Here is a 55,741-nt window from a genome sequence, read left to right as displayed (position 1 = left end):
AGGGAAAGCTCACCGCCGCCGACGTCGACGGCACGGTGCGCGAGATCCGTCGTGCTCTGCTCGACGCTGACGTCGCGCTCGCGGTCGTCAAGGACTTCACCGCCAAGGTGCGCGAGCGCGCTCTCGGCGACGAGGTCAACAAGGCGCTGAACCCCGCGCAGCAGGTGGTGCAGATCGTCAACGAGGAGCTCGTGCAGATCCTCGGCGGGGAGCAGCGGCGCCTGCAGTTCGCCAAGACCGCCCCGACCGTGATCATGCTCGCGGGCCTCCAGGGTTCGGGTAAGACGACGTTCGCCGGCAAGCTCGCCAAGCAGCTCGAGAGCGAGGGGCACACGCCTCTGCTCGTCGCCGCCGACCTCCAGCGCCCGAACGCGGTGAACCAGCTCCAGGTGGTCGCCGAGCAGGCCGGCGCCACCGTGTACGCGCCCGAGCCGGGCAACGGCGTCGGCGATCCCGTCAAGGTGTCGCGCGACGGTGTCGAGCACGCCCGCCGTCAGCAGCACGACATGGTCATCATCGACACCGCCGGCCGCCTCGGCGTCGACGCCGAGCTCATGAAGCAGGCCGCCGACATCCGCAAGGCGGTCAACCCGGACGAGGTGCTCTTCGTCATCGACGCGATGATCGGTCAGGACGCCGTCAACACGGCCAAGGCGTTCCAGGAGGGCGTCGACTTCACCGGCGTCGTGCTCTCCAAGCTCGACGGTGACGCGCGCGGCGGAGCGGCGCTGTCGGTCGCCTCGGTCACCGGTCGTCCGATCATCTTCGCCTCCACGGGCGAGCGGCTGGAGGACCTCGAGCCGTTCCACCCCGATCGCATGGCCAGCCGCATCCTCGACCTCGGTGACATCCTCACCCTCATCGAGCAGGCGCAGCAGGCCTTCGACGAGGATGAAGCGCGCAAGGTCGCCGAGAAGCTCGCGAACGAGGCCTTCACCCTCGAGGACTTCCTCGAGCAGCTTCAGCAGATGAAGAAGATGGGCTCGATGAAGAAGATGCTCGGGATGCTCCCGGGCATGGGTCAGATGAAGCAGCAGCTCGAGGACTTCGACGAGCGCGAGATCGACCGCACGGAGGCCATCATCCGTTCCATGACGCCGGTCGAGCGTCGCAACCCCAAGATCCTCAATGGTTCCCGTCGTCTGCGCATCGCGCGCGGCTCCGGCATGACCGTCACCGACGTCAATCAGCTCGTGCAGCGCTTCGAGCAGGCCGCGAAGATGATGAAGACCGTCGCTCGCGGTGGCACGCCAAACACCCCCGGCATGGGGCCGGTCCCCGGCATGGGCAAGCCCGGCGCCTCGTCGAAGCGCGGCAAGAAGGGCAAGGGCGGCGGCGGCAACCGCTCCCGCTCCGGCAACCCCGCGAAGCGCGCGGCGGAGAACGCCGGCCTCGCGGCCTCGACGGCACCGACCGGCTCCGGCTTCGGCCTCGGCGGGGGAGGCGCGGCCCCCTCGGAGGCCGACCTCGCCGAGATCCAGAAGCTGTTCGGCAAGAGCTGAGCGGCCGGAACTCAGCGCACGGCGACCGGCGCGGACGAAGGACCGACCGTGGCCGCGGGCGTGCCTCGCGGCCGCGCCGCGAACTGCCCGCCGACGAGGGCGGCGAGCGTGATCACGATGCCCGCCACCTGGACCACCGTGAAGCTCTCGCCGACCACGAGCACGCCGAGCAGCGTCGCGACGATCGGTGAGAGTAGTGCGAGCAGGCCGGGCACGATCACGGGCAGGCGCTGGATCCCTCGGAACCACAGCGTGTAGGCGATGATCCCTCCCGCCGTCGCGAGCCAGAGATAGCCGAGGAGCGCCCCCGCGTCGAGGGCAGGAGGCGGGCCCTCGACCGCGAAGGTGAGGGGGAGGAGCAGCAGTCCGCCCGCACTGAGCTGCCAGCCTGCGTACGCCACGGGGCCGACGCCGGAGGGGCGTCCCCAGCGCTTGGTGAGGATCATCCCGAGGCCGGTCGCGGTCACCCCGCCGAGAGCCGCGACGAGGCCCCAGAGGTCCAGCGCGGCGGCAGGGCCGAGGACGACGAGGGCGACCCCCGCCGCTCCGGCGACGGCGGCGGCCGCGGATACCGGTCGGACACGTTCCCCGAGCACGAGCGCTCCGAGTCCCAGGACGATGAGCGGCTGCGCTCCGGCGACGGCGGCGGCGACCCCACCGGGGAGGCGTTCGGCCGCGAGGAACAGCAGCGGGAAGAACGCGCCGATGTTGAGGGCGCCGAGGACGAGGACCTTGCCCCACCAGGTCCCGTGCGGCAGGCGCCGGGCCAGCAGCACCGCGAGGAGACCCGCAGGCAGCGCGCGGAGGAGGCCGGCGAGGAGCGGATGCCCGGCGGGGAGCAGCTCCGTCGTCACCAGGTAGGTCGTTCCCCATGCCGCGGGCGCGAGGGCCGTGACGAGGGTGAGGATCAGGCGGTTCATGCTCCCAGCCTGCGCGCCGCATGCAGATGAGTCCAACGCATTGTTGTCACGCTATTCATGACGAGCGATCATGGATTTATGGAACTCCAGCAGCTGCGATATGTCGTCGCCGTGGCGGACACCGGTTCGTTCACTCGCGCGGCGGAGCGCTGTCACGTCACGCAGTCGGCGCTCAGCCATCAGGTCGCCGCTCTCGAACGCGAGTTGGGCGTACGGCTGTTCGCGCGCACCAGTCGTAGCGTCCGCGCGACCGAGTCCGGTGAGGCGTTCCTCCGGTCCGCGCGGTTCGCCGTGCGCGCCGCGGATCAGGCGCGGGAGGATGCCGCGGCCGCCGCCGGCGAAGTCGTCGGAACGCTCCGGCTCGGGATCATCCCCACGGTGACCGCTGTCGATGTCCCCGCCCTCCTCGTGGCCTATCGCAGCGCGCACCCAGCCGCCCGCGTGGAGCTTCGCGAGGGGAACAGCGACGGCCTCATGACCGCGATCCGCCAAGGCGACATCGATGTCGCGTTCCTCGGGCTTCGGGAGGGTGTGGAGCCCCAGGGTGTGGCGTCCCGACCCCTGTCCCACGAGCCGCTGGTAGCGGTGCTGCCTCGCGGGCATGTCCTCGCTGCGAGGCGGCGGGTGCGGCTGAGTGACCTCGCGGACTCCGCTTTCGCCGACTTCCCGGCCGGAACCTCGGGACGGGCGCAGAGCGACGCGGCGTTCCTGGCCGCGGGGGTCGGGCGGGACGTGGCCTTCGAATCCGACACGGCCGCGAGCCTGATCGGCCTGGTCGCTGCGGGCCTCGCCGTCACGCTGCTCGCGCCCGGCGTGGTGCGGGGGTGTCAGGACATCGTCGACACGGTGGCGGTCCAGGACGGCCCGGTCCGTGTCGAACACGTGGCCTGGGACGCCGCGGCACCGCGCAGCGCCGCCCGCGCGTTCCTCGACATCGTCGCGGCAGCCTCCTGAGACCCTGTTCCCGCAGCCCGGGCGGAGGGTGAGCCGGAGACGACGAAGCGGGCCCGGGAAGAACCCGGACCCGCCTCGTCGTGTGGTGATCAGCGCACGTCGTCGTCGACCCAGTCCATCGACTTCGTGACGGCCTTGCGCCACAGGCGCAGCTGGCGGTCGCGCTCGGCCTCGTCGAGCGAGGGCTCCCAGCGGCGGTCCTCCTGCCAGTTCGCGGACAGGTCGTCGAGGCCGCTCCAGAAGCCGACCGCGAGGCCCGCGGCGTAGGCCGCACCGAGCGCGGTGGTCTCCGCCACGACCGGACGCACGACCGGGACGCCGAGGATGTCGGCCTGGAACTGCATGAGCGCGTCGTTGGCGACCATGCCGCCGTCGACCTTGAGCTCGCTGAGGTCCACTCCGGCGTCCGCGTTGACCGCGTCGAGCACGTCGCGGGTCTGGAAGGCCACGGCCTCCAGGGCGGCGCGCGCGATGTGGTTCTTGTTCGCGTAGCGGGTGAGGCCGACGATCGCGCCACGGGCGTCCGGACGCCAGTACGGGGCGAACAGACCCGAGAACGCGGGGACGATGTACACGCCGCCGTTGTCCTCGACCTTCTCCGCCAGCTCCTCGACCTCGGGGGCGGAGGAGATGATGCCGAGCTGGTCGCGCAGCCACTGGATGAGCGAGCCGGTCACCGCGATCGACCCCTCCAGCGCATAGTGCGTGGGCTGGTCGCCGAGCTTGTAGCCGACGGTGGTGAGCAGACCGTTCTTCGAGCGGACGATCTCCTCGCCCGTGTTGAAGATGAGGAAGCAGCCCGTGCCGTAGGTGTTCTTGCTCTCGCCCTTCTGGAACGCGGCCTGCCCGAACGTCGCCGCCTGCTGGTCGCCGAGGATGCCGGCGATCGGCGTCTCGCGCAGCAGCGACGAGCTCTCGGCGGCACCGTAGACCTCGGAGGAGGAGCGGATCTCCGGCATCATCGAGCGCGGCACGCCGAACGCCTCGAGGATGTCGTCGCGCCACTCCAGCGTCTCGAGGTCCATGAACATCGTGCGCGAGGCGTTCGTCACGTCGGTCGCGTGCACGCCGCCGTCGATGCCGCCGGTCAGGTTCCACAGGACCCAGGTGTCGGTCGTGCCGAAGAGCAGATCTCCGGCCTCGGCCTTCTCGCGGGCACCTTCGACGTTCTCCAGGATCCAGGTGATCTTGGTGCCGGAGAAGTAGGTCGCCAGCGGGAGGCCGACGATCGACTTGAACCGGTCGACGCCCTCGTCGCCCGCGAGGCGGTTGACGATCTCCTGCGTACGGGTGTCCTGCCAGACGATGGCGTTGTAGACCGGCTTGCCCGTGGTCTTGTCCCACACGACGGCGGTCTCGCGCTGGTTCGTGATGCCCACGGCGGCGATGTCGTGGCGGGTGAGATCGGCGCGACCGAGGGCCAGACCGATCACCTCCTGGACATTGCGCCAGATCTCGGCGGCGTCGTGCTCGACCCAGCCGGCCTTGGGAAGGATCTGCTCGTGCTCCTTCTGACCGGTGGCGACGATGCTGCCCTTCTTGTCGAAGATGATCGCGCGGCTCGACGTGGTGCCCTGGTCGATCGCGATGATGTAGTCAGCCATGTGTTCTCCTTTGAATTCCCGAGCGGTTGAGGGGGATCAGCCGGCGAGGCTGAGCAGGCCGGGGGCGGCGAGGGCGGCGATGACACCGCCGATGAGCGGACCGACGACGGGCACCCACGAGTAGGACCAGTCGCTGGCACCCTTGCCCTGGATCGGGAGGATCGCGTGGGCGATGCGGGGACCGAGGTCACGAGCCGGGTTGATCGCGTAGCCGGTGGGGCCACCGAGCGATGCACCGATCGCGACCACCAGGAGGGCCACCGGAAGGGCGGTGAGCGGGCCGAGGCCACCGGGCGTGCCGACCTCGATGTCGCCGTAGTCCGCGAACGCGAAGATGACGAAGACGAGGACGAACGTGCCGATGATCTCGGTGACGAGGTTCCAGCCGTACGAGCGGATGGCGGGGCCGGTGGAGAAGACGCCGAGCTTGTTGGCGGCCTCCGGCTCCTGGTCGAAGTGCTGCTTGTAGGCGAGCCAGACGACGATGGCGCCGATGATCGCGCCGAGGAGCTCCGCGGCGGTCGCGGTGAGGAACATCGTGAAGTCGATGCCCTTGGCGGGGTCCAGCAGGTGCTGCACCCAGAGGCCGATACCGACGGCCGGGTTCAGGATGGCACCGGAGTACGCCGAGACGAGCACGCCCGCGAACACCGCGAGACCCCATCCCCAGTTGACCATCAGGAAGCCGCCGCCGAAGCCCTTGTTCTTCGCCAGGGCGACGTTCGCGACCACACCGCAGCCGAGCAGGACCAGCATCGCGGTGCCGACGAGCTCGGAGAGGAAGTAGAGACCGAGATTGACGTCAGTCATGTCTTCGTTGACCTTTCTTGCGGGTCGGGGCCCCTCTGCCCCGACCCCTTATGGGGTAGCACCGCGAGGAGGGCGCGGTGGTCGGGCCCCGTCAGCCGCGGGCGCGGGACGGGATGTGGAGTCCGTGTCGCTCGTTGAGCAGCACGCGCGTCTGCTCCACCTCGGCGTCGTGACGCTCGCGGTCCCAGCCGAGGAGCGGAGCCAGGGCGTCGGCGATCTCGTCGAGCACCTCCGCTCGGGCGCCGCCCGTGAAGGCGATGCTCGTGCGGCGGAGGATGACGTCCTCGAGACGGGTGACCATCTCCTCGTTCACCATCCACTCCAGCTCGCGGGTCGACAGGTCGCCGCCGGCGAGGGGCACGTCGTCCCCCTGCTCGACGTACGCCCACACGGCCGCCGCCCGGGTGCCGTAGCGCGCGAGGAGCTGGTCGGCCCGGGTGCCGGCGCCGGCGAGGTTCTCCTGGATCCAGATCCGCTTGGCCTTCTCGGTACGCGGGAACTCGCGGCCGCCGCCGATCGCGCGGCCTGCCGTGGAGACGGTGCGCGTGCGCCCGAGGAGTCCGAGGACGGTGTCGGAGAGCGATTCGCCCAGAGCGCGGAACGTGGTCCACTTCCCGCCCACGAGGCTCACCAGCGGAACAGCGCCCTGGCGGTCGACCTCGACGCGGTAGTCGCGCGAGACGAAGCCGGGAGCGGTGTCCTCGTGCCGGGGGAGCGGACGGATGCCGGAGAAGTTGTAGACGATCTGCTCGCGGGTCACCGAGATCGACGGGAACACGTGGTGGATGAGGTCGAAGAAGTAGTCGATCTCCTCCTCCGTGCACACCGGCACCTCGCGCGGGTCGGCGTCGATGTCCGTCGTGCCCACGAGGACGCGCCCCTTGAGCGGGTAGATCAGCACGATGCGACCGTCGGAGTGCTCGAAGAAGATCTCGCGTCCCCGCGTGGCCTCCAGCAGCTCGGGGTGGTCGAGCACGATGTGCGAGCCCTTGGTGCCGCCCATGAAGTGGGTGTCGGCGCCGAGGGCGTCGTTCGTGAGGTCGGTCCACGGGCCGGAGGCGTTCACGACGACGTCCGCGGTCACGGTGAACTCGGTGCCGCTCTCCCGGTCGCGGAGGGTGATCTGCTCGCCGTCGCGGCCGATCGCCTCGACGTAGTTCAGCGCCACGGCGCCGGGGTGGCTCGCGCGGCCGTCCTGCAGCACGTCGAGCGCGAGGCGCTCGGGGTCGTGCATCGACGCGTCGTAGTACGTCGCGGTGTACTTGATCTTCGGGTCCATCGACGGCAGCTCGGCCAGCGACTTCTTGCGGCCGAGGAAGCGGTGCCGGGGCACGGTGCCACCGTCGCGCGAGAACGTGTCGTAGATGGTGAGACCGACCTTGATGAGGAAGGCGCCGCGCTCCTTCGGCTTCCCGCTCTTGTGCGTGAGGAAGCGGAGGGGAGCGGAGAGGATGCCCGAGAACGTCGAGTAGATCGGGATCGTGGTCTGCAGCGGCTTGACGTAGTGCGGAGCGATCTTGAGCAGACCGTTGCGCTCCTCCACCGACTCCCGGACGAGACGGAACTCGCCGTTCTCCAGGTAGCGGATGCCGCCGTGGATCATGTGGCTCGACGCCGCGGAGGCACCGGAGGCGAAGTCGCCGCGCTCGACGAGGACGACGTCGACGCCCTGCAGCGCCAGATCGCGGAACGTCGAGATGCCGTTGATGCCGCCGCCGATCACGAGGACACTGGTGCGCCCGGATTCACGGAGCGCGCGGACCGCGTCCCGCTCCGGGGACGTGTGGGTGGAATCGATCATCGTCGACCCTCTCTTCCTTGCTTGCCACCAGCATCGACCTCTGTGACGCCGCGCGCAAGCTGGCTGCACATATGTGCAAGGATCGAGGGAGAGGAGGTCATCATGGCGGAATCCGGAGCGCCTTCGCGCGACGGGAAGCTGATCGCCGCGCTCAAGGCTGCCCAGCTCTACTACATGCAGGACAAGACCATGGAGGTCATCGCGCAGGAGCTCGGAACATCGCGATCGTCCGTGTCACGGCTGCTCAGCTTCGCGCGCGAGAGCGGCCTCGTCGACATCCGGATCAACTCGCCTCTGGAACGCCTCGGGATGCTCGAGCAGCGCATCAGGGATCGCCATCGCGTCGTCGCGCACGTGGTTCCGATGGCCGAGATCGTCAGCGAGGTCGAGCGCCTGGAGCGGGTGGCGCTGACCGCCGGGCGGCTGCTGTCCCAGTTCGTGGACTCGAACATGATCGTCGGCGTCGCATGGGGGTCGACGATCAGTGCGGTCAGCCGCGGTCTCACCCAGAAGGAGACGCACAACACGACATTCGTGCAGCTCAACGGCGCCGGGAACACCCAGACCAGCGGTGTGGAGTACTCCAGTGACATCCTGCAGCGCTTCGGCAGCGCCTTCGGGGCGCAGGTACAGCAGTTCCCGGTCCCCGCGTTCTTCGACGACCCCGCCACCCGCGAGGCGATGTGGCGCGAGCGCAGCACCCGGCGTGTCCTCGACCTGCAGGCGAAGATGGACATCGCCGTGTTCAGTCTCGGCTCCCCGGCGGCGGAGGTGCCCAGCCGGGTCTACGTCGGCGGCTACCTCGGTCGGGAGGACTACCGCAGTCTGCGGGAGGACCACGCGATCGGCGACGTGGCGACGGTCTTCTTCCGCGCCGACGGCTCCTGGCGCGACATCCGTCTCAATGCGCGGGCGACCGGCCCGGGACTCGACCGGCTGCGCCGCGTGCCACGACGAGTGTGCGTCGTCTCCGGCGTGCCCAAGCTCGCGAGCCTGCGCGCGGCTATCGCCGCGGAGCTCATCACCGACGTGGTCCTGGACGAGGGGCTCGCGCGCCGGCTCGTCGAGGACTGAGCGGCGTTCGCGTCACTCGCCTTCGATCGAGGACTGCGGTCCGGTCCGGAACTCGCGGATCAGATGCTGGACCACGGCCCGGAGGTCGCCGTCCGTGGCGTCCGCCACCGCGAGCTGACGGGCGTAGCTCGCGCCGCCGTCGAGGATCGTCGCGATGCTGCCGAACTCGCGCACGCACCCGAGCTCGACGGCGACCGGGGTCAGTTCCTCGATCTTCTCGGTCAGGTGCTCGCGCACGGGCCGCTGCGTGCCGATCGTGTCGACGATGACCCGGGCGTCCAGGCCGTATCGGGCCGCGCGCCACTTGTTCTCGCGGTGGAACCACGCGGGGAGGTCGGGCAGGGCGGCCCCTTCGTCCAGGAGCCGGGAGAAGTGCTCGACGAGGACCTGCACGAGCGCGGCCACGGCGGCCATCTCGGAGAGCGTGGACAGGCCGTCGCACGCCCGGACCTCGATCGTGCCCCAGCGCGGAGCGGGACGGATATCCCACCGCACCTCCGTGGCGTCGGCCATGACTCCGGTGCGGACCATGTCGTCCAGGTAGCGCTCGAACTCCGACCAGTCGCGCAGCGGCCAGGGCAGACCCGCCGTGGGCAGCTGCTGGAAGACGAGAGCGCGATTGGAGGCGTACCCCGTGCGTTCCCCGGCCCAGAACGGGCTGGACGCCGACAGCGCCTGCAGGTGGGGGAGATAGGCCGACAGCGCGTTGATGATGGGGAAGACCTTGCGCTGCTCGTCGACGCCCACGTGCACGTGGATGCCCCAGATCATCATGTTGCGCCCCCACCACTGGGTGCGCTCGATCAGGCTGTGGTAGCGGGTCTTGTCGGTCACCGACTGGTCGTACCACTGGGCGAACGGGTGGCTTCCGGCGGAGAGCAGCTCGATCCCTGCCGGGTCGGTGGCCGACCGCACCGCCGCGATCGCGTTCGCGATGTCGTCGACGGCGTGGGCCACGGAGTCGCCGATCCCGCTGGTCACCTCGATGGTGTTGGTGAGGAGCTCGCCGGTGACGGTGTGGCGTTCGTCTTCGCTCTCCGCCTCCAGCGCGGCGAGGAGCTCCGGCGCGCGACCGACGAGATCACCGGTCTCTGGATCGGCGAGCATGATCTCCCACTCGAGACCGACGGTGGAGCGGGCCGAAGCGGCGAAGTCGAGCTGCACGGGGACAGTCTGACACGGGGCCGGGCCTGCTCCGCAACGCCGTGTCGCCGGGTTTCGCACGCGGCGCACGCATCTGGCAGAATAGAGGGTCGGACGACGTGCTCGACCCTCTATCCAGCGCTCGTCCTCCTCATTTGAGCTTCCGCCGGGTGTGCACCCCACGCTCCAGGCGACCGGTTCGTTTCCTTCCACACCATTCAGGAGAATCGTGGCTGTCAAGATTCGTCTCAAGCGCATGGGCAAGATCCGCGCGCCGTACTACCGCATCGTCGTCGCCGACTCGCGCACCAAGCGCGACGGTCGTGTGATCGAGGAGATCGGCAAGTACCACCCCACCGAGGAGCCCTCGTTCATCGAGGTCGACTCCGAGCGTGCGCAGTACTGGCTCTCCGTCGGCGCGCAGCCGACCGAGCAGGTCACCGCCATCCTCAAGATCACCGGCGACTGGGGCACCTTCAAGGGCGACAAGGACGCGAAGTCCACCCTCAAGGTCGCCGGCGAGAAGGCCGCGTTCGAGGCCGACGCCTCGAAGAAGTCGGTCATCAAGCCCAAGGCGGAGAAGAAGGAGGAGGCCCCCGCTGCGGAGGCCCCCGCCGCTGACGCCGACGCGGAGGCCGCTGAGGCTCCCGCCGCCGACGCCGAGTAATCCATCGTGCTCGCCGCCGCACTCGAACACATCGTCAAGGGGATCGTCGATCACCCCGAAGATGTGCGCATCCACGAATCCTCGTCGCCTCGCGGCGACCTGCTCGAGGTGCGTGTGCACCCCGATGACCGTGGACGCGTGATCGGGCGCGGCGGCCGCACGGCCAAGGCCCTGCGCACTCTCGTGAGCGCCCTCGCCGACGGGCGCCGCGTCCGCGTCGACGTCGCGGACGACTGACGTGGTGTCGCAGGACCGCACCCAGGGCCGTAACCAGCTGCGCGTCGGGCGCCTGGTCAAGGCCCACGGGCTCAAGGGCGCCCTGAAGCTCGAGCTCTACACCGACAACCCGGAGCGGCGCTTCGTCCCCGGGGCCGCGTTCACGTTGCAGGTGCCCGAGGCATCTCCGTGGCACGGCAAGGAGATCGTCGTCCGCGAGTACCGCGTGATGAACGGGAACCCCGTCGTCTTCTTCGAGGACGTGGACGACCGGAACGCCGCCGAGAGCCTCGTCCGCGCCATCCTCTGGATGGACCAGGACGAGGACGAGACCGAGGACAACGCCTGGTTCGACCACCAGCTCGTCGGTCTGGACGTCGTCCGCGACGAGGTGGTCATCGGCCGCGTGGTCCGGGTCGAGCACCTGCCCGCGCAGGACCTCCTGATCGTCAAGCCCACGGCGACCGGCAGCACGGACGAGGTGATGGTCCCGTTCGTCGAGGCCATCGTCCCCGCCGTCGAGGTCACCGCCGGCCGCATCATCGTCACCCCGCCGGCCGGGCTCTTCGAGGAGCTTCCCGAGTCGGAGGACGAGACCGCTCCCTCCGACACCGCCGAGTGACCGCTGATACGGTTCCCCCGTGCGCATCGACGTCGTCTCCATCTTCCCCTCGTACTTCGACGGACTGACGCTCTCCCTGCTCGGCAAGGCGCGCGGCTCGGGTCGGCTCGACCTCCAGGTGCACGATCTCCGCGACTGGACGCACGACCGCCATCGCACCGTCGACGACACCCCCTACGGCGGGGGAGCCGGCATGGTCATGAAGCCGGAGCCGTGGGGCCTCGCTCTCGATGAACTCACGGCGGACGCCGCCCCGGCGCCGACCATCATCTTCCCGTCGCCGGCGGGGGAGGTCTTCACCCAGGCGACCGCGCGGGAACTCGCGGGGCGCGACCACCTCGTGTTCGGCTGTGGGCGCTACGAGGGCATCGACGAGCGCGTCTTCGAGTACGCCGCCGAGCGGGGCGAGGTGCGGTTGCTGAGCCTCGGCGACTACGTCCTCAACGGCGGCGAGGTGGCGACGATGGCGATGATCGAGGCCATCGGCCGCCTGATCCCGGGCGTCGTCGGCAATCCGGAGAGCCTGGTCGAGGAGTCGCACGAGGACGGCCTCCTCGAGTACCCGTCGTACACCAAGCCGTCGGTGTGGCGGGAGCGCGCGGTCCCCGATGTGCTTCTCAGCGGCAACCACGGTGCGATCGCGGCATGGCGTCGCGAGCAGCAGCTCGTCCGCACCCGCCTGCGGCGCCCTGACCTGCTCCCGGACGCACCGACCGACGGCTGACCGGGCCGCGACCATCCGCCGCGACGAGTGCTGTTAGCGTCGATACATGGTGGATGTGACACGCGCGCGATCGTTCGAGAGCATCGGCGAGGAGTACGACCGCTACCGGCCGGGGTTCCCGGAGCGTGCGGCCGACATCGTCGTTCCGGACCGGGTCGCCTCGGCGCTCGATCTCGGCGCCGGCACCGGGAAGTTCACGGGGCTGCTCGTCGCGCGGGCGAGGCGGGTGATCGCGGTCGAGCCGTCTGCGCCGATGCTCGCCGTGCTCGCGCGGACGCTGCCGACGGTCGACGCGCGGCCGGGGACCGCGGAGAGCATCCCCGTGCCGGACGGCTCCATCGATGCCGTCAGCGTCGCGCAGGCGTTCCACTGGTTCGATCGGGACGCGGCGGCGGCCGAGATCGCTCGCGCGCTCGTGCCTCACGGCACGCTCGGGCTGCTGTGGAATCGTGCCGACCCCGCCTGTCCCTGGGACCTCGCGTGCCACCGGGTGGCGCATCCCGCGGTCGGCGCGGACGACGACACCTCCGCGTCGGCCGCGGATCTCCCCGGCTTCGTCCTGGAGGTCCACGAGGAGGTGCGCTGGACGGAGCGGATCACCCGCGAGGACTACCTCCGACGGTGGGGCACGGTGAGCAGCTTCCTCGTGGCGGACGATGCGGAGCGCGCGGCGATGGTGGCGGCCCTGGAGGCAGTGCTGGACGGTGCGGACGAGACGCGGGGGAAGGCGGAGTTCGAGCTGCCGCACCTCACCGACGTGTTCCGTTACCGCCGCGCATGAGGATCTGGTCGCTGCACCCCGAGTACCTCGACCGTCAGGGGCTCGTCGCCTGCTGGCGGGAGACGCTCCTCGCCCAGGCGGTGCTCGCCGACGCCACGAAGGGGTATCAGCGGCATCCGCAGCTCGAGCGCTTCCGGGCGGTGGCCGATCCGGTGGCCGCGGTGGGCGCGTACCTGGCAGGTGTCGCCGACGAGGCGGACGCACGCGGCTATCGTTTCGACCGCACGCGGATCCGGCGGATTGAGTCGGCGATACCGCCGATCCCGGTCACCACGGGTCAGCTCGCGCGGGAGTGGGAGCATCTGCGGGCGAAGCTCGCCGAGCGCAGTCCGGAGGTGCTCACCCGACACGGGGCTGTGGAGCTCCCGAGGGCGCACCAGCTGTTCGTCGTCGTTCCCGGGCCGGTCGCGCCCTGGGAGCGCGCCGACCCCGCGGCCGGAGTCAGTCGACGCCGAGGAACGAGCGATCCGTCAGGATGATCGGACCGTCCTCGGTGATGGCGATGGTGTGCTCGGAGTGCGCGCCGCGGGAGCCGTCCGCGCTGCGCAGCGTCCACCCGTCGGGGTCGGTGATCAGCTCGTCCGTCGTCGCGAGGAACCAGGGCTCCAGCGCGAGCACGAGGCCGGCACGGAGCGGGAAGCCGCGTCCTGCGCGGCCGTCGTTCGCCACATGAGGGTCGCCGTGCATCGTGCGGCCCACGCCGTGACCGCCGAAGTCGGTGTTGATGGAGTAGCCCTCGCCGTGCGCGATGTCGGCGATCGCGGCGGAGATGTCGCCGATGCGCTTGCCGACCACCGAGGTCTCGATCGCGGCGGCCAGCGCGCGCTCCGTGGTGTCGATGAGACGGAGGTCCTCGTCCCGCGGTGTACCCACGACGAAGGAGACCGCGGAGTCGGCGACCCAGCCGTCGACCGAGACGGCGAAGTCCAGGGTGACGAGGTCTCCGTCCCGGAGCGCGTAGTCGTGCGGGAGGCCGTGCAGCACGGCGTCGTTCACCGAGGTGCAGATGACCTTGCCGAAGGGGCTGGCCCCGAAGGAGGGGTGGTAGTCGATGTAGCAGGACTCGGCGCCGGCCTTGCGGATCATGTCATGGGCCCGGCGATCGATCGCCAGGAGGTTGGTGCCGACCTTCGTCTCGTCGCGCAGGGTCGCCAGGGTCTCGGCGACGAACCGGCCTGCCGCGCGCATCTCATCGATCTCGGCAGGGGTGCGCAGTTCGATCATCAGTGTCCTCTCGTCGTCTCCATTCTCCCTGATCGCACAGGTGCCCGGCGCCTGCCGCTCTCAGCGAACACCCGTGACGCGCCGGCGCGGTCGCCGTAGCATCGGAGCATGTGGATCCGACAGGCCTTCTTCCGCTGGCTGCTGCCGTCGGCGTTCCTCCTGCCGCTGTGGCTTCTCATCGGCTGGGCCGTCTTCCAGGGCGGCTGGTCGATCCTCTGGGTGCTGCTCATCGCGATGCCCTCGGTCTTCGTGGGACAGCTCCTGCTCACGCTGCTGACGCGCTCCCGCCCGTCGGTCCGCGCCGAGCGCGCCGTCTCGTGGTGGGACGTCGCCGGGTTCGGTCTCTGGCACGCGCTCACGATCGCAGTCGGCTTCTTCATCGAGGGGGCCTTCGGCTGGCTCCTCGCGGCCGCAATCGTCGTGGGCATCGCCCTGGTGTGGCTGCAGCTGTGGCAGCTCTGGAACGAGGCGCGGGGGAGCGGGACGCGAATCCGCGAAACCATCTCCTGGTCGACGATGACGCCGCCGCGCACCGAGAGCCCGCAGACGAGTGTGCACGAGGTGATCGTGGTGCGGGAGACCGACGACCGGCTCTGACCTGTCGTTTTGGTCGGGCCTGTCATCCGTGGCAGAATGGTTGTTTGTGCCGTGACCGGCTCTGCCCCAGGGGAGCCCGCGGACGCGTCAGCGCCGTTCGGCACACTCCCATTCTTGTTCCTTCCTAATCCGTGCATCCGACCTGAGGCGAGTGCAGAGAGAGACGATCATGCAGATCCTCGACGCCGTCGACGCGGCTTCGCTCCGTTCCGACATCCCCGAGTTCTTCCCCGGTGACACCGTCAAGGTGCACGTCAACATCACCGAGGGCAACCGCTCCCGTATCCAGGTCTTCCAGGGCGTCGTCATCGGCCGCCAGGGTGACAGCGTCCGCGAGACCTTCACCGTCCGGAAGATCAGCTTCCAGGTGGGTGTCGAGCGTACCTTCCCCGTGCACTCCCCGGTGATCGACCACATCGAGGTCGTCACCCGCGGTGACGTGCGTCGCGCCAAGCTCTACTACCTGCGCGAGCTTCGCGGCAAGAAGGCGAAGATCAAGGAGAAGCGCGTCAACAACTGACGCGAAGCTTCTTCACAGCACCCCGGGACACGATGTCCCGGGGTGCTTTCGTTCTGTCCCCGGTGTGCGAACCTTGTTACTGCCGTGCGCTCACGGTGCACTCTTCGAGAAGGAACCAGATGACTGACTCTCCGTCCGCACGCCCGACACGACGGCGGCGCGGGTTCCTGGTCTTCCTCCGCGACGTGCTGGTCATCGTCGTCATCGCCGCGCTGGTGTCCTTCGTCATCAAGACGTTCGTCGTGCGCTCGTTCTACATCCCGTCGGCCTCCATGGAGCGGACGCTGCTGATCGACGACCGCATCCTCGTCGACGAGCTGACGCCGCGCTGGACCGGCTATGAGCGCGGCGACATCGTCGTCTTCAAGGACCCGGGGGGCTGGCTCGACCCGATGCCGCAGACCCCGGCACAGCCGCCGCTGGTCAAGGCCGTCGACTGGGTGCTGACTTTCGTGGGCATCTCGGCCACCGACACGCAGGACCATCTCGTCAAGCGGGTGATCGGGGTCGAAGGCGATCACGTGGTGTGCTGCAACGCGTTGGGGCAGATCACCATCAATGGGGCCCCGATCGATGAGCTGAGCTACCTGAACCTTCCCGAAGGGGACACCGCGGCTTCCAACGAGCCGTTCGACGTCGTCGTGCCGGAAGACTCCGTGTGGCTCCTCGGCGACAACCGCGACCGCTCCCGCGACGCCCGCGCACACCAGGAGCTGCCCAGCGGCGGATTCGTCCCCGTCTCGAACATCGTGGGCAAGGCGTTCCTGACGACGTGGCCGCTCGACCGATTCGGACCGATCGACGGCCATCACGAGATCTTCAACGGGGTCCCGGATCCCGAATGACCGTCATCACGCCTCGACTGACCCTGGAGCGGAAGCTCCTGGGGGAGTGCGACCTCATCATCGCCCTCGATGAGGTCGGTCGCGGCGCATTGGCGGGACCTGTGGCCGTCGGAGCAGCCGTGATGGACGCCAAAGGCGCCCGCCGTCGGGTTCCGGAGGGCCTGCGCGACTCGAAGCTGGTGCCCGAGCGCCGGCGCCCGGACGTGGCCACCCGCGCCGCCGCCTGGGTGCAGGCCTCCGCCGTCGGCTGGGCGACCGCGGCGGAGGTCGACGAGGTCGGGATCATGCGGGCCCTGGGCCTCGCCGCCTCGCGGGCCGTGGAGGCGGTGGTCGCACAGGGCGCGACGGTGGAGAACGCCCTGGTCCTGCTCGACGGCAATCACGACTACGTCTCGCGAGTGCATCCCGTGCCCCTGCGGGTGCGGCCCGTCATCAAGGCGGATCGCGACTGCGCCTCGGTGTCCGCGGCGTCGGTGATCGCGAAGGTCGCGAGAGACGGTCACATGGCGGAGCTGCACGAGGGTCACCGCGACTACCAGTGGGATCGCAACAAGGGGTACGCGAGCCCGGAGCACCGGGAGGCCATCCGCTCGTTCGGGCTCTCCCCGTTCCACCGGTCCTCGTGGGCGATCGCCGACGCGCCGACGCTGTTCTGAGCGGCCGCGCCCGGGATGCCGCGACCGGCGCCGGACGACCATAGGATGGACTCATCATGGATGAGGAAGCCTTCGACGACTACGACCGCGAGCTCGAGCTCGCGCTGTTCCGCGAGTACCGCGACGTCGTCTCTCAGTTCCAGTACGTCGTGGAGACCGAGCGTCGCTTCTACCTGGCCAACGAGGTCAACGTCGTGCGGCGGGACACCGAGCACGACTTCTACTTCGAGATCTCCATGAGCGACGTGTGGGTGTGGGACATCTACCGGGCTGACCGCTTCGTGAAGGCCGTCCGGGTGCTCACGTTCAAGGACGTGAACGTCGAGGAGCTCCAGCGCCGCGAGTTCGAACTGCCGCAGGAGCTCTCCCTCGACGGAGAGTGACGCGGCGCGCCGTTTCTGCACAGCGGTGACATTCTTCGTCGTTTCCACAGCCTCTGGACTGTTCGCGCGGGACCACGGCGGTGACGGGGTGCTGACGTCCATTCTGTCGGGATGGCAGCGAAAGACGACCTCGGGCGAGCCGGGGAGCAGCAGGCAGCGGACTATCTGACGAAGCGCGGGTATCGGATCGTCGACCGCAACTGGCGGTGTCCCCAGGGGGAGCTGGACATCGTCGCGATCATCGGCCCCCATGTCGCGGTGGTCGAGGTCAAGACACGGCGGTCAGCGGCGTTCGGGCACCCGTTCGATGCGATCGATGACCGCAAGCGGCGCCGGCTGTGGCGTCTCGCCTACGCCTGGCGTGCGGCACACCCCGAGCTGGCGCGCGGACGGGCCCTCCGGGTGGAAGCGGTCGGCATCATCGGCGCGTCCGTGGCGACGGCCTCGATCGAGCACCTCGAGGACATCGCATGAGCACGGCGCGAACCTGGTCCGTGGCGCTCACCGGGGCCGAGGGGCATGTCGTCGAGGTCGAGGCCGACCTCTCGGCGCAGACGCCGGAGTTCCGCATCATCGGCCTCCCGGACAAGTCCCTGGGCGAGGCCGTGCAGCGCGTGCACAACGCCTGCGGGAACTCCGGCCTCCCGTTGCCGCGGCGACGGCTGACCGTCAACCTCTCTCCCGCGAGTCTGCCGAAGCACGGGGCTGCCTTCGACCTGGCGATCGCGGTGGCCTGCCTCGCCGCGGGCGACGTGATCGCCCGTCGCGCTGTCCGGCAGACCGTGCACCTGGGGGAACTCGGGCTGGACGGGAGGCTGCGTCCCGTGTCGGGTGTGCTGCCGGCCGTCTTCGCCGCCGCTCGTGCCGGCTTCGACCGCGTGATCGTGCCGCACGGCAATGCGGCCGAGGCGGTTCTCGTCGCGGGCGTGGAGGTGCGGGCCGCCGCCTCACTCGCGGAGGTCGCCGCCTGGCACGGCGCGGACGTCGAGGTGCCCGATGTCGAGCCGGTTCCGGGGCCGCAGCCGCCGGAGGAGAAGGCGGACGAGCGCGACCTGAGCGACGTCCTCGGGCAGGAGGAAGCCGTCGAGGCGCTCATCGTCGCGGCCGCCGGCGGCCACAACATGCTCCTGAGCGGTCCGCCGGGAGCAGGGAAGACCATGCTCGCGGGGCGCCTGCCGGGCATCATGCCGCCGCTGACCGAGCAGGAGGCGATCGAGGTGGCTTCGGTCCGCTCGCTCTGCGGCGAGGCCGTGACCGGTCTCGACCACCAGCCTCCGCTCGTGACCCCGCACCACAGCGCCTCGGTGGCGGCGATGGTGGGAGGCGGTTCGCGGACGGCGCGCCCCGGCGCGGTCGCCCGGGCGCATCGGGGCGTCCTCTTCCTGGACGAGGCAGCGGAGTTCCCGCGGGTGGCCCTGGACGCGCTCCGTCAGCCGCTCGAGACGGGATTCGTCGATGTGCATCGCTCGGGCTTCGTGGTGCGATTCCCGGCGCGGTTCCAGCTGCTCTTGGCGATGAATCCGTGTCCCTGCGGCAACCGCGGCGTCCGTGATGGCGACTGCATCTGCCCGCCTCAGGCGCTGCGACGCTATGCCACGCGGCTCTCCGGGCCGTTGCGCGATCGTCTCGACATCGATCTGCCGGTCACGCGCGTCGCAGCCTCCCGTTCGATCGCGGGGGAGCGCTCCGGAGCGACGACCGCCGAGGCCCGGGATCGCGTCGGCGCGGCCCGCGCACGAGCCGAGCGGCGCTGGCGCGGCACACCGTGGCGTCGGAATGCGGAGATCCCCGGCACTGTGCTCCGGCATGGCGGCTACCGTCTCCCGTCGGACGTGCGGGCGGGGCTCGATCGCGCCTTGGAACGCGGGGCGTTGACGCTCCGCGGTTACGACCGCGTCCTCCGGGTGGCGTGGACCATGGCCGATCTGGCCGGACGCGACCGTCCCGGCACGGACGAGGTCGGGCGGGCGCTGCTCCTGCGGACGGGGGTGGCACGATGATCGACGGACTCCTCTCTCAACAGGACGCTCTCGACGCGGCGCGGGGCGTGCGCGGAACAGACGAGGTGACGGAGGCGCTGGCGCGGGTCGCCTGGTCCGTCATCGCCGACCCCGGGGACGCCGTCGCCGCGACCCTCGTGCGCGAGTTCGGGCCGGCCGACGGGCTGCGCTTCGCGTTGGACGGGGCGGGACGGCCGTGGCCGGTGGTCCGAGCCGTGGGGGCACGACGGGCCCTCGACGATGCGCGCGCCCGGTGGCGGCAGCGCGCCGATCCGGCGGCGGTGATCGGCGCCATCCGTGGCGCACGGAAGGCAGGTGCGAAGCTGCTGCTCCCCGGAGACCCCGACTGGCCGCTGTCCGTCGATGATCTCGATGCGGAGGCGCCGATGGTGCTGTGGGTGCGCGGGCGCAGCGACCTCCTGTCGAGCGCGGTGCGCGTTGCGATCGTGGGAGCCAGGGCGGCCACCGCCTACGGGGAGCGTGTCGCCGCCGACATCGCCGGAGACCTGGCTGTCGGGGAGACGGCGGTCGTGTCCGGCGGTGCGTACGGCATCGACGGCGCAGCGCACCGCGCCGCATTGACCGTCGGCGGGGGGACGATCGCGGTCCTCGCCGGGGGGCGTCGACCGCCCGTACCCCGCCGGTCACCGGAACCTTCTGTCCCGCATCGCGGTCGACGGAGCCGTCGTCAGCGAGGTGCCGTGCGGGACGGCCCCGACGCGGTGGCGCTTCCTCGCGCGCAACCGGCTGATCGCGGCGCTGGGGCAGGCCACCGTGGTCGTGGAGGCGGGCTGGCGCAGCGGCTCCCTCAACACGGCGGGGCATGCGGCAACGCTCGGAAGGCCGCTCGGCGCGGTGCCCGGTCCCGTGACGTCCGCCTCGTCGGCCGGCTGTCACCGGCTGCTGCGCGAGTACGACGCGGTGTGCGTCACCTCCGCGGCGGAGGTGGCCGAGCTGCTCCCGGCCGGCGCGCGGTCGCAACGAGGACTCGATGCGACGGACGACGCGCGGGTCGTGCTCCTCCGTGCGCTCAGCACGCGAGCCGCTCGCACGGAGGCGGAGCTCGCCCAGCGCGCCGATCTCACCGTCGACCGGACCCGCGCCGTGCTCGGCCTGCTCGATCTCGACGGGCTCGCGCGACGCGACGGCGACGGCTGGCGTGGCGTGGGCGCGGCACGCACATCGTAGGCAGGGTCCCGGCGGGGCGCGTCGCTCTGAAGGCGGGGGAGCGGCAGGCTGGGGATATGGACTTCGCGGTCGCTGTCGAGGCGTTCGCCGACCACCTCGAAAAGGTGCGTCGGCTCTCTCCGGCGACCGTGAAGGCGTACCGTTCCGATCTGCGGGACCTCGGGACGAGCGTGGGGGGTGGCCCGGTGAGCCGTATCGACCTGGAGATGCTGCGCGAATGGCTGTGGCAGGCGACTCAGCGGGGTGACGCCCGTGCGACGCTGGCCCGACGCGCGGCCACGGCGCGAGCGTTCTTCGGGTGGGCGCGCGAGCAGGACCTCGTCCCTGTCGACCCCAGCCTGCGGCTCGTGGCACCGAAGCGCGCGAAGACGCTGCCGACGGTGGCATCGAAGGACGCGATGTCGGAGCTGTTGGAGCGACATCGGCAGGCGGCGGCCTCGGGCGATCCCGCGGCCCTCCGCGACCAAGCGGTGCTGGAATTCCTCTACGGTGCGGCGGTCCGCGTCTCCGAACTCTGCGGCCTCGACATCGACGACCTGGATCTCGATCGGGGGACGGCCCGCGTGCGGGGCAAGGGCGACAAAGAGCGCGTCGTCCCGTTCGGCGCTCCGGCGCGGGGTGCGCTCACCGCCTACCTGCGTCGCGCTCGACCAGCTCTCCTCGCACGGGCCGGGGCCGCCTCGCCCGCCGTCTTCCTCGGCAGTCGCGGTGGGCGCGTCGGTCCGCGGACGGTCTACGAGGTCGTCGCCCGTGCGCTCGCACCCGTCGTCGGCGCGGAGACCGTCGGGCCGCACGCCCTCCGTCACACGGCGGCGACCCATCTGCTGGACGGTGGTGCGGATCTCCGTGCCGTGCAGGAGATCCTCGGGCACGCAAGCCTGGGGACCACGCAGATCTACACGCACGTGTCGGCGGAGCGGCTGACGGCGACGTATCGCCTCGCGCACCCGCGGGCCTGAGCGCGGAGCCCGCCCCTCGGATCATCCGTCGCAGCAGGGCAGGAGCCGCGCCCGCAGGAGGCCGCCGAACAGGAGCATCGGGTTGATGTACTCGCCGTCGCGTCGCACGCCGACGTGCAGTGAGTCGGGTGGAGTGTGACCACCCGTGGCGACACGGCCGATGTCCTGGCCTCGGCGGACCGGGTCTCCCGCGCGCAGGGGCGACTCCACGGGCTCGAACGTGCTCACGAGGCCATCCGCGTGTCGGATCGTGAGCAGCGGACGATCGACGACGACGCCCTGGAACGCGACGATCCCCTCCGCCGGGGCGACGACGGTGCCGCCCGCAGCCGCAGCGACGTCCACGCCGCGGTGTCCGGGGCCGTAGGCGTGCGCTGGCGCGCGGTAGGCGACGCTCACGCGGCGCGTCCCGTCGACGGGCCACTGCCAGGGGGTGTCGGAGACGAACTCGTCGGGCACGGGCGCGAGGCCGTGTGCCGCCGGCGCCGCTCGGGCGGCGGGCGGAGACGGGAACGGAGCACCGCCACACAGGAGTGCGACAGCGGCGAGGACTGTGGCGATCAGCACCCGGAGGAGAGAGGGGTGCGGGCGAGAGCGAGGGCGAGGAGGGGACGGAGGAGTCATCACGCGAGTGTGCGTGACCGGTGCGGGCCGGCGGAGCGGCCGCTCTCCGCCGGGGCCGGCGGCAGGGGAGAAGGCCGAGCATCGCGCCGCTGTGGAGGACGAGCTGGCGCCGCATGATCCTGTATGCTGGACGAGCACCTCGATCTCGGGGTGACTACGCGTGCCCAGAGCGACTCTGTCGTGGCATCCACTCCCGCAGGTCCCGTTTCCGAACGGGTGGGGGTGAGCCGGGCACCAGGATGTCCGACCGTCCGGTCGGCATGACAACCTCAACGGCGCCCCGCGCCAGAATCAGGAGACGACCATGGCTGTGGTCACCATCCGCCAGCTGCTCGACAGCGGCGTGCACTTCGGACACCAGACCCGTCGGTGGAACCCGAAGGTGAAGCGCTTCATCCTCACGGAGCGCAGCGGCATCCACATCATCGACCTCCAGCAGTCGCTCGGCTACATCGACAAGGCCTACGACTTCGTCAAGGAGACCGTGGCGCACGGCGGCACGATCCTCTTCGTCGGCACCAAGAAGCAGGCGCAGGAGATCCTCGCGGAGCAGGCCACGCGTGTCGGCCAGCCCTACGTGAACCAGCGTTGGCTCGGCGGCCTCCTCACCAACTTCTCCACCATCGCGAAGCGTCTCGCCCGCATGAAGGAGCTCGAGGAGCTCGACTACGAGAACCCCTCCGCTTCCGGCTTCACGAAGAAGGAGCTGCTGCTCAAGAAGCGCGAGCTGGACAAGCTCCACAAGTCGCTCGGTGGTATCCGCAACCTCACCAAGACGCCGTCCGCCCTCTGGGTCGTCGACGCCAAGCGTGAGCACCTCGCCATCGACGAGGCCAAGAAGCTGGGCATCCCGGTGATCGGCATCCTCGACACCAACGCCGACCCGGACGACTTCCAGTACCCGATCCCCGGCAACGACGACGCCATCCGTTCGGTGTCGCTGCTGACGCGCATCATCGCCGACGCCGCCGCCGAGGGCCTGCAGCAGAAGCACAACCCGGAGTCGGGCGACGCGGAGCCGCTGGCCGAGTGGGAGAAGGAGCTTCTCGAGGCTCCCGTGCAGGAGTCCGCTGACGCCGCCGAGGTCGTGACCGCGGACGACGAGGCCGCTGTCGTCGAGACCCCGGCCGCTGACGCCACCGCCGCCGACGAGGCCGGTGCCCAGGCGCACGACGAGGCGATCGCCGCCGCTTCCGGTGAGGAGACCGCCGAGGTCGCCGCCGCCGAGGCCGCAGACGCCAAGTAATCCCTCGTACACCCACACAACGAAGCAAGGAGCCACCACACATGGCCAACTTCACCATCGCCGACCTCAAGGCGCTGCGTGAGCAGCTCGGCACGGGAATGGTCGACACCAAGAAGGCGCTCGAGGAGGCTGACGGCGACGTCGAGAAGGCCACCGAGATCCTGCGTCTGAAGGGTGCGAAGGGCAACGCCAAGCGCGCCGACCGTTCGACCAGCGAGGGCCTCGTCGTCGCTCGTGAGCAGGACGGCGCCGTGACGCTCGTCGAGCTCGCCTGCGAGACCGACTTCGTCGCGAAGAACGAGCGCTTCATCGCGCTGGCCGACAAGGTCGCCGACGCCGTCGCCGCCGTGAAGGCCGACTCGGTCGAGGCCGCCCTCGCCGCTCCGGCGGGCGACAAGACCGTCGAGCAGCTCATCTCGGAAGAGGCCGCCATCATCGGTGAGAAGGTCGAGCTCCGTCGCGTGCGCACCGTCTCCGGTGACAGCGTCGAGGTCTACCTCCACCGCACGAGCAAGGACCTGCCGCCGCAGATCGGTGTCGTCGTCGCCTACACGGGTGACGACGCCGAGACCGCGCGCAGCATCGCCCAGCACATCTCGTTCGCGAACCCGTCGTACCTGTCCCGCGAGGACGTGCCGGCGGATGCGGTCGAGAAGGAGCGCGAGATCGTCACCGAGATCTCCCGCAACGAGGGCAAGCCCGAGGCCGCTCTGCCCAAGATCGTCGAAGGCCGCGTCTCCGCGTTCATCAAGCAGGTCGCCCTGCTGGAGCAGGACTACGCCAAGGACAACAAGCTCTCTGTCGCCCAGGTGGCGAAGGACGCCGGTATCACCGTGACGGACTTCGCGCGCTTCAAGGTCGGCGCGTAGCACTGTCGAAGGGGTTCGGATCGCTCGATCCGAACCCCTTCTTCATGCCCACCAGGCACTATCTTGAATCGGGACGAGAGGACACCCCCCTATGACTGAACGCACCGGACGCCGTCGCGTCCTCCTCAAGCTCTCCGGAGAGGCGTTCGGCGCCGGGCAGCTCGGCGTCAACCCCGACGTGGTCAGCCAGATGGCGCGGGAGATCGCCGCCGCGGTCGACCGGGTCGAAGTGGCGGTCGTCGTCGGCGGAGGCAACTTCTTCCGTGGGGCCGAGCTCAGCCAGCGAGGTATGGATCGCGGGCGCGCCGACTACATGGGCATGCTCGGCACCGTGATGAACGCCCTGGCTCTGCAGGACTTCCTCGAGCAGGCGGGTGCCGCGACGCGTGTGCAGTCCGCGATCTCGATGACCCAGGTCGCCGAGCCCTACATCCCGCGTCGGGCGGAGCGGCACATGGAGAAGGGCCGCGTCGTCATCTTCGGCGCCGGCGCGGGCCTGCCGTACTTCTCCACCGACACGGTCGCCGCGCAGCGCGCACTGGAGATCGGCGCGCAGGAGGTCCTCGTGGCCAAGAACGGCGTCGACGCGATCTACACCGCCGACCCGAACAAGCACGCCGACGCGGAGCGCATCGATCGCGTGACCTATCGCGATGCTCTGCAGCAGGGCCTCAAGGTCGTCGACTCGACGGCGTTCAGCCTGTGCATGGACAACAACATGGACATGCGCGTCTTCGGCATGGAGCCGGCGGGCAACGTCACCCGCGCGCTCCTGGGCGAGCCCATCGGCACGCTCGTCACCGCCTGAGCGCCTGCACGGGACGGGAGCCCGCTCCCGATAGAATTTCCAGAACACCCCGACGATAGGAGCCACCGTGATCGCGGACGTCCTCGCTGAAACCACCACCCGCATGTCCCGGGCCGTCGAGGCTGCCAAGGAGGACTTCTCCACGGTGCGCACCGGTCGTGCGAACCCGCAGCTCTTCCAGAAGGTGCTGGTCGACTACTACGGCACGCCGACCCCGCTCGCGCAGCTCGCCTCGCTCGCGAACCAGGAAGCACGCACGCTCATCATCACGCCGTACGACAAGTCCGCGCTCAAGGCGATCGAGCAGGCCATCCGCGACATGCCGAACCTCGGGGCGAACCCCACGAACGACGGCAACCTCGTGCGGGTCACGATGCCCGAGCTCACCGCCGAGCGGCGCAAGGAGTACGTGAAGCTCGTGAAGTCCAAGGCCGAGGACGCCAAGGTCCACGTCCGCGGCATCCGCCGGAAGGCGAAGGACGAGCTGGACGGCCTGAAGAGCGAGCTCGGTGAGGACGAGATCGCCCGCGGCGAGAAGGAGCTGGACGCGCTGACCCGTCAGCACGTCGATCTCATCGACGACGCGCTCAAGCGCAAAGAGGCCGAACTCCTCGAGGTGTAGCTCGTATGTCCGATGAATCGCGCGGCGCTGAGGAGGGCACTCCGGTGACGCGCCGGGAGGAGCGGCCGGAGGCCGGTCCTGACGGCGGCGTGCCGCTCGGCGACGCCGCCTTCCCGGCGTTCGACGCGGATCGGGTGCCACCCCGGCCACCGCTCCCGGCGCCGCCGGGGGCGGCTCCTGTCACCGCCGACCGCCTCGACACCGCCGACCACAACGCGATCCGCGAGCAGTGGCGTCAGGCGCGCGACGAGTTCGGCACGCATGTCTCCCATGCGCGCGATCAGCTCGACCAGGCGAACGAGCGCATCAAGCAGCGCACCGGTCGCGATCTGATCCTCGCGATCCTCATCGGACTCGCATTCGGCGCGGCACTGCTCGGTTCGCTGCTGTTCATCAAGGCGCTGTTCGTGCCGTTCGCGTTGGCTGCGGCCCTCCTCGGCGTGTACGAGCTCTCCCGCGCCCTGCGCGCGGCCGGCCGTCGTGTCGACGTCGTCCCGCAGCTGATCGCCGCGACGTTCCTTGTCCTGTCCGCGTACTTCGCCGAGCCGTGGCTGAGCTGGGTCATGCTGTTCGTCTCCGTGGCCTTCGTCATCGTCTGGCGCCTGCTCGCTCAGATGGTGGCGAAGGACGGCCGCACATACGGAGATGTGCTCACCGACGCCGTGATCGGCGGTTTCGTGCAGGTGTACGTGCCGTTCCTCGCCGGCGTGGCCCTCATCCTGCTCGAGCAGGAGGGCGGGCAGTGGTGGGTGCTCAGCTTCATCGCGATCGCGGTCGCCGCGGACACCGGTGCGTATGCGGCTGGACTCGCCTTCGGGCGGCACCCGATGGCACCGCGGATCAGTCCCAAGAAGACCTGGGAGGGCTTCGGCGGCGCCGTGGTCGCGTCGCTCGTGGCGGGCGTGCTCCTCGCGATCTTCCTGCTCGATCTGCCCTGGTGGGGTGGCGTGATCTTCGGCGCCGCGATCCTGCTGTCCGCGACGCTCGGGGACCTCGGCGAGTCGATGTTGAAGCGCGACCTCGGGATCAAGGACATGAGCTCGTGGCTTCCAGGGCACGGAGGACTCCTCGACCGGCTGGACAGCATCCTGCCGTCGACGATCCCCGCCCTCTGCCTGTACTTCCTCCTCTCTCCCTGGTTGGTGCTGTGATGAACGACAGTGGTGCTGTGATGGACGACGACCGCCGCGAGGGCACCGTGCAGAGCACGGCCAAGCCGGCGTTCGCACTCACGACCGGACGCACGAAGGGGTACCACCGCGCCGCGGTGGACGGGTTCCTCGCGTCGGCGCGACAGACATTCGAGAGCGGTGCGGACGACCTCACGGCCGAGGACGTGCGCACCGTCTCCTTCCCGCTCGTCAAGGAGGGCTACGTGGTGGCGGACGTCGACGCGGCCCTCGGACGCGTCGAGGATGCCTTCGCCGCGCGCGAGCGGGAGCGCGCCGTGCGCTCCCTCGGAGCGGGCGCATGGGTGGAGCAGGCGAGGGCCGACGCGCAGGTGATCCTGGACCACCTGGCGCGTCCGCGTCGGCACCGGTTCGCCCGCACCGGATTCCTCACCTTCGGCTACCGCGTCGACGAGGTCGATCACGTCACCTCCCGCATCGTCCGCTACCTGCGGGACGGCGACGCGCTGTCGGCCGAGCAGCTGCGGTCCGCGGCGTTCCGCATGCAGCGCGGCGGCTACCGCGAAGAGCAGGTCGACGCGCTCCTGGACGCCACCATCGACGTGATCCTGGCGGTCCGCTGAGCACGTCTGATGGCCTCTTCAGGCAGGTATGCGTAAACTGTCCTCCATCGTGAACTCCCGAAACGACATGATGCCCGATCGAAACGACGCCCTGCTGGTACCCGCAGCGACGGCCGCGTCGGCCACCCGCGGCACCCGCCGCTGGTCTCGCCGCCGCGGTGTCGTCGGGGTCTTCAGCTCTCTCGCGGTCGTCGGATTCGCCGCCGCGATGGTCGCGCCCACCGGTGTCGCCCTGGCGCAGCCCATGGCCACGGACGCACCGGACTCCGTGTATGCGGTAGCACTGGCGGACACGCAGAACCTCACCGTCACGGTGGAAGGAGCGGCGATCACCCCCGTCGAGCGCGGGTCGTTCGACATCTACGTCAAGCCCAAGCCGAAGCCCAAGCCGAAGCCGGCCCCGGCGACCACGTCCTCGTCGTCCGACGAGTCGGAGGGCGGATCCTCCGGCGGCGGTGGGCTCCCGCCGTACAGCGGCGGCGGCGCTCCCGCGGAGTGGATGGCAGCCGCCGGGATCGCGCAGAGCGACTGGCAGTACGTCGACTACATCGTCTCGCGGGAGAGCGGTTGGAACCCCAACGCGACCAACTCGTCCTCCGGCGCCTGTGGCCTCGTCCAGGCGCTGCCCTGCAGCAAGGTGCCGGGCAACGGCTACAACCCGGTGGACAACCTCCGTTGGGCCACCGGATACGCCACCGGTCGCTACGGCAGCTGGGCAGGCGCGTACAACTTCTGGGTCACCAACCACTGGTGGTGAGCCGGCACCATGCCCCGCTCACGCCGACGTCCTTCCGCGCGCCCTGAGGGCGATGACTCCTTCGAGCGTCTCCTCGCCGGCTGGAAGCGCACCGAGGTCCGCCGAGGCGTGGAGTGGACGGTGCAGCCCGTCTCCGCACTCCAGGCGCAGAAGGCGTACGTCTGCCCGGGTTGCGGACGGTCCGTCGAGCCCGGTACCGCCCACCTCGTCGCCTGGCGCGCGGACGGTGTTCTCGGCGACGCCGCGGCTCTCGCCGACCGCAGACACTGGCACAACCACTGTTGGAGGATCGCATGACCATCGAGATCCGGGGACCGCTGGAGCTTCCGGCGCGTCGTGAGGACATCGAGCTGCACACCGCGGACGGCCTGACGCTCGTCGGCGAGCTCGCGATGCCGGAGGCCGACGCGCCGGCCGCGACCCTGGTCACGCTGCACCCGCTGCCGACCGCCGGCGGCTTCATGGACTCGCACATCATCCGGAAGGCGTCCGCGCGGCTGCCCGCCCTGGCCGATCTCGCGGTGCTGCGGTTCAACACGCGTGGCACCACATCGCCGCGCGGCACCAGCGAGGGAACGTTCGACGGCGGCGCTGCGGAGCAGTTCGATGTCGCAGCCGCCATGGACTTCGTCCGTGACCGCGCGCTGCCGCGCCCGTGGCTCGTCGGGTGGTCGTTCGGGACGGAACTCGCCCTCAAGTACGGTGCCGACCACGACATCGAGGGCATCATCCTCCTCTCGCCGCCGTTGCATCGCGCTACGGCGGAGGAGGTCGCCGCCTGGGGGAAGACCGGCCACCGCGTGGTCATCCTCGTGCCCGAGTTCGACGACTACCTGCGCCCGGCGGAAGCGCGGGAGCGCTTCGCGACGATCCCCCAGGCGCAGCTGATCGCGGTCGAAGGAGGCAAGCACCTGTGGGTGGGGGAGACCCAGACGCGCCGGGTGCTCACAGAGATCGTCGCCGCGGTCAATCCGTCGGCTCTGCCGCTGCCGACCCACTGGTCGACCGAGGACTGACGCCGCGGGCGACCCTGGTCATCGTTCGTTCATACGCGGGATGAGCACCTGGCGGTAGAGGATCAGGATGCTGGCGGCCACCGGGATCGCGATGAGCGCCCCGAGCAGGCCCAGCAGGCTGCCTCCGGCGAGGGCGGCCACCACGACGACGGCGCCGGGCACGGAGACCGCGCGGCTCATGATGCGCGGCGAGATCACGTACGCCTCGATCTGCATGTAGATCAGGTAGTAGATCGCCGCCGCGAGAGCCGTGCCGGGGGAGCCGAGGCCAGGGATGAGGCAGACGAGGACGATGATTGTCGAGCCGGTCAGGGTGCCCACCAGCGGGATGAGCGAGAAGAAGAAGGCGACGACCGCGAGAACGGCGGGGAACGGCGCGTCGATGATCGTGAGGTAGATCGCGCTGAGAGCGCCGTTGATCACGCCCTGGCTGACCTGGCCCATGACGTAGTAGCCGACCGAGTCGGTGATCTGCTCCGATAGATCGATGAAGCGATCCCGCTTGGACGCCGGGACGAGCTGGTACACCGCGCGCTTGAGCGAGGGCGTCGAGGCCGTGAGATAGATGGTCAGGATGAGGACGATGAACGCGCCGAACACACCGCTGAGCACGGCGCCGCTGGCGATCAGCACGCCCTGACCGATCGACCCGCCGATCTCCGCGAGATTGGTGGTCAGCCAGTCCTCCACGTACGCGAAGACGTCGTCGACGAGGAGGTTGGGGAACGTCTCCTGGATCCAACTCCGCAGGTCCTCGATCGCGGTTCCGCGTTGCACGATCGCCGTGATCTGGGCGATGAGCTGCGAGATCTGGTCGACCAGCACCGGCAGCACGATGAGGATGATCCCGACGAAGACGGCCAGCACGGCGACGATCGTCACGAGGACCGCGAGCCACCGGGGCAGGCGTCGACGCTCGAGGAACGTGACCAGGGGATCGAGTCCGAGGCTGAGGAAGAGCGCGGTCCCGATGTACAGCAGCACGGTCGACAGCGTCTGCACGCTGCTGATCAGGACGATCCCGAGGCCCACGCCCAGTGTCGCCACGAGGGCGGTGCGGAACGGGTTGTGGATCTTCATGCGGACTCCTCGGTACGGCTGCAGCAAGGCTACCCATGCCGCGGCTCGACGCGCCGCCGACGTGCCGCGCGACGGAGGAGGGAGGGCCCTCGTGGTCAACACACAGGTGGGTTCGCTAGTCTGAAATGTCGAGTGTGGCGTCGCGGGCGGGAAGCCGCGATGCGTGAGGAGACTATTCGTGCGTTTCGTATGGGCCGTGGTGGCCTTCGTGCTGGCTGCCGTGCTGATCGGTGCGGGGATCGCCCAACGCACCATCTTCGTCGGCCCGTCGTCTGAGGAAGCCCGCGTCGACATCGAGGAGCCCGCGCCCTTCGTGCTCCTGGACGGCGACGTCCTGCGGATCAACGCGGGCGCGCAGAAGCTGCTCATCCGCGGCGAGGGCGAGATCTTCACCAGCTACGGGCGCACGGCCGACATGGAGGCCTGGCTCTCCGACTCGGAGTACAACCACGTGACCGTCGGGGACGACGACGAACTCGTCGTCGACCACGTCGCCGCCGCGGACGACGAGGGGTCGACCGAGACGCCGGCGCCCGAGGCCACGGAGACACCGTCGCCGGAAGCCGACGCCGATGCACCCGCGGGTCGCAACCCCGCCGGCTCTGATCTGTGGCTCGACTCGTTCACCGATGAGAACTTCCTCTCCACCGACAAGATGCAGCTCCCGGAAGGGACCAGCGTGCTGATCGCATACGACGGCACCAAGGACGCGCCGGACGACATCGTCGTCTCCTGGCCGCTGGACACGCGGACGCCTCTGGCAGGACCGCTCATGGCGGCCGGCGGCCTGGTGCTCCTCGTGGGGCTGGTCCTCTACGTGCTCGCGATCCGCCACCAGCGCCGTGGTCGGGGCCCGCGCCGGAAGGGTCCCGGGCCGCTTCCCTCGACCCAGCCGATCGACGTGGCGGCCCTTCCGCCATCCGAGCGGGATGCCCTGGAGGCCGCGGACGGGGCGCAGTCGCCGACACCGGCGGGGAAGGACGACGTGGACGACACGGAGATCGTCGACGAGAAGGAGCAGGATGGGAAGAGTACGATGCGAGCCGAGCGCCCGAGGCGTCGTCGGCGCCTGCTCGCCCTCCCCGCGATCGGTTTGACCGCTCTGCTGGCCTCAGGCTGCACGGCCGACTCCTGGCCGGAGTTCGGGGACGCCTCCGCATCGCCGTCTCCGACGCCGACCGTGATCGCCCCCGAGAACCAGAAGCCGCCGGCGGTCACCGAGACGCAGGCCGAGCGGATCCTCCGGGAGGTCTCCGAAACTCTGGTGCAGGCCGATGAGGCGAAAGACCTCGACCTCGCGGCGACCCGTCTCGACGGCGCTCCGCTGACGACGAGGACCACTGACTACGCCCTGCGGGCGAAGCTCCCGGATCGGGCCGCGCCCGCTGCGATCCCCACGGACGACGTCGAGGTGGTGCTCCCGGAGGCGACGGATCGCTGGCCGCGCACGGTCCTCATGCTCTCGAAGAGCACCGGTGACGACACAGTGCCGCCGGTGGTGCTCACCATGACGCAGGCCGACCCCTGGTCCAACTACAAGGTGACCAACATGGCGGAGATGTCGGCGGATGCGGTGTTCCCCGAGGTGGCCGCAAGCTGGCTGGGGACCTCGCTGGTCCCGGCAGACTCGGCCTTCCTGTCCGTGCCGCCGAACGAGGTCGCGGCGGCGTTCGCCGATGTCGTCGACAAGGGCGAGAAGAGTGCCTCGTACGGGCAGTTCGACGACTTGGCGCTCAACCTCGCCACGTCGATCAGGGACAGCAGGCAGAACCTGGTGCAGGGGCTGGCTGACGCCGGCGCCGCGAAGACGTCCAAGGCGGCGTTCGACATGAAGCCGACGACGGCGGATCCGGTCTCGATGACGACGCTGGACAGCGGCGCCATCGTCGCGGTCTCCGTTCTCGATGTCGAGACGATCACCCCCACGTCCTCCGACGTCGTCATCCGTTTCGGTGACAACGAGGAGGCGAAGGCGCTCACCGGGGCGAAGGAGTCTGCGAAGGGCGCCGAGACGACATACGAGTTCCAGTTGTTCTTCGCCGTGCCGTCTCAGGGCTCGAGCGAACCGATCCGCCTCCTGGCCTCGCGTCAGGATCTCGTCTCCGTGAAGGTGATCAAGTGAGTGAGATGTCTCCCGCGGCCCTGCGAGGCGCCGTCGATCTGTCCAGTCTGCGCAACCGTCCGTCCGCGCCCGCGAGCGGTGCGGCTGCCCCCTCGAACTCCCCGGTGGCCGATGTCGTCGTGGATGCGACAGATGAGAACTTCGGCCAGGTGCTCGAGCTGTCCCGCACCGTCCCCGTGGTCGTCGACCTCTGGGCCGAGTGGTGCGGGCCGTGCAAGCAGCTGAGCCCGATCATCGAAAAGGTGACCAGGGAGCTCGGCGGCCGGGTGCTCCTGGCCAAGGTCGACGTCGATGCGAATCCGCAGCTCGCGCAGAGCTTCCGTGCGCAGTCGATCCCGATGGTCGTCGCCCTCATCGCAGGCCAGCCGGTGCCGATGTTCACGGGCGCCGTTCCTGAGCAGCAGGTGCGTGAGGTCTTCGCGCAGCTGCTGCAGGTGGCCGCGCAGAACGGCGTCTCGGGATCGCTCCCGGTCGGCGACTCCGAGGCAGGGGAGGCTGAACCTCCCGCCGAGCCCGAGCTACCGCCGCTGCACGCGGAGGCGTTCTCCGCCATCGAGCGGGGCGACTACCGTGCGGCCATCGCCGCCTATGAGAAGGCGCTCGCGGAGAACCCGCGTGACGAGGACGCCATCGCCGGCCTGGGCCAGGTCCGACTGCTGGACCGTGTGCAGGGACTCGACCTGCAGACGGCCCGAGCCGCGGCCGCAGCGGCTCCGCTGGACGTGCAGGCCCAGTTCGACGTCGCGGACCTCGACCTCGCCGGCGGACACGTCGACGACGCCTTCGGCCGGCTCCTCGACCTGTTCGCGCAGCTGCCGTCCGACCAGCGGACACCCGTCCGCGAGCGCCTCGTCGAGTTGTTCGGCCTCATCGGCGCCAGCGACCCGCGCGTGATCGCGGCTCGCAACCGACTCTCCTCGCTGCTGTTCTGATCGATCTGCGCGGAGCTCGTTGCTCCGCGCAGATCGGTCGTCGTCGGCCGTCCGTCAGCCGTTGTTCACGGTGGGGACGTGTGGCTCCGGCTGATGACGGAGCCACAGCGTCGACAGCGCGGGCAGCGTGATCGAGGCGGTGGGGGCGCCGGCGTCCGCCGACTCGGCGATCACCATTCCGAGATTGCCCGAGCCCCGCCCACCGTAGGCGTCAGCATCCGAGTTCAGGATCTCCTGCCACACGCCTTCGCGCGGGAGCCCGAGACGGTACCCGGTGCGCTCCACTCCGGCGAAGTTGCTGACGACGACGAGACGGCCGCCGTGCGCGTCCCGCCGTTCGAAGGCGATCACGGACGGGTCCCAGCTCGGTGCGCCGAGTCGCGTGAATCCGGAGCCGTCGTTGTCACGCTCCCAGAGCGGAGCCTGCGACCGGTACACCGCGTTCATCGCGGCGACGAAGTCTTGCAGCTGGGCGTGGGAGGGCTGGTCGCGGAGCCACCAGTCCAGTTCACGCCCTTCGGACCACTCCGCGAGCTGTCCGAACTCCTGTCCCATGAACAGCAGCTTCTTGCCCGGATGTCCCCACATGTAGGCGAGGTAGGCGCGGACGTTCGCGAGCTTGTGCCAGTGGTCGCCCGGCATCTTCGACAACAGGCTGCCTTTGCCGTGCACGACCTCGTCGTGACTGATCGGCAGGACGTAGTTCTCGCCGAACGCGTAGACGAACGAGAACGTCATCTCGCCCTCGTGGTGCGCCCGGTACATCGGGTCTCTGCCGATGTACTGCAGCGAGTCGTTCATCCAGCCCATGTTCCACTTGAAACCGAATCCGAGGCCGGCATGATCCGTCGGCGCTGTGACGCCGGGGAAGCTCGTGGACTCCTCGGCGATCATGAGGATCCCGGGGTGCAGCCGGTAGGCCGTGGCGTTGACCTCCTGGAGGAAGCGGATCGCCTCGAGGTTCTCGCGTCCGCCGTGGATGTTCGGCTCCCACTCACCCTCGCGGCGCGAGTAGTCGAGGTAGAGCATCGAAGCCACGGCGTCGACGCGCAGACCGTCGACGTGGAACTCCTCGAGCCAGTACAGCGCGTTCGCGACGAGGAACCCCCGGACCTCGGGTCGGCCGTAGTCGAAGATGAGCGTGCCCCAGTCTTGGTGCTCGCCGCGCCGAGGGTCGGGGTGCTCGTAGAGGGGCTGACCGTCGAACCGGGCCAGGGCGAAGTCGTCCTTGGGGAAGTGCCCCGGCACCCAGTCCATGATGACGCCGATGCCGGCCTGGTGCAGGCGGTCGATGAGGTACCGCAGGTCGTCGGGGGAGCCGTACCGGCTCGTCGGAGCGTAGTAGCCGCTGACCTGGTAACCCCACGATCCGCCGAACGGATGCTCGGCGAGCGGCATGAACTCGACGTGCGTGAACCCGGTCTCCTGCACATGCGCGATCAGCGGATCGGCCAGCTCGCGATAACCCAGGCCCCCGCGCCAGGAGCCGACGTGCACCTCGTACACGGACAGCGGCTGCGCGACGGCGTGGGTCGCGGCACGCCGGGTCATCCACGCGCCGTCCTCCCAGACGTAGGACGACGCGGTGACGACCGACGCGGTCTCCGGGGGCACCTGTGCCGCCAGAGCCATCGGGTCCGCTTTGAGGACCCAGGCGCCGCTCCGCGTACGGATCTGGTACTTGTACCGGGTGCCGACGGGGAGGTCAGGGACGAAGAGCTCCCAGACGCCGCTGGCCCCGAGCGAGCGCATGGCGTGGCTCTCGCCGTTCCAACCGTTGTGGTCGCCCACGACCCGGACGGCCGACGCATCGGGAGCCCACACCGCGAAGGACACACCCTGCTCGTCGCCCTGGGTGCGGGGATGGGCACCCAGCGCCTCCCACAGTCGCTCGTGCCGACCCTCGGCGATGAGGTGCAGGTCGAGGTCGCCCAGCGTCGGTGCATGCCGGTACGGGTCACCGGAGACGGTCTCCTCCTCGCCGCGGTAGCGCGTCGCGATGCGATACGGGAGCGGCGGTCCGGGGTGCGTGCCCTCCCAGACGCCGTGCGCGACGTGGGACAGGGTGAGCCTGCTCCCGTCTCCGAAGACGGCCTCGACGGTCTCGGCGAGCGGCCGGCGGGCGCGGACGGCGGTGACCGTACGGCCGGCGGCGTCCTTGGCGGGGTGTGCACCGAGCAGGGAGTGCGGGTCGTGATGCTGACCGGCAGCGACCGCTTCCCATTCGGCGTCGGCGGTGTCCTCGATGCGGCTCATGCGCGCTCCCTCACCTTCAGGATGTGGACGGGCTCGGCGAAGGCGTCGAGCCGGACGTAGTTGTGGTCGCTCCAGGTCCAGACGCTGCCGGTCAGCAGATCCTCCACCTCGAAGGTCTCACCCAGGGGAACCCCCCAACGCGTGGTGTCGAGGTGGACCGTGGTCTCGCGCACCGAGTGCGGGTCGACGTTCGCCACGACGATGAGGGTGTCCGGCCTGCCGGTGCCGGTGAAGGCAGCGTCGAGGTGTTTGCTGAACACGAGGACGGCGTCGTCGTCGCTCCAGTGCAGTTCGAGGTTGCGGAGCTGCCGCAGCGCCGGATGCGCCGCACGGATCTCGTTCAGTCGCCGGAGCAGCGGAGCCAGGGACTCCCCGCGTTCCTCGGCCCCCGCCCAGTCCCGGAGCTTGTACTCGTACTTCTCGTTGTCGATGTTCTCCTCGGAACCCGGACGGGCCACGTTCTCGATGAGCTCGTAACCGGCGTAGACGCCGTACACGGGCCCGGCCGTCGCGGCGATGCAGGCACGGATGCGATACGCCGCGCGACCACCGAACTGGAGGTACTCGGTGAGGATGTCGTGCGTGTTCACGAAGAGGTTCGGACGCATGTAGTCGGCCGTCTCGTGGGAGATCGAGGTGAGGAACTCCTCCAGCTCGGGCTTGGTGTTGCGCCAGGTGAAATAGCTGTAGCTCTGCTGGAAGCCCACCGCGGCCAACGCACGCATCACGGCGGGTCGGGTGAACGCCTCGGCGAGGAAGATGACGTCGGGATCCGTCTCGTTGACCGTCGCGATCAGCCACTCCCAGAACTGCAGCGGCTTGGTGTGCGGGTTGTCCACGCGGAAGATCCGGACGCCTTCGCCCACCCAGTGCCGGACGATCCGGAGCATCTCGGCGGCGATGCCTTCCGGATCGTTGTCGAAGTTCAGCGGGTAGATGTCCTGGTACTTCTTGGGCGGGTTCTCCGCGTAGGCGATGCTCCCGTCCGGCAGGGTCGTGAACCATTCCGGGTGGTCGCGTACCCATGGGTGGTCGGGGGAGGCCTGCAGGGCGAGGTCCAGGGCGACCTCCAGTCCTTCCTTCCGCGCGGCGCGCACGAATGCGCGGAAGTCCTGCGGGGTGCCGAGGTCGGGATGGATCGCGTCGTGTCCTCCCTCCGCCGCTCCGATCGCGTACGGCGAGCCCGGGTCACCCGCTTCGGCGACGAGGGTGTTGTTGCGACCCTTGCGGTTGGTCGTGCCGATGGGGTGCACCGGGACGAGGTAGATCACCTCGAATCCCATCCGGGCGACCTCGGGCAGCCGCTTCGCGGCGGTGCGGAACGTCCCGCTGCGGACCGTGCCGTCCTTGAGGCGACGGGCACCCTCGGAGCGTGGGAAGAACTCGTACCAGGAGCCGACACCCGCACGGGTGCGCTCGACGCGGAGGACCTGCTCCGCGGAGGCGGAGCGCAGGGTCGTGACCGGACGGTCGCGGAAGATCGCCGCGAGTTCGGGGTCGACGGCCGAAGCAGCGGTCGTGGCGGCGTCACCTCTCCGGAGCTCCTCGGCACGGGCGCGCAGCCGCGTGCGCTGCGCCGCGGGGCGGTCCTTCTCTCCGGCGGCGCGCTGCAGGAGCTCGGCGCCCAGGGCGGCCATCACCTCGACATCGACTCCCGCGGCGATCTTGAGGTGCGCGGCATGAGCCCAGGTGGCGAAGTCGTCCGAGAATCCCTCGAAGCGGTACCGCCAGACGCCCTCCGCGTCGAGCGCGATCTCGGCTTCCCAGCGGTCGGTGCCGTCCGCGAGGGCGGTCAGCCGGTGCAGGCTCTCCTCGCCGGTCGGAGACGTCAGTCGTACATGCACGCCGATGAGATCGTGCCCTTCCCGGAATGCCACGACGCGGAAGGGGACGACCTCGCCAGCGAAGGCCTTGGCCGGGAACCCGCCGGGGACCGCAGGGGTACCGTCGAGCAAGGGGATACGGGTCGTCCGCAGAGCTCCGGGGAGATCCGCGTCGGCGGCGCGCGTCGGGATCTGAACGGGGCTCCGTAGAGCCGTGGGTCGGGTTCCAGCACGTGCAGTCACATGCCGAATCTACCGCTCGGGCCTGTCGGAACCTACCGCTCGACCCCGGCGGCGAACCGTGCTATCACTCCACCCGGAACAGGCGCATCGAGGTGCCGGGGATCGGCAGGACATCGCCAGGCGCGAACGTCTCCTCGGCCTCCGACGGGCGCTCGTCGGCGCTCGACCAGAGGGAGACGAACCGCGTGGCGTCATCGATCTCCTCCGGCAGCCGGACATCGATCGGCGCCTCCGTCCCGTGCACGATCAGCAGGATGCGGTTGGCGGCTTCCTTGTCCGGCGTGGACGCGGCGACGTACTGCAGGGTGCGGTTGCCGGGATCCGTCCACTGGTTCGGCTCCATGGTCGCGCCGTCCTGGTCGTACCAGTCCATGACCGACGCGTTCGGGATGTGCTCGCCGAGGCGCGCGTACCGGCTCGGACGCAGTGCGGGGTTCTCCTGCCGCAGCCGCACCAGGCGCGCGACGTGAGCCCGGAGGTCTTCCTGCCAGGGCTCGAACTCCCAGGTCAGCCATGACAGCTGCGAGTCCTGCGCGTAGGCGTTGTTGTTGCCGCGCTGGCTACGCCCCACCTCGTCCCCGGCGGTGAGCATCGGGATGCCGGCCGAGAGGAGGAGGGTGCCGAGCAGGTTGCGCATGGCCTTGCGCCGCGCGGTGAGGATCGCGGGATCGTCGGTCGGTCCCTCGACGCCGTGGTTGAAGGACCGGTTGAGGTCGGCGCCGTCGCGGTTGTGCTCGCCGTTGGCCTCGTTGTGCTTGACGTCGTACGAGACGAGGTCGTGCAGCGTGAACCCGTCGTGCGCCGTGACGAAGTTGATGCTCGCGAGCGGCCCGCGCTCCTCGCTGAAGGTGTTCGACGATCCGGCGAGGCGGGTGGCGAAGCCGCCGATCCCCACCGGTGCCGAGGCCCGCCGCGCGTAGTCGATGTCGCTCAGCCAGAAGTTGCGCACCCGGTCGCGGTACCGGTCGTTCCACTCGTGCCACCCGGCGGGGAAGTTGCCCGTCTGCCAGCCGCCCAGTCCGACGTCCCAGGGTTCCGCGATGAGCTTGGTCTCCGCGAGGACGGGGTCGGCGGCGATCGCCTGCAGAAGCGGATGATCCGGAGTGTAGGCGTGAGCGCCGTCGCGCGCGATCGCCGTCGCCAGGTCGAAGCGGAAGCCGTCGATCTGCATCTCCTCGGCCCAATACCGGAGCGAGTCCAGCACCAGTCGTGCGCCCGCGTCGGTGGCCGTGTTGAGCGTGTTGCCGCATCCCGTGGTGTCGATGTAGACGCCCGCGTCGTCCTGCCGGTAGTACCGCGCGTTGTCGATACCGCGGAGACTGGAGCGCGGTCCGCCGATACCTTCTTCCGACGTGTGGTTGTAGACCACGTCGAGGATCACCTCGAGCCCGGCCTCGTGCAGCAGCCTGACCATGCCCTTGAACTCGGCGATGATCGCCTCGGGTCCCCGCTTCCGGGCGTCCTCCGTCGCGTAGGCGGCGTGCGGTGTGAAGAAGTTGAGCGTGTTGTAGCCCCAGTAGTTCGTCAGCCCTCGCTCCAGCAGCCGCGGTTCCGGGACGAAGGCGTGGACGGGGAGCAGCTCCACCGACGTCACCCCCAGCGTGCGGAGGTACGCGATCATGGCCGGATGCGCGAGGCCCGCGTAGGTGCCGTGCAGCGCGGGCGGGATGTCGGGGTGCCGCTTGGTCAGTCCCTTCAAGTGGCCCTCGTAGATGACGGTGCGGTCCGCCGGGACGCGCGGCTTGGTCGAATCGCCCCAGTCGAAGCCGTCCTCGATGACCACGGCTCGCCATTCCTGGTAGCCGTGTCCCTGGGCGAGGCCCCGCGCGTACGGATCGAGGAGCAGCGTCTCCGGGTTGAACGTGTTGCCGGGGCCGTGCGGACCCTCGACGCGGAGTGCGTAGCGGACTCCGGGCTGCAGCAACGGCGTCGTCACCTCCCAGACGCCTCCGGGCCGCCGTTCGAGCGGCGCCTGGTCGACGACCCAGTCGAGGTCCGTCGCGTCGAAGACGACGAGCTCGACCGCGGAGGCGTTCTGCGACCAGACCCGCAGCGTGCCGACGCGGTCGTGCAGCCGGACGCCGAGGTTGTCGAGGATCGCCCCACCGGGCACGACGGAGTCGGGGGACGAAGACATGGATACACCCTAAACGTGTTGCATTTCAGTCTCATGACAGGACGCACCCGGTCTCACCCGCAGAGGGACCGGCCGGGGCGTGGATCGGGGAGAATCGAAGCATGCGGCACTATCTCGACCACGCGGCGACGACGCCGCTGCGCCCGGAGGCCAGGGACGCGTGGCTGGAGGCGTCGGCCATCATCGGCAACGCGTCATCGACGCATGGAGCCGGGCAGGACGCGCGCCGGGTGCTGGAGGAGTCACGGGAGCGGATCGCCGCGGTCCTCGGGGCCGACCCGATCGAGGTCGTGCTCACCTCCGGTGGGACGGAGTCCATCAACCTCGCCCTCCAGGGACTATGGCACTCGCGTGGTCCGGGGACGACGGCCGTCGTGGTGCCGGACGGCGAGCATCACGCGACGATGGACACGATCGCAGCCCTGGTGCCCGACGGGGCCGAGGTGCGCGCTGTTCCGCTGTCTCCGCAGGCGCGGATCGACGAGGGCCGCTTCGCAGCGGCCCTTCCCGGGGCAGCGTTCGCGACGGCGCTCGTGGCGAACAACGAGACCGGGACCATCAACGACGCGCCCGCCCTCGCCGCTGCGGCCGCGGATGCCGAAGTCCCGCTGCACCTCGACGCGGTCGCCGCGCTCGGACACCTGCCGCTGTCGTTCCGCGACTTGCGGGGCCGCGCCGACGACGCTGTGGGCCTCGTGGCGCTCAGCATCGCCGGCCACAAGGTCGGCGCACCGGTCGGAGTCGGGGCGCTGGTGGTGGCGCGGTCAGCCCGGCTGACACCACTTCTGAGGGGCGGCGGCCAGCAGCGGGGTCTGCGCGCGGGCACCCAGGACGTGCCGGGAGCGGCGGCGCTGGCGACAGCGCTCGAACTCGCCGAGCGTGAGCGGGCCGCCGAGAGCGTCCGGGTGGGCGAGCTGCGCGACCGCCTGATCGAGGGCATCCGTGCGCGGGTGCCGGCCGCCGAGCTCCTGGGCGACCCCGACCACCGCCTCCCCGGCACGGCTCATCTGCTCTTCCCCGGCGCAGTGGGGGAGAGCCTGCTGTTCCTGCTGGACATGGCCGGCGTCTCGGCCTCCACGGGCTCCGCGTGTCAGGCGGGGGTCGCCGAGCCCTCGCACGTCGTGATGGCGATGGGGCGAAGTGAGGCGGACGCTCGGAGCGTGCTGCGTTTCTCCCTCGGGCGCACATCGACCGATCCCGATGTGGACGCGGTGCTGGCGGTGATCGGCGAGGCCTACGCACGGGCATCCGGGGCCCGTGCAGCCGAGCGCTCGTAGACTGGACCCATGCGAATCCTTGCGGCCATGAGCGGTGGTGTGGACTCCGCTGTCGCGGCCGCCCGGGCCGTCGAGGCGGGGCACGATGTGGTCGGCGTGCACCTCGCGCTCTCCCGCGCCGGGGGGACCCTGCGCACCGGCAGCCGCGGCTGCTGCACGATCGAGGACGCCCTCGACGCGCGTCGCGCCGCCGACCTCCTCGGCATCCCTTTCTATGTGTGGGACTTCTCGGAGCGGTTCCGCGACGACGTGATCGACGACTTCGTCGCCGAGTACCGTGCGGGTCGGACGCCGAACCCGTGCATGCGGTGCAACGAGAAGATCAAGTTCGCCGCCCTGCTGGAGCGCGCCCTGGAACTCGGCTTCGACGCCGTGTGCACGGGACACTACGCGACCCTCGTCGACGGCGCGGAGGGTCTCGAACTGCACCGGGCATCGGACAACGCGAAGGACCAGTCCTACGTGCTCGGCGTCCTGACGGCCGACCAACTCGCACACACTTACTTCCCGCTTGGCACCACGCCGTCGAAGGCGCTCGTGCGGGCGGAGGCCGAGGCGCGTGGTCTCAGCGTCGCGCAGAAGCCGGACAGCCACGACATCTGCTTCATCCCGGATGGGGACACCCGGGGCTGGCTGGCCGAGAAGGTCGGCACCGCCACCGGCGAGATCGTCGACCGCTCCGGTGCCGTCGTCGGCGCGCACGAGGGCGCTCATGCGTTCACGGTCGGTCAGCGGCGCGGACTCAAGCTCGGCGTCCCGGCGGCTGACGGCAAGCCGCGCTTCGTGCTCGAGGTGCGCCCCGTGTCGAACACGGTGGTCGTCGGCCCGAAGGAGGCCCTGGCGATCGCCGAGATCTCCGGGGAGCGTTTCAGCTGGGCCGGCGCTGCGCCGACCGCGTCGGTGTTCGCGTGCGACGTGCAGATCCGCGCGCATGCCGAGCCGGTACCCGCCACGGCCACCGTGACGACGGAGGGCGTCCGCGTCGTTCCCGATTCTCCGCTCGACGGTGTCGCCCCCGGGCAGACCGCCGTGCTCTACATCGGCACGCGCGTTCTCGGGCAGTTCACGATCGATTCCACCGTGTCCGCGGTACCCGTCGGCGTCTGATCCGGGCGGATGTCGGTCGCCGCTCCTAGACTGACGGAGTGCCGGAGAACATCTCACTGGAAGACGCCCGCAGCGAGGCGGAGGAGCTGACGACCCGCATCCTCGAGGCGAAGGACGCGTATTACGGGCGCGACACGTCGCTCGTCGACGATGCCACGTACGACGGCTGGATGCGGCGCCTGGAAGAGCTTGAGCGCCTGCACCCCGAGCTCCAGGGACAGGACTCGCCGACGCAGATGGTCGGCGCGGCCGAGGCGACGGGGCTCGCGACCATCGAGCACGCCGAGCGCATGCTCAGCCTCGACAACGTCTTCTCGATCGAGGAGCTGCGCGAGTGGGCGCAGAAGACGCGCGCCGCCGCCGGGCGTGACGTCGACTGGTTGACCGAGCTCAAGATCGACGGCCTCGCGATCAACCTGCGGTACGAGGACGGCGTGCTGACGTCGGCCGCGACCCGTGGCGACGGGCGTGTCGGCGAGATCGTCACCGAGAATGCGCTCCGCCTCCCGGAGATCCCGGAACGGCTCGCCGGGGAGGGGCACCCGCCGATCGTCGAGGTGCGCGGAGAGGTCTTCATCCCCGTCGCCGCGTTCGAGCGGCTGAACGCGGCGCAGGCGGTGTTCCGAGATCGGGCGTACGCGGACGCCCTTGCGCGCTGGGAGGCCAGGGGAGGCGCGAAGAAGCCGTTCGACGAGGAGAAGGCGCGCACCGCGGCGGCACGGCGCTTCCCGGCCTTCGCGAATCCCCGCAACGCGGCCAGCGGCGGCCTGCGTCAGCAGATCGACAAGAAGGACGGCCTGGAGCTGGAAGCGGGGCTGCTGCGCATCGAGTCGCTCGCGCTGTACGTGCACGGCATCGGTGCCTGGACGAACCCGCCGGTCGCGGCCCAGAGCCAGGTCTACGAGCTGCTGGCCGCCTGGGGGCTGCCGACGAGTCCGCACACGAAGGTGTGCCGCAGCATCGACGACGTGGTCGCCTTCGTCGAGTACTACGGCGAGCACCGGCACGACATCGAGCACGAGCTCGACGGCATCGTGGTCAAGGTCGACGAGCTCGACCTGCATGACGAGCTGGGAGCGACGAGCCGGGCGCCCCGGTGGGCGATCGCCTACAAGTACCCGCCGGAGGAGGTGCAGACGAAGCTGCTCGACATCGTCGTCTCCGTCGGTCGCACCGGTCGCGCGACGCCCTTCGCGGTGATGGCGCCGGCTCACGTCGCCGGATCCGTGGTCCGTCAGGCCACGCTCCACAACAAGGACGTGGTGAAGGCGAAGGGCGTTCTCATCGGCGACACCGTGGTGCTGCGCAAGGCTGGCGACGTGATCCCCGAAGTGCTCGGCCCGGTGGTCGAGAAGCGGGACGGGACCGAGAGGGAGTTCGTCATGCCCGTCGATTGCCCCGAGTGCGGCACGCCGCTGCGCGCCATGAAGGAAGGGGACATCGATCTCCGGTGCCCGAACGCCCGGTCGTGCCCCGCCCAGGTGCGCGGACGTGTCGAGCACATCGGCTCGCGGGGAGCCCTCGATGTCGAGGCCCTGGGCGAGGTGACGGCGGCGGCCCTGACCCAACCCACGAGTCCGGCGGAGCCTCCACTGGTCACGGAGGCGGGCCTGTTCGCCCTGACCTTGGAGCAGCTCGTGCCGATCGAGGTCGTCGTGCGCGATGCGGAGACGGGTCTGCCGCGCGAGGACGAGGACGGCCTCGTGAAGACCCGCGCGCCGTTCCGACGCAACCCGACCGCGGCCGAGAAGAAGTCGGGTCTGGAGGGCCCGCAGCCGTCTTCCCAGGCGCTGACACTGCTGGCGGAGCTGGAGAAGGCGAAGACCAAAGACCTCTGGCGGCTCCTCGTCGCGCTGAACATCCGGCACGTCGGACCGGTCGCGGCGCGGGCGCTCGCGCAGTGGTTCGGGTCGCTGGATGCGATCCGTGCCGCGTCGCGCGAGGAGCTGGCGGCGGTCGAGGGCGTGGGCGGCATCATCGCCGACTCCCTGCGCGCCTGGTTCGAGGTCGACTGGCACCAGGAGATCGTCCGCCAGTGGGCGGACGCGGGCGTGCAGTGGGCGACGCCGGGGCACCCCGGTCCCGGAGCAGCGGTCGCGGCCGGGGGAGTGCTGGAGGGTCTCACCGTGGTGGCGACGGGATCTCTCGACGGGTACACCCGCGAGGGGGCGCAGGAGGCGATCATCAAGGCCGGCGGAAAGGCCGCCTCGAGTGTGTCCAAGAAGACGGACTTCGTGGCCGCGGGGCCGGGAGCGGGCTCCAAGCTCGCGAAGGCGGAGGAGCTCGGCGTCCGCATCCTCGACGCCGCACAGTTCCATGTGCTGGTCACCGAGGGTCCAGCGGCGCTGGACTGAGGATCAGGCGCTTTCCGGCGCTGCCGTGGTGGGAGCGAGGAACTGCCGCAGCCGTGGGGAGTCCGCGAACCCCAGCTCCTGATAGAGCCCGACGGCCGCCTCGCTCGAGTGCACGGTGATCCGTTCGGCGCCGACGGAGACCGCGTGGGCGCAGGCCGCGGCGACGAGGCCGCGGCCCGCTCCTTGTCCCCGATGCCCGGGAAGGACGAAGACGCTCTGGATGTCCGCGGAGAGGCGGTGCGGAGCGCCCGGCCGCGGCACGCGCGGTACGAGGGCGACCCAGGCCGCGCCGACGATGTGGTCGTCGTCATCGCCCCGCGCGACGAAGGCCACGTGGGTGCGGTCGTGGGCCCGCCACCAGGCGCCCAGCTCGGCGGTGAAGGCGTCGAGCGATCGACCGGCCGTCAGGTCCGCGGGCACGTCCTCCCACTTGAGCTGGGCGAGCGCGGCGAGATCCTCCCTGCCGGCGCGGTCGATGCGCATCGTCGGTCCGCTCAGGCCTTGTGGCGGGGCTTCCGGAAGGGCTTCTCCTCGCGGTCGCGGTCGCGGTCGCGGGGCGCCGGGCGATCGTCGCGGTCGCGCCGATCGGTCCGGTCGTAGCGGGCCGGCCGGCCGCGGCCCTCGCCGTCGCGCGAGGACGAGCCGCGCCGTGCGCCGGGACCGCGGTCAGGGGCGATCTCGATCAGCCGTCCCGAGATGCGGGTGTCGCGCAGCTTGTCGAGGACGGCGGGGTCGAGGTTCGCCGGGAGCTCGACGATCGAGAAGTCGGGACGGATGTTGATCGCGCCGAAGTCGTCGCGGCCCAGACCGCCCTCGTTCGCGAGCGCGCCCACGATCTGCCGCGGCTCGACGCGGTGCCGCCGACCCACCTCGATGCGGTACGGGGTGTAGTCGCCGCGGCTGCGACGCTCCCGGGGTTCCCGGGGCTCCCGCGTCTGCCGCTCGCGCGGCGGGCGGTTGTCCGCGGCGACCGCCTGCGACAGGGCGTCGTCTGCGGGGTCGAGGAGCAGCGGGGTGGAGCCCTGGGCGACCACGGCGAGAGCGGCCGCGACGTCGCCCTCCGGCACGTCGTGATGCCGCACGTAGTGGGCGATGATGTCGCGGAACGCGTCGATGCGCGACGTCTCCGACAGTGCAGTCGTGATGGCGTCGTCGAAGCGCGCGAGCCTCGTCGTGTTCACGTCCTCGGTGCTCGGCAGCTGCATCTGCGTGGGCTGCTGCCGCGTCGCCTTCTCGATGTGCTTGAGCAGGTAGCGCTCCCGCGGGGTGATGAAGCTGATCGCGTCGCCCGTCCGCCCGGCCCGCCCGGTCCGTCCGATGCGGTGCACGTACGACTCGGTGTCGGTGGGGATGTCGAAGTTGACGACGTGACTGATGCGCTCGACGTCGAGTCCGCGGGCGGCGACGTCCGTCGCGACGAGGATGTCGAGCTTCCCGTCCTTGAGCTGGTTCACGCTGCGCTCGCGCTGCACCTGCGGCACGTCGCCGTTGATCGCGGCGGCGGAGTACCCGCGGGCGCGGAGCTTCTCGGCCAGGGTCTCGGTCTCGTTCTTCGTGCGGACGAAGACGATCATGCCGTCGAAGTTCTCCACCTCGAGGATGCGGGTCAGCGCGTCCACCTTCTGCGCATACGAGACGACGAGGTAGCGCTGGGTGATGTTCGTGTTGGTCGCGGTCTTGGACTTGACCGTGATCTCCTCCGGGTCGCGGAGGTACTGCTGCGCGAGACGGCGGATCTGCGCGGGCATCGTGGCGGAGAACAGGGCGACCTGCTTCTCCTCGGGGGTCTGAGCGAGGATCTGCTCGACGTCCTCCGCGAAGCCCATCTTCAGCATCTCGTCCGCCTCGTCGAGGACGAGGTACTGCAGCTCCGAGAGGTCGAGGGTGCCCTTGGCCAGGTGGTCCATGATGCGGCCGGGGGTGCCGACCACGACGTGCACGCCGCGGCGGAGCGCGGAGAGCTGGACACCGTATCCCTGACCGCCGTAGACGGGCAGCACGTGCACGCCCTTCATGCGGGAGGCGTACGACTCGAACGCCTCGCAGACCTGCAGCGCGAGCTCACGGGTCGGGGCGAGGACGAGGGCCTGCGGCGTCTTCTGCGCGATGTCGAGCCGCTCCAGCACGGGCAGGGCGAAGGCGGCGGTCTTGCCGGTTCCGGTCTGCGCCATGCCGACCACGTCGCGGCCGGCAAGCAGCGTCGGGATGGTCGCGGCCTGGATGGGCGAGGGGGTCTCGTAGCCGAGATCCTTGATGGCCTTGAGGACCGGCCCGGTGATGCCGAGGTCCTCGAATCCGGGGGTGGCAGGGGACTCGTCGGGGGCGTCGGCGGGGGTCACTTCTTCAGGGGTCACTTCCCAAGGGTAGCGCGCCAGGCCCCCCGCTTCCTGTGGGGTCGGCTCAGACCCCCGACGTGAGGGCGAGCAGCTTCTCCTTCACCTGCCGGCGGAGCACCTTCCCGATCAGGGACTTCGGCAGCTCGTCGACGACGAAGACGCGGCGCGGCACCTTGTACGGGGTGAGGATGCTGCGGGCGTACTCGCGGATCGCCTCCACGTCGACATCGGCGCCGGGGTCGACGACGATTGCCGCGACGACCTCCTCGCCCGAGTGGTCGCTGGGCAGTCCGACGACCGCGGCGTCCGCGACCGACGGATGCTGGCGCAGCGCGTTCTCCACCTCGGTCGGGGCGACGTTGAAGCCGCCGGTGATGATGAGCTCCTTGATGCGGTCGACGATGCGCACGAATCCGGCGTCGTCGATCGTGACGATGTCGCCGGTCCGGTACCAGCCGTCGACGAACACGGCCTCGGTCTCCTCCGGCTTGCCGTAGTACCCGGAGAAGACCTGGGGGCCGCGCACGACGAGTTCGCCGGCGGAACCGGCCGGGACGTCCTCGGTGGGGTTCTCCGGATCGACGACGCGGCACTCCGTCCCGGGGAGCGGGAGCCCCACCGTGCCGGGGACGCGGTTGTCGGCCACCGGGTTCGCCATGAGCACGGGCGAGCACTCGCTCAGACCGTAGCCCTCGACAAGGTAGCCGTGCGTGGCGGCCTCGAACGGGACGACGAGCTCGTGCGGCAGGGCCATGGCTCCGGAGATCGCGACCTCGATGCCCTCGAGCGAGACGCCCTTGGCGTTGGCGGCCGCGAGCAGCCGGTCGGCGATGGGCGGCACGAGCGGCAGGAAGGTCGCGGGGTGCTTCTTGACCACGTCCAGCACGAGATCGGGATCGAACTTCGGGAACAGCACCAGACGTGCCCCCATCGACATGGCGAAGGTGAGGCAGAGCGTCAGGCCGTAGGCGTGGAACATGGGCAACACGGCGTACACGACGCAGCCCTTGCCGCGCTGGATGGACGGGACCCACGCCTGGGACTGGGCCGCGTTGGCGAGGAGGTTGCGGTGCGTGAGGGCGGCGCCCTTCGGCGTGCCGGTGGTCCCGGACGTGTACTGGATGATCGCCAGGTCGTCCGTGCCCGGCTGCGGATGCGAGGCGGGGATCGGGGCACCGGCGAGTACCGACTCCCAGAGGACGGTGCCGCGGACGCGCTCGGTCAGTGCGGCCCGCGACTCCCTCGCCTTCGCGACCGGCAGCCGGAGGGCGAAGCGGGTGAGGGCCGGCATGGCCCGCGTAACGTCGACCGAGATGAGTGTGGAGACGGCGAGGTCGCTCGGGAACTCCTGCACCGTCGCGACGACCTTGTTCCAGACGATCGCGTGCTTGGCGCCGTGGTCCTCGAACTGCTTGCGCAGCTCGCGAGGGGTGTAGAGCGGGTTGTGCTCGACCACGACCGCACCGAGACGCAGCACGGCGTAGAACGCGATGATGTGCTGCGGACAGTTCGGCAGGACGATGGCGACGGGATCGCCCGCACGGACGCCGAGATCCCGGAGCCCCGCGGCGGCGCGATCGATCGCCCCCTGCAGCTGTGCGTAGGTGGTCTCCCTGCCGAAGAACTGCAGAGCCGGGGCATCGGGGTAGTCGCGGGCCGAGGCGGCGACGATGTCCACGAGGGAGCCGCTGACGGGGGCGAGGTCCTCCGGAACGCCGTCGGCGTAGCTGGCGATCCACGGGCGAGGGGGCTGGAACGTGCTCACGCGCCCAGCTTAGGCGGGCCGCGCCGCGCCGAGCGGCGGGCGGCTCGCCAACTAGACTGGGGGCGTGTCTGAAATCACCCCTGATCTTGTGCGCCATCTCGGCGTGCTCGCGCGCATCCAGCTGAACGACGACGAGGTGACGCGGCTCACGGGCCAGCTCGACGCCATCGTCGACAACATCGCCAAGGTGTCCGAGGTCGCGACCGCTGATGTCGCCGCGACCAGCCACCCGATCCCGCTGAGCAACGTGTTCCGTCCCGACGTGGTCGGCGAGACGCTCACGCACGAGCAGGTGCTGCAGAACGCCCCGGACCAGGCCGACGGCCGGTTCCGCGTCACCGCGATCCTGGGAGAAGAGCAGTGAGCGACATCATCCGGCTGACCGCGGCGGAGCTCGCCGACAAGCTCGCGGCGCGGGAGCTCTCCAGCGTCGAGGCCACGCAGGCGCACCTCGACCGGATCGCACAGGTCGACGGCGACGTCCATGCGTTCCTGCACGTCAACGAGCACGCGCTCGACGCGGCGGCCGACATCGACGCCCGTCGCGCCGCGGGGGAGGACCTCGGGCCGATCGCCGGTGTCCCGCTCGCGATCAAGGACGTGCTCGTCACGACCGATCAGCCGACCACGAGCGGCTCGCGGATCCTCGAGGGGTACCGCTCGCCCTACGACGCGACGGTCGTGGCCCGCTCCCGTGCCGCCGGCCTCATCGCGCTCGGCAAGACGAACATGGACGAGTTCGCGATGGGCTCGTCGACGGAGCACTCCGCCTACGGCCCGACCCGCAACCCCTGGGACCTCGACCGGATCCCCGGCGGCTCGGGTGGGGGCTCCGCCGCCGCCGTCGCCGCCTTCGAGGCCCCGCTCGCCCTCGGTTCCGACACCGGCGGATCGATCCGTCAGCCTGCGCACGTGACCGGTACGGTCGGCGTGAAGCCGACCTACGGCGGCGTCAGCCGCTACGGCGCGATCGCGCTGGCGTCGAGCCTCGACCAGGTCGGCCCGGTCACCCGCACGGTGCTCGATGCCGGTCTGCTGCACGACGCGATCGGCGGCCACGACCCGAAGGACTCCACGTCGCTCGACGAGCAGTGGCCGTCCTTCGCCGCGGCGGCACGCGAGGGTGCGCGCGGGGACGGCCTCAAGGGCCTCCGTGTCGGCGTCATCCGAGAGCTTCCCGACAGCGGCTTCCAGCCGGGGGTTGCGGCTTCGTTCCGCAGCGCCCTGGCCCTGCTGGAGGCGCAGGGTGCGGAGATCGTCGAGATCGGTGCACCGCACTTCGAGTACGGCGTCGCCGCCTACTACCTGATCCTCCCGGCCGAGGCCTCGAGCAACCTGGCCAAGTTCGACTCGGTCCGCTTCGGTCTCCGGGTCACCCCGGCGGGCAACCCGACGGTGGAGGACGTGATGTCCGCCACGCGCGACGCCGGTTTCGGCGATGAGGTCAAGCGCCGCATCATCCTCGGCACCTACGCGCTGTCGGCCGGATACTACGACGCGTACTACGGCAGCGCGCAGAAGGTCCGCACGCTGATCCAGCAGGACTTCGCCGCGGCCTTCGCCGATGTCGACGTCATCGCCACGCCGTCGGCCCCGACCACGGCCTTCAAGCTCGGCGAGAAGATCGACGACCCGCTGCAGATGTACCTGAACGACATCACCACGATCCCGGCGAACCTCGCCGGTGTCCCCGGCATCTCGATCCCGAGCGGTCTCTCGGATGACGACGGGCTGCCCGTCGGCATCCAGTTCCTCGCGCCGGCGCGAGAGGACGCCCGCCTCTACCGGGTGGGCGCCGCCCTCGAGACGCTGCTCGTGGACTCCTGGGGCGCGCCGCTGCTGTCCCGTGCCCCCCAGCTGGAAGGAGGCGCGCGCTGATGGCCGCCGCCAAGCTCATGGACTTCGACAAGGCGCTCGAGCTGTTCGAGCCGGTCCTCGGATTCGAGGTGCACGTCGAGCTCAACACGAACACGAAGATGTTCTCCGACGCGCCCAACCCTGCGAACGAGGCGTACCACGCGGCGGAGCCGAACACCCTGATCGCGCCGGTGGACCTGGGCCTGCCCGGCGCGCTGCCGGTCGTCAACGAGACGGCCATCCGCTCGTCGATCAGCCTCGGCCTCGCGCTCGGCTGCTCGATCGCCGAGTCCAGCCGGTTCGCCCGGAAGAACTATTTCTACCCTGACCTCGGCAAGAACTATCAGATCTCCCAGTACGACGAGCCGATCGCCTTCGAGGGCTCGGTCGAGGTGGAGCTCGAGGACGGCACGATGGTGACGATCCCCATCGAGCGCGCGCACATGGAGGAGGACGCCGGCAAGCTCACGCACATGGGCGGCTCGACCGGTCGCATCCAGGGGGCGGAGTATTCGCTCGTCGACTACAACCGCGCCGGCGTCCCGCTCGTCGAGATCGTGACGAAGACGATCTTCGGCACCGAGCACCGGGCCCCCGAGGTCGCCAAGGCCTACGTCGCCGCGATCCGCGACATCGTCCGCGGACTCGGGATCTCCGAGGCTCGCCTCGAGCGCGGCAACCTGCGCTGCGACGCGAACGTCTCGCTGCGCCCTCGCGGTGCCGAGAAGCTCGGCACGCGCACCGAGACGAAGAACGTCAACTCGATGCGGTCGGTCGAGCGTGCGGTGCGCTACGAGATCCAGCGGCAGGCGCAGATCCTCGCCGACGGCGGCACCATCATCCAGGAGACGCGGCACTGGCATGAGGACACCGGGACCACCTCTCCCGGCCGTCCGAAGTCGGACGCCGACGACTACCGGTACTTCCCGGAGCCCGATCTGCTTCCGGTCCAGCCTCCCCGCGAGCTGATCGAGGAGCTGCGTGCGGCGCTGCCCGAGCAGCCCGTCGCTCGCCGTCGTCGGCTCATGGACGAGTGGGGCTTCACCCCGCTGGAGTTCCAGGACGTGCGCAACGGCGGCCTGCTCGACGTCGTCGAGGCCACGATCGCCGCCGGGGCCACGCCGGCCGCGGCACGGAAGTGGTGGACGGGGGAGATCACCCGCCTCGCCAACGCGCAGGAGAAGGATGCGGTCGACCTCGTCAGTCCGGAGAACGTCGCGGCGCTGCAGCAGCTCGTCGACGCCGGGACGCTGACCGACAAGCTCGCACGCCAGGTGCTGGAGGGCGTGATCGCCGGCGAGGGCACGCCGCAGGAGGTCGTCGACGCGCGCGGTCTCACCGTCGTCTCGGACGACGGTGCGCTCATCGCGGCGATCGACGAGGCCCTCGCCGCACAGCCCGATGTGATGGCCAAGATCCAGGACGGCAAGGTCCAGGCCGCAGGTGCGATCATCGGTGCGGTCATGAAGGCCATGAAGGGCCAGGCCGACGCCGCCCGCGTCCGCGAACTCATCCTCGAGCGCGCCGCGCAGTGATTCGTCCCCCTGGGCCTCGATGTCGGAGGCCCAGGGGACAATGGGTTCATGGGACACGGTGATGGCAGAGGCCGCATGGTGTCCTCGGCCGACGCCGACGATACGGGAACGCGCATCCTCCACGTCGACATGGACGCGTTCTATGCTGCCGTCGAAGTGCTGGACGACCCGAGTCTCCGCGGACTGCCGCTGATCATCGGGTCACCGGACGGGCGCTCCGTGGTCTCCAGCGCCTCCTACGAGGCACGGCGCTACGGCGTGCGCTCCGCGATGCCCGTGTCGCAGGCCGTGCGGCTGTGCCCGACGGCACGTATCGTCCCGCCGCACTTCCACCGGTACCAAGAGGTGTCGCGGCAGGTGATGGCGATCTTCGAGTCGTTCACGCCGCTCGTGGAGCCGCTGTCGGTGGACGAGGCGTTCCTCGACGTGCAGGGTGTGCGCCGGCTCTGGGGGAGCCCCGCCCGGATTGCGGCCCAGATCCGTGACCGCGTCCTCGCCGAGGTCGGCATCACGTGCAGCGTCGGCGTGGCCGCGACCAAGCACGTGGCGAAGATGGCGTCGACCATGGCCAAGCCGGACGGGATGCTCGTGGTCGCGGAACACGACACCCTCGCCTTCCTCGCGCCGCGCCCCGTGCGAGCGCTGTGGGGCGTGGGGCCGAAGGCGGCGGAGGCCCTGGAGGGCCGGGGTCTGCGCTCGATCGGCGACCTCCGCACCGCATCGCCCGAGATGCTGGACCGCGCCGTGGGGCCGGCGCTGAGTGCCCGCCTGGCGCAGCTGGCGCGGGGGGAGGACGCCCGCGCGGTGGACACCGAGCGCGTGGAGAAGAGCATCGGCCACGAGGAGACCTTCGACCACGACGTCACGGACCGGGCGTTCCTCCGCGCCGAGCTGCTCCGGCTGGCCGATCGCGTGGGCGCGCGCCTGCGCCGGGCCGGGTGGGAGACCTCCACGGTCGCGATCAAGATCCGCTTCGACGACTTCCGCACCGTCACCCGCTCGCAGACGCTGGCGGAGCCGACCGCCGTCGGCCAGCGCATCGGCGAGGCCGCGCAGGGCCTGTTCGCGCTCATCGAGCGTCGTGATCCCATCCGCCTCGTGGGAGTCCGTGCCGAGAACCTCCGGCCCGCGGGAGGCAGCGCGCTGGCGCTGTGGGACGAGGACGAGGACTGGCGCAAGGTCGAAGGGGCCGTCGACGAGGCCATGGCGCGGTTCGGTTCGGCGACGATCAGCAGGGCGCGCCACATCGGACGGGGCGAGGGGCGGGGCTCCGCGCGGCATCCGAAGGACCACGGCGTCGATTGAGCGCCCGTGGAAGGCCACTGTCGGCTACCGTGGGAACATGCCGAACATTGCACTGGAACTCGGGAATCAGGTCGCGTCCTTCGGCGTGAAGAGCGCGTACGGGGAACCGCAGGAGATCGACGGCGTCACCGTCACTCCGGTGGCGTTCACCTACGCGGGCTTCGGCGGAGCCAGCGGTGACGGCGGAGAAGGCGGTGGAGGTGGTGGCGTCTCGGTGCCGGTCGGCGTCTACGTCCGGCGCGAGGAGGGGCTGCGCTTCGAGCCGAACATCGTGACGCTGCTCGTCGTGGCCGTGCCCTTCGTCTGGGTCGCCGGTCGGGCTCTCACGCGCATCATCCGTGCCCTCAAGAAGTGATGATGCGGTTGCAGCGGCGCTCTCGCACGCGGCGACGCTGATCGCGGAGGACGTCCGCGCCCTCGCGGCGTCCAATCCCGTCGTGCTGATCGACGGGGGGAGCGGTGCAGGCAAGACCTCTCTGGCCGCGCGCGTGGCGCGAGCCTGGCCGGTCACCGGACGCGTGCAGGTCATCGCCCTGGACTCCCTCTACCCGGGCTGGGACGGGCTCGATGACGGGGCGGAACGCGCGCTCGATGGCATCCTCCGCCCGCACGGACGCGGACTCCTCGGGACCTGGCGTCGATGGGATTGGGACCGCGGCGAGGAGGCGGAGACCCACGCCGTCGATCCGGCCATCGGCGTCATCGTCGAGGGCAGCGGGATCCTGCGGCCCTCGACCGCACGCCTGGCCGACGTCCGGATCTGGGTGGAGTCCGGCGAGTCGTCGCGGAAGGCCCGTGCGCTGGCGCGGGATGGGGACACCTACCGCCCGCACTGGGACCGGTGGGCGGCGCAGGAGCGCCGTCACCTCGAGCGAGACCGTCCGAGGGAACTCGCCACTCGCGTGATCGAGGTCCCCTGATTCCGCTCAGCGGAGGGCATCGGCGTCGCTCTCGTCGACGGCCTCGATGAGCAGCTCGAGACGGTATCCCAGCCAGTCATACACCGCCTGACCGTCACCGCCGACGTCGGGTTCGTCGTCGGTGATCCCGAGCCGCGTGGCGATGACGAGCCGGATGGCGGTGAGGGTGCGGAGCCACGCGTCCACGTCCTCGCGGCGTACGACGACGTCGCGGGGAACACGGGCACCCTCATCGGTCACCTCGGCGTCGGGGTCGAACACCTGCAGCGCCGTGCGCATCACCCGCGCATCGTGGAGCCGGCGGTCGAGGAGATCCGCGCGGGTGGCCGACGCGAAGGCGGCCGAAGCCTCGTCATCTTCCGGGTAGGCGTTCGGGGTCAGCCGCGCCACCCCGGGGTCGCCGCCTTCGGAATCCCGGAGCAGGTCCATGAAGTCATCGACGAGCCGACCCAGGTGCATGCCTTCGATCGTGGCGACCGAGACGGTGATCGGTGGGGTGTTCATGCGGCCTTCCTGACGGTGGCCCAGAGCCCGTAGTCGTGCATCGCCTGTGCGTGCACCTCCATGGTCTCGCGGGGTCCGGTGGCGACGATCGCGTGTCCGTCGTGGTGGACGGCGAGCATGAGACGGGTGGCATGCTCGCGGGTGTAGCCGAAGTACGTGCGGAAGACGCGGACGACGTAGCTCATTAGATTCACCGGATCGTTCCACACGACGACCTCCCAGGGCTCCAGGGGCGCAGCGGAGAGATCGGTGGCCTCATCGATCTCGGGAAGAGCAGTCGACATGATCACGCCCACCCGAGCTCGTGCAGCTGCGCGTCATCGATGCCGTGGAAGTGCGCGATCTCGTGGACGAGGGTCGTGTGGATCTCGTCGCGGAGTTCGTCGATGTCCTCGCACTGGGCGAGGTGCGGTTCCCGGTAGACGATGATGCGGTCGGGCAGCTCACCCATCCCATACTGCGTGCGCTCCGGCAACGCGAGGCCGTCGTACAGGCCGAGGAGATCCAGGCTCCCGTCCTCGGGACGATCCTCCACCACGAAGACGACGTTTTCGAGCTGCTCGACCATCTCATCGGGCAGCTGGTCGAGCTCGTCGATCACGAGGGCCTCGAAGGCCGCGGCGTCCATATCCATCCCCTCCAGCCTACGGGGACGGCGCCGGGTTCCTCAGTGCAGGAGGACGAGCAGGGCCGCGACGCCGATGAAGAGGCTTCCGAACACGGTGTTGAGGATCCGCTGGCCGCGCGGAGAGCGGGTGAGGCGCCGGAAGGGGCGCGCCGCCGTGGCGAAGAACCCCCACATCACCAGGACGTCGACGACCACGACGGTGGCGACGAGAGCCAGATACTGGGGGAGCGGAGGCTGGTCCAGCCGGATGAACTGCGGGATGAACGCGAGGAAGAAGACGATCGCCTTGGGATTCAGCAGGTTGACCCAGAACCCGCGGCGCATCATCGACCAGTGGCTCTCCCGGGCATCCACGGGATCCGGCGCGTCATCGAGCGCGGGAGCGGGGCGGGTCAGGATCAACCGGATGCCGAGGTACACCAGATAGGCGGCGCCGGCGTATCGGATGAGGTTGAACAGGACGTCCGAGCGCGAGACGAGGAGCCCGACACCGGCAGCCACGATCACGACATGCACGATGAGCGCGATCTGCTGGCCGATGATTCCCCAGATCGAGCGCTTCCAGCCCTGCGTGAGGGAGTTGGACATCGTGTTGATCGCGCCGGCCCCCGGCGTGAAGCTGATCACCACGGATGCGGTGAGAAGAGAGAACCAGACCGCCAGTGACACCAGGAC

Annotated in this window: 56 protein-coding genes and 1 pseudogene (1 of these 57 cut by a window edge); 39 read left to right on the top strand and 18 right to left on the bottom strand. The window is 70.1% G+C overall.

The annotated features are described in order from the left end of the window. Positions 1 to 1,502: the 3' portion of a signal recognition particle protein gene (gene ffh / locus KVS71_RS16100; RefSeq protein ID WP_217585015.1), read on the top strand. It extends 61 nt beyond the left edge of the window; 1,502 of the gene's 1,563 nt are visible here — the last part of the coding sequence; its start codon lies beyond the left edge, outside the window; the stop codon is at positions 1,500 to 1,502. Positions 1,503 to 1,513: 11 nt separating this feature from the next. Here the strand turns inward: ffh and KVS71_RS16095 are convergent, their stop codons facing one another. Then, positions 1,514 to 2,422 (bottom strand): EamA family transporter, encoded by a 909-nt coding sequence (locus KVS71_RS16095; protein WP_217585014.1) that lies wholly within the window; start codon positions 2,420 to 2,422, stop codon positions 1,514 to 1,516. A gap of 78 nt (positions 2,423 to 2,500) precedes the next feature. Between KVS71_RS16095 and KVS71_RS16090 the strand changes: the two genes are divergently transcribed. Further along, positions 2,501 to 3,376 carry a LysR family transcriptional regulator gene (locus KVS71_RS16090; RefSeq protein ID WP_217585013.1) on the top strand — a complete coding sequence of 292 codons (876 nt, stop codon included), beginning with the start codon at positions 2,501 to 2,503 and terminating at the stop codon, positions 3,374 to 3,376. Positions 3,377 to 3,465: 89 nt separating this feature from the next. Here the strand turns inward: KVS71_RS16090 and glpK are convergent, their stop codons facing one another. The 3 genes from glpK to KVS71_RS16075 all read right to left on the bottom strand — a co-directional run bounded on the left by glpK (position 3,466) and on the right by KVS71_RS16075 (position 7,591). Next, complete coding sequence (gene glpK / locus KVS71_RS16085) at positions 3,466 to 4,980, bottom strand: glycerol kinase GlpK (RefSeq protein WP_060922209.1); 1,515 nt, start codon at positions 4,978 to 4,980, stop codon at positions 3,466 to 3,468. Between the two features lie 36 nt (positions 4,981 to 5,016). Then, positions 5,017 to 5,790 (bottom strand): MIP/aquaporin family protein, encoded by a 774-nt coding sequence (locus tag KVS71_RS16080; RefSeq protein ID WP_060922208.1) that lies wholly within the window; start codon positions 5,788 to 5,790, stop codon positions 5,017 to 5,019. A gap of 91 nt (positions 5,791 to 5,881) precedes the next feature. Continuing rightward, entirely contained in the window at positions 5,882 to 7,591 is a 1,710-nt protein-coding gene (locus tag KVS71_RS16075) for a glycerol-3-phosphate dehydrogenase/oxidase (RefSeq protein WP_217585012.1), read from the bottom strand. A 102-nt stretch (positions 7,592 to 7,693) separates the two neighbouring features. Between KVS71_RS16075 and KVS71_RS16070 the strand changes: the two genes are divergently transcribed. Further along, positions 7,694 to 8,665: a sugar-binding transcriptional regulator gene (locus tag KVS71_RS16070; RefSeq protein WP_060922206.1), complete on the top strand. Its 972-nt coding sequence runs from the start codon at positions 7,694 to 7,696 to the stop codon at positions 8,663 to 8,665. A gap of 12 nt (positions 8,666 to 8,677) precedes the next feature. Here KVS71_RS16070 and KVS71_RS16065 read toward each other — a convergent pair whose 3' ends face one another. After that, on the bottom strand, positions 8,678 to 9,829 hold the full coding sequence (locus KVS71_RS16065) for a glutamate--cysteine ligase (RefSeq protein ID WP_060922205.1): 1,152 nt from the start codon (positions 9,827 to 9,829) through the stop codon (positions 8,678 to 8,680). A 208-nt stretch (positions 9,830 to 10,037) separates the two neighbouring features. Here KVS71_RS16065 and rpsP point away from each other — a divergent pair, with 208 nt between their 5' ends. The 6 genes from rpsP to KVS71_RS16035 are packed head-to-tail and all read left to right on the top strand — an operon-like array spanning position 10,038 to position 13,297. Beyond that, the gene (gene rpsP / locus KVS71_RS16060) at positions 10,038 to 10,475 is read left to right on the top strand and encodes a 30S ribosomal protein S16 (protein WP_025103340.1); all 438 of its coding nucleotides are present in this window, start codon (positions 10,038 to 10,040) and stop codon (positions 10,473 to 10,475) included. A 6-nt stretch (positions 10,476 to 10,481) separates the two neighbouring features. Further along, positions 10,482 to 10,712, top strand: a complete 231-nt coding sequence (locus KVS71_RS16055; protein WP_025103341.1) for an RNA-binding protein — start codon at positions 10,482 to 10,484, stop codon at positions 10,710 to 10,712. 1 nt (position 10,713) lies between these two features. Then, entirely contained in the window at positions 10,714 to 11,313 is a 600-nt protein-coding gene (gene rimM, locus KVS71_RS16050) for a ribosome maturation factor RimM (protein ID WP_105949769.1), read from the top strand. A 19-nt stretch (positions 11,314 to 11,332) separates the two neighbouring features. After that, on the top strand, positions 11,333 to 12,037 hold the full coding sequence (gene trmD / locus KVS71_RS16045) for a tRNA (guanosine(37)-N1)-methyltransferase TrmD (protein ID WP_217585011.1): 705 nt from the start codon (positions 11,333 to 11,335) through the stop codon (positions 12,035 to 12,037). Positions 12,038 to 12,083: 46 nt separating this feature from the next. Continuing rightward, a complete protein-coding gene (locus KVS71_RS16040) occupies positions 12,084 to 12,818 on the top strand; it encodes a class I SAM-dependent methyltransferase (RefSeq protein ID WP_217585010.1) in 735 nt (244 codons plus the stop codon). Continuing rightward, on the top strand, positions 12,815 to 13,297 hold the full coding sequence (locus KVS71_RS16035; RefSeq protein ID WP_144881038.1) for a pyrimidine dimer DNA glycosylase/endonuclease V: 483 nt from the start codon (positions 12,815 to 12,817) through the stop codon (positions 13,295 to 13,297). Before KVS71_RS16040 ends, KVS71_RS16035 begins: the two co-directional genes overlap by 4 nt. Here KVS71_RS16035 and map read toward each other — a convergent pair. After that, complete coding sequence (map, locus tag KVS71_RS16030) at positions 13,260 to 14,042, bottom strand: type I methionyl aminopeptidase (protein ID WP_060922199.1); 783 nt, start codon at positions 14,040 to 14,042, stop codon at positions 13,260 to 13,262. The two genes, KVS71_RS16035 and map, sit on opposite strands and share 38 nt — an antisense overlap. Before the next feature lie 108 nt (positions 14,043 to 14,150). Here map and KVS71_RS16025 point away from each other — a divergent pair, with 108 nt between their 5' ends. The 10 genes and pseudogenes from KVS71_RS16025 (at position 14,151) to KVS71_RS15985 (ending at position 21,190) form a co-directional block, all read left to right on the top strand. Continuing rightward, positions 14,151 to 14,639 (top strand): MFS transporter permease, encoded by a 489-nt coding sequence (locus tag KVS71_RS16025; RefSeq protein ID WP_144881039.1) that lies wholly within the window; start codon positions 14,151 to 14,153, stop codon positions 14,637 to 14,639. 169 nt (positions 14,640 to 14,808) lie between these two features. After that, entirely contained in the window at positions 14,809 to 15,159 is a 351-nt protein-coding gene (gene rplS, locus KVS71_RS16020; RefSeq protein ID WP_025103348.1) for a 50S ribosomal protein L19, read from the top strand. Between the two features lie 119 nt (positions 15,160 to 15,278). Beyond that, on the top strand, positions 15,279 to 16,004 hold the full coding sequence (gene lepB / locus KVS71_RS16015) for a signal peptidase I (RefSeq protein WP_060922197.1): 726 nt from the start codon (positions 15,279 to 15,281) through the stop codon (positions 16,002 to 16,004). Further along, a complete protein-coding gene (locus tag KVS71_RS16010) occupies positions 16,001 to 16,660 on the top strand; it encodes a ribonuclease HII (protein WP_105949775.1) in 660 nt (219 codons plus the stop codon). Before lepB ends, KVS71_RS16010 begins: the two co-directional genes overlap by 4 nt. A 56-nt stretch (positions 16,661 to 16,716) precedes the next feature. Beyond that, complete coding sequence (locus tag KVS71_RS16005; protein WP_017204525.1) at positions 16,717 to 17,043, top strand: DUF2469 family protein; 327 nt, start codon at positions 16,717 to 16,719, stop codon at positions 17,041 to 17,043. Positions 17,044 to 17,154: 111 nt separating this feature from the next. Further along, positions 17,155 to 17,517, top strand: a complete 363-nt coding sequence (locus KVS71_RS16000; RefSeq protein WP_060922195.1) for a YraN family protein — start codon at positions 17,155 to 17,157, stop codon at positions 17,515 to 17,517. Next, positions 17,514 to 19,043 carry a YifB family Mg chelatase-like AAA ATPase gene (locus tag KVS71_RS15995; protein WP_217585009.1) on the top strand — a complete coding sequence of 510 codons (1,530 nt, stop codon included), beginning with the start codon at positions 17,514 to 17,516 and terminating at the stop codon, positions 19,041 to 19,043. The genes KVS71_RS16000 and KVS71_RS15995 overlap by 4 nt, the downstream gene beginning before the upstream one ends. Beyond that, positions 19,040 to 19,627: pseudogene (locus KVS71_RS20050) on the top strand (DNA-processing protein DprA); the annotation flags it as partial. The gene KVS71_RS15995 and the pseudogene KVS71_RS20050, both read left to right, overlap by 4 nt. Before the next feature lie 112 nt (positions 19,628 to 19,739). Next, a complete protein-coding gene (locus KVS71_RS20045) occupies positions 19,740 to 20,231 on the top strand; it encodes a DNA-processing protein DprA (protein WP_368874971.1) in 492 nt (163 codons plus the stop codon). A gap of 56 nt (positions 20,232 to 20,287) precedes the next feature. Further along, positions 20,288 to 21,190, top strand: a complete 903-nt coding sequence (locus tag KVS71_RS15985) for a tyrosine-type recombinase/integrase (protein WP_217585008.1) — start codon at positions 20,288 to 20,290, stop codon at positions 21,188 to 21,190. A 21-nt stretch (positions 21,191 to 21,211) separates the two neighbouring features. Here the strand turns inward: KVS71_RS15985 and KVS71_RS15980 are convergent, their stop codons facing one another. Continuing rightward, positions 21,212 to 21,757 carry a peptidoglycan DD-metalloendopeptidase family protein gene (locus tag KVS71_RS15980; protein WP_368874970.1) on the bottom strand — a complete coding sequence of 182 codons (546 nt, stop codon included), beginning with the start codon at positions 21,755 to 21,757 and terminating at the stop codon, positions 21,212 to 21,214. Between the two features lie 361 nt (positions 21,758 to 22,118). On the opposite strand from KVS71_RS15980, the gene rpsB reads away from it, so the two are divergent. From rpsB to KVS71_RS15935, 9 genes are all read left to right on the top strand, one after another. Continuing rightward, positions 22,119 to 23,060 carry a 30S ribosomal protein S2 gene (gene rpsB, locus KVS71_RS15975; RefSeq protein WP_025103356.1) on the top strand — a complete coding sequence of 314 codons (942 nt, stop codon included), beginning with the start codon at positions 22,119 to 22,121 and terminating at the stop codon, positions 23,058 to 23,060. 41 nt (positions 23,061 to 23,101) lie between these two features. Beyond that, positions 23,102 to 23,929: a translation elongation factor Ts gene (tsf, locus tag KVS71_RS15970; RefSeq protein WP_060922803.1), complete on the top strand. Its 828-nt coding sequence runs from the start codon at positions 23,102 to 23,104 to the stop codon at positions 23,927 to 23,929. A 91-nt stretch (positions 23,930 to 24,020) separates the two neighbouring features. Beyond that, complete coding sequence (gene pyrH, locus KVS71_RS15965; RefSeq protein WP_060922802.1) at positions 24,021 to 24,737, top strand: UMP kinase; 717 nt, start codon at positions 24,021 to 24,023, stop codon at positions 24,735 to 24,737. A gap of 67 nt (positions 24,738 to 24,804) precedes the next feature. Then, positions 24,805 to 25,359: a ribosome recycling factor gene (gene frr, locus KVS71_RS15960; RefSeq protein WP_060922801.1), complete on the top strand. Its 555-nt coding sequence runs from the start codon at positions 24,805 to 24,807 to the stop codon at positions 25,357 to 25,359. Between the two features lie 5 nt (positions 25,360 to 25,364). Then, positions 25,365 to 26,510: a phosphatidate cytidylyltransferase gene (locus tag KVS71_RS15955; protein ID WP_199787703.1), complete on the top strand. Its 1,146-nt coding sequence runs from the start codon at positions 25,365 to 25,367 to the stop codon at positions 26,508 to 26,510. A 20-nt stretch (positions 26,511 to 26,530) separates the two neighbouring features. Beyond that, entirely contained in the window at positions 26,531 to 27,112 is a 582-nt protein-coding gene (locus KVS71_RS15950) for a DivIVA domain-containing protein (protein WP_060922799.1), read from the top strand. Between the two features lie 67 nt (positions 27,113 to 27,179). Continuing rightward, a complete protein-coding gene (locus KVS71_RS15945) occupies positions 27,180 to 27,869 on the top strand; it encodes a transglycosylase SLT domain-containing protein (protein WP_254635855.1) in 690 nt (229 codons plus the stop codon). Between the two features lie 9 nt (positions 27,870 to 27,878). Continuing rightward, entirely contained in the window at positions 27,879 to 28,166 is a 288-nt protein-coding gene (locus KVS71_RS15940) for a hypothetical protein (RefSeq protein WP_082750107.1), read from the top strand. Next, positions 28,163 to 28,885, top strand: coding sequence for an alpha/beta hydrolase (locus KVS71_RS15935; RefSeq protein WP_060922798.1), 723 nt, complete (start codon positions 28,163 to 28,165; stop codon positions 28,883 to 28,885). The genes KVS71_RS15940 and KVS71_RS15935 overlap by 4 nt, the downstream gene beginning before the upstream one ends. An 18-nt stretch (positions 28,886 to 28,903) precedes the next feature. On the opposite strand, the gene KVS71_RS15930 is transcribed toward KVS71_RS15935, so the two are convergent. Further along, positions 28,904 to 29,965: an AI-2E family transporter gene (locus tag KVS71_RS15930; RefSeq protein WP_217585006.1), complete on the bottom strand. Its 1,062-nt coding sequence runs from the start codon at positions 29,963 to 29,965 to the stop codon at positions 28,904 to 28,906. A gap of 178 nt (positions 29,966 to 30,143) precedes the next feature. On the opposite strand from KVS71_RS15930, the gene KVS71_RS15925 reads away from it, so the two are divergent. Beyond that, a complete protein-coding gene (locus tag KVS71_RS15925; RefSeq protein WP_158698532.1) occupies positions 30,144 to 32,087 on the top strand; it encodes a glycosyl transferase in 1,944 nt (647 codons plus the stop codon). Continuing rightward, positions 32,084 to 33,019 (top strand): tetratricopeptide repeat protein, encoded by a 936-nt coding sequence (locus tag KVS71_RS15920; RefSeq protein ID WP_217585005.1) that lies wholly within the window; start codon positions 32,084 to 32,086, stop codon positions 33,017 to 33,019. The genes KVS71_RS15925 and KVS71_RS15920 overlap by 4 nt, the downstream gene beginning before the upstream one ends. A 54-nt stretch (positions 33,020 to 33,073) precedes the next feature. On the opposite strand, the gene glgB is transcribed toward KVS71_RS15920, so the two are convergent. From glgB to glgX, 3 genes are all read right to left on the bottom strand, one after another. After that, the gene (gene glgB / locus KVS71_RS15915) at positions 33,074 to 35,275 is read right to left on the bottom strand and encodes a 1,4-alpha-glucan branching protein GlgB (RefSeq protein WP_217585004.1); all 2,202 of its coding nucleotides are present in this window, start codon (positions 35,273 to 35,275) and stop codon (positions 33,074 to 33,076) included. Next, positions 35,272 to 37,341: an alpha-1,4-glucan--maltose-1-phosphate maltosyltransferase gene (locus tag KVS71_RS15910; protein WP_217585003.1), complete on the bottom strand. Its 2,070-nt coding sequence runs from the start codon at positions 37,339 to 37,341 to the stop codon at positions 35,272 to 35,274. Before KVS71_RS15910 ends, glgB begins: the two co-directional genes overlap by 4 nt. Before the next feature lie 64 nt (positions 37,342 to 37,405). After that, positions 37,406 to 39,478, bottom strand: coding sequence for a glycogen debranching protein GlgX (gene glgX / locus KVS71_RS15905; protein ID WP_083370854.1), 2,073 nt, complete (start codon positions 39,476 to 39,478; stop codon positions 37,406 to 37,408). 101 nt (positions 39,479 to 39,579) lie between these two features. Here glgX and KVS71_RS15900 point away from each other — a divergent pair, with 101 nt between their 5' ends. From KVS71_RS15900 to ligA, 3 genes are read left to right on the top strand one after another with little or no spacing between them, the layout of a single operon-like run. Further along, positions 39,580 to 40,755 carry a cysteine desulfurase family protein gene (locus KVS71_RS15900; protein WP_217585002.1) on the top strand — a complete coding sequence of 392 codons (1,176 nt, stop codon included), beginning with the start codon at positions 39,580 to 39,582 and terminating at the stop codon, positions 40,753 to 40,755. Between the two features lie 9 nt (positions 40,756 to 40,764). Continuing rightward, positions 40,765 to 41,862 carry a tRNA 2-thiouridine(34) synthase MnmA gene (gene mnmA / locus KVS71_RS15895; RefSeq protein ID WP_082750179.1) on the top strand — a complete coding sequence of 366 codons (1,098 nt, stop codon included), beginning with the start codon at positions 40,765 to 40,767 and terminating at the stop codon, positions 41,860 to 41,862. A gap of 38 nt (positions 41,863 to 41,900) precedes the next feature. After that, entirely contained in the window at positions 41,901 to 44,216 is a 2,316-nt protein-coding gene (ligA, locus tag KVS71_RS15890; RefSeq protein WP_217585001.1) for an NAD-dependent DNA ligase LigA, read from the top strand. Between the two features lie 3 nt (positions 44,217 to 44,219). Here ligA and KVS71_RS15885 read toward each other — a convergent pair whose 3' ends face one another. The 3 genes from KVS71_RS15885 to KVS71_RS15875 all read right to left on the bottom strand — a co-directional run bounded on the left by KVS71_RS15885 (position 44,220) and on the right by KVS71_RS15875 (position 48,317). Further along, positions 44,220 to 44,699: a GNAT family N-acetyltransferase gene (locus KVS71_RS15885; RefSeq protein ID WP_060923553.1), complete on the bottom strand. Its 480-nt coding sequence runs from the start codon at positions 44,697 to 44,699 to the stop codon at positions 44,220 to 44,222. An 11-nt stretch (positions 44,700 to 44,710) separates the two neighbouring features. Continuing rightward, the gene (locus tag KVS71_RS15880; protein WP_083370856.1) at positions 44,711 to 46,555 is read right to left on the bottom strand and encodes a DEAD/DEAH box helicase; all 1,845 of its coding nucleotides are present in this window, start codon (positions 46,553 to 46,555) and stop codon (positions 44,711 to 44,713) included. 61 nt (positions 46,556 to 46,616) lie between these two features. Beyond that, positions 46,617 to 48,317, bottom strand: a complete 1,701-nt coding sequence (locus KVS71_RS15875; RefSeq protein ID WP_217585000.1) for a long-chain-fatty-acid--CoA ligase — start codon at positions 48,315 to 48,317, stop codon at positions 46,617 to 46,619. 64 nt (positions 48,318 to 48,381) lie between these two features. Here KVS71_RS15875 and gatC point away from each other — a divergent pair, with 64 nt between their 5' ends. From gatC to KVS71_RS15845, 6 genes are read left to right on the top strand one after another with little or no spacing between them, the layout of a single operon-like run. Further along, entirely contained in the window at positions 48,382 to 48,681 is a 300-nt protein-coding gene (gene gatC, locus KVS71_RS15870) for an Asp-tRNA(Asn)/Glu-tRNA(Gln) amidotransferase subunit GatC (RefSeq protein ID WP_025103377.1), read from the top strand. Further along, positions 48,678 to 50,195 (top strand): Asp-tRNA(Asn)/Glu-tRNA(Gln) amidotransferase subunit GatA, encoded by a 1,518-nt coding sequence (gatA, locus tag KVS71_RS15865; protein WP_060922765.1) that lies wholly within the window; start codon positions 48,678 to 48,680, stop codon positions 50,193 to 50,195. The genes gatC and gatA overlap by 4 nt, the downstream gene beginning before the upstream one ends. After that, positions 50,195 to 51,709, top strand: a complete 1,515-nt coding sequence (gene gatB, locus KVS71_RS15860) for an Asp-tRNA(Asn)/Glu-tRNA(Gln) amidotransferase subunit GatB (protein ID WP_217584999.1) — start codon at positions 50,195 to 50,197, stop codon at positions 51,707 to 51,709. Before gatA ends, gatB begins: the two co-directional genes overlap by 1 nt. A 48-nt stretch (positions 51,710 to 51,757) precedes the next feature. Next, a complete protein-coding gene (locus KVS71_RS15855; protein WP_144881053.1) occupies positions 51,758 to 53,014 on the top strand; it encodes a DNA polymerase IV in 1,257 nt (418 codons plus the stop codon). 37 nt (positions 53,015 to 53,051) lie between these two features. Further along, a complete protein-coding gene (locus KVS71_RS15850) occupies positions 53,052 to 53,369 on the top strand; it encodes a hypothetical protein (RefSeq protein WP_060922768.1) in 318 nt (105 codons plus the stop codon). After that, on the top strand, positions 53,353 to 53,934 hold the full coding sequence (locus KVS71_RS15845; RefSeq protein ID WP_217584998.1) for a hypothetical protein: 582 nt from the start codon (positions 53,353 to 53,355) through the stop codon (positions 53,932 to 53,934). Before KVS71_RS15850 ends, KVS71_RS15845 begins: the two co-directional genes overlap by 17 nt. A gap of 6 nt (positions 53,935 to 53,940) precedes the next feature. On the opposite strand, the gene KVS71_RS15840 is transcribed toward KVS71_RS15845, so the two are convergent. The 4 genes from KVS71_RS15840 to KVS71_RS15825 are packed head-to-tail and all read right to left on the bottom strand — an operon-like array spanning position 53,941 to position 55,735. Beyond that, the gene (locus tag KVS71_RS15840) at positions 53,941 to 54,438 is read right to left on the bottom strand and encodes a DUF2017 family protein (RefSeq protein WP_144881054.1); all 498 of its coding nucleotides are present in this window, start codon (positions 54,436 to 54,438) and stop codon (positions 53,941 to 53,943) included. Further along, on the bottom strand, positions 54,435 to 54,722 hold the full coding sequence (gene clpS, locus KVS71_RS15835) for an ATP-dependent Clp protease adapter ClpS (RefSeq protein WP_062635203.1): 288 nt from the start codon (positions 54,720 to 54,722) through the stop codon (positions 54,435 to 54,437). The genes KVS71_RS15840 and clpS overlap by 4 nt, the downstream gene beginning before the upstream one ends. 2 nt (positions 54,723 to 54,724) lie before the next feature. Beyond that, complete coding sequence (locus KVS71_RS15830) at positions 54,725 to 55,072, bottom strand: metallopeptidase family protein (protein ID WP_105949793.1); 348 nt, start codon at positions 55,070 to 55,072, stop codon at positions 54,725 to 54,727. A gap of 33 nt (positions 55,073 to 55,105) precedes the next feature. Continuing rightward, positions 55,106 to 55,735, bottom strand: a complete 630-nt coding sequence (locus KVS71_RS15825) for a LysE family transporter (RefSeq protein WP_060922772.1) — start codon at positions 55,733 to 55,735, stop codon at positions 55,106 to 55,108. Between the last annotated feature and the right edge of the window lie 6 nt (positions 55,736 to 55,741).

This window comes from Microbacterium sp. GbtcB4, from assembly GCF_019091465.1.
GTDB lineage: Bacteria > Actinomycetota > Actinomycetes > Actinomycetales > Microbacteriaceae > Microbacterium > Microbacterium paraoxydans.
This window is presented reverse-complemented; position numbering and strand designations above follow the sequence as displayed.

Coding starts and splice junctions, on each gene's coding strand:
- KVS71_RS15935 (WP_060922798.1), top strand. CDS start 28,163: ATGACCATCGAGATCCGGGGACCGCTGGAGCTTCCGGCGCGTCGTGAG.
- tsf (WP_060922803.1), top strand. CDS start 23,102: ATGGCCAACTTCACCATCGCCGACCTCAAGGCGCTGCGTGAGCAGCTC.
- rpsB (WP_025103356.1), top strand. CDS start 22,119: ATGGCTGTGGTCACCATCCGCCAGCTGCTCGACAGCGGCGTGCACTTC.
- KVS71_RS16035 (WP_144881038.1), top strand. CDS start 12,815: ATGAGGATCTGGTCGCTGCACCCCGAGTACCTCGACCGTCAGGGGCTC.
- lepB (WP_060922197.1), top strand. CDS start 15,279: ATGACTGACTCTCCGTCCGCACGCCCGACACGACGGCGGCGCGGGTTC.
- KVS71_RS15830 (WP_105949793.1), bottom strand. CDS start 55,072: ATGGATATGGACGCCGCGGCCTTCGAGGCCCTCGTGATCGACGAGCTC.
- KVS71_RS15985 (WP_217585008.1), top strand. CDS start 20,288: ATGGACTTCGCGGTCGCTGTCGAGGCGTTCGCCGACCACCTCGAAAAG.
- KVS71_RS15940 (WP_082750107.1), top strand. CDS start 27,879: ATGCCCCGCTCACGCCGACGTCCTTCCGCGCGCCCTGAGGGCGATGAC.
- glpK (WP_060922209.1), bottom strand. CDS start 4,980: ATGGCTGACTACATCATCGCGATCGACCAGGGCACCACGTCGAGCCGC.
- KVS71_RS15930 (WP_217585006.1), bottom strand. CDS start 29,965: ATGAAGATCCACAACCCGTTCCGCACCGCCCTCGTGGCGACACTGGGC.
- KVS71_RS15955 (WP_199787703.1), top strand. CDS start 25,365: ATGTCCGATGAATCGCGCGGCGCTGAGGAGGGCACTCCGGTGACGCGC.
- glgX (WP_083370854.1), bottom strand. CDS start 39,478: ATGTCTTCGTCCCCCGACTCCGTCGTGCCCGGTGGGGCGATCCTCGAC.
- KVS71_RS16040 (WP_217585010.1), top strand. CDS start 12,084: ATGGTGGATGTGACACGCGCGCGATCGTTCGAGAGCATCGGCGAGGAG.
- KVS71_RS16010 (WP_105949775.1), top strand. CDS start 16,001: ATGACCGTCATCACGCCTCGACTGACCCTGGAGCGGAAGCTCCTGGGG.
- KVS71_RS16090 (WP_217585013.1), top strand. CDS start 2,501: ATGGAACTCCAGCAGCTGCGATATGTCGTCGCCGTGGCGGACACCGGT.
- KVS71_RS16075 (WP_217585012.1), bottom strand. CDS start 7,591: ATGATCGATTCCACCCACACGTCCCCGGAGCGGGACGCGGTCCGCGCG.
- KVS71_RS16095 (WP_217585014.1), bottom strand. CDS start 2,422: ATGAACCGCCTGATCCTCACCCTCGTCACGGCCCTCGCGCCCGCGGCA.
- KVS71_RS15855 (WP_144881053.1), top strand. CDS start 51,758: ATGGGACACGGTGATGGCAGAGGCCGCATGGTGTCCTCGGCCGACGCC.
- mnmA (WP_082750179.1), top strand. CDS start 40,765: ATGCGAATCCTTGCGGCCATGAGCGGTGGTGTGGACTCCGCTGTCGCG.
- rplS (WP_025103348.1), top strand. CDS start 14,809: ATGCAGATCCTCGACGCCGTCGACGCGGCTTCGCTCCGTTCCGACATC.
- glgB (WP_217585004.1), bottom strand. CDS start 35,275: ATGAGCCGCATCGAGGACACCGCCGACGCCGAATGGGAAGCGGTCGCT.
- KVS71_RS15885 (WP_060923553.1), bottom strand. CDS start 44,699: ATGCGCATCGACCGCGCCGGCAGGGAGGATCTCGCCGCGCTCGCCCAG.
- gatB (WP_217584999.1), top strand. CDS start 50,195: ATGGCCGCCGCCAAGCTCATGGACTTCGACAAGGCGCTCGAGCTGTTC.
- KVS71_RS15950 (WP_060922799.1), top strand. CDS start 26,531: ATGGACGACGACCGCCGCGAGGGCACCGTGCAGAGCACGGCCAAGCCG.
- KVS71_RS15995 (WP_217585009.1), top strand. CDS start 17,514: ATGAGCACGGCGCGAACCTGGTCCGTGGCGCTCACCGGGGCCGAGGGG.
- KVS71_RS16005 (WP_017204525.1), top strand. CDS start 16,717: ATGGATGAGGAAGCCTTCGACGACTACGACCGCGAGCTCGAGCTCGCG.
- map (WP_060922199.1), bottom strand. CDS start 14,042: ATGATCGAACTGCGCACCCCTGCCGAGATCGATGAGATGCGCGCGGCA.
- KVS71_RS15840 (WP_144881054.1), bottom strand. CDS start 54,438: ATGAACACCCCACCGATCACCGTCTCGGTCGCCACGATCGAAGGCATG.
- KVS71_RS15945 (WP_254635855.1), top strand. CDS start 27,180: ATGATGCCCGATCGAAACGACGCCCTGCTGGTACCCGCAGCGACGGCC.
- KVS71_RS16000 (WP_060922195.1), top strand. CDS start 17,155: ATGGCAGCGAAAGACGACCTCGGGCGAGCCGGGGAGCAGCAGGCAGCG.
- KVS71_RS16080 (WP_060922208.1), bottom strand. CDS start 5,790: ATGACTGACGTCAATCTCGGTCTCTACTTCCTCTCCGAGCTCGTCGGC.
- pyrH (WP_060922802.1), top strand. CDS start 24,021: ATGACTGAACGCACCGGACGCCGTCGCGTCCTCCTCAAGCTCTCCGGA.
- KVS71_RS16025 (WP_144881039.1), top strand. CDS start 14,151: ATGTGGATCCGACAGGCCTTCTTCCGCTGGCTGCTGCCGTCGGCGTTC.
- KVS71_RS16070 (WP_060922206.1), top strand. CDS start 7,694: ATGGCGGAATCCGGAGCGCCTTCGCGCGACGGGAAGCTGATCGCCGCG.
- KVS71_RS15900 (WP_217585002.1), top strand. CDS start 39,580: ATGCGGCACTATCTCGACCACGCGGCGACGACGCCGCTGCGCCCGGAG.
- clpS (WP_062635203.1), bottom strand. CDS start 54,722: ATGTCGACTGCTCTTCCCGAGATCGATGAGGCCACCGATCTCTCCGCT.
- KVS71_RS15850 (WP_060922768.1), top strand. CDS start 53,052: ATGCCGAACATTGCACTGGAACTCGGGAATCAGGTCGCGTCCTTCGGC.